At 67.0% G+C, this 54,886-nt stretch carries 55 protein-coding genes and 1 other RNA gene (2 of these 56 only partly in view); 31 read left to right on the forward strand and 25 right to left on the reverse strand.

Going from position 1 to position 54,886, the window contains the following annotated elements; genetic code table 11:
• Nucleotides 1–21, forward strand: partial view of an STAS domain-containing protein gene (locus C995_RS0103935; protein ID WP_018863696.1) — the 3' end only. 315 nt of this gene lie to the left of the window's left edge; the window shows 21 of its 336 coding nt (coding positions 316–336); the start codon falls outside the window, past its left edge; it ends in the stop codon at nucleotides 19–21.
• Nucleotides 22–61: 40 nt separating this feature from the next.
• Here C995_RS0103935 and C995_RS0103940 read toward each other — a convergent pair whose 3' ends face one another.
• Together C995_RS0103940 and C995_RS0103945 are read right to left on the reverse strand one after the other, a co-directional pair.
• Nucleotides 62–265: a hypothetical protein gene (locus tag C995_RS0103940; protein ID WP_018863697.1), complete on the reverse strand. Its 204-nt coding sequence runs from the start codon at nucleotides 263–265 to the stop codon at nucleotides 62–64.
• Between the two features lie 44 nt (nucleotides 266–309).
• Nucleotides 310–534 carry a hypothetical protein gene (locus C995_RS0103945; protein WP_018863698.1) on the reverse strand — a complete coding sequence of 75 codons (225 nt, stop codon included), beginning with the start codon at nucleotides 532–534 and terminating at the stop codon, nucleotides 310–312.
• 219 nt (nucleotides 535–753) lie between these two features.
• Between C995_RS0103945 and C995_RS0103950 the strand changes: the two genes are divergently transcribed.
• Nucleotides 754–1,254: a DUF302 domain-containing protein gene (locus C995_RS0103950; RefSeq protein ID WP_018863699.1), complete on the forward strand. Its 501-nt coding sequence runs from the start codon at nucleotides 754–756 to the stop codon at nucleotides 1,252–1,254.
• 234 nt (nucleotides 1,255–1,488) lie between these two features.
• Complete coding sequence (locus tag C995_RS0103955; RefSeq protein WP_026278932.1) at nucleotides 1,489–4,812, forward strand: EAL domain-containing protein; 3,324 nt, start codon at nucleotides 1,489–1,491, stop codon at nucleotides 4,810–4,812.
• On the opposite strand, the gene C995_RS0103960 is transcribed toward C995_RS0103955, so the two are convergent.
• The 7 genes from C995_RS0103960 to C995_RS0103990 all read right to left on the reverse strand — a co-directional run bounded on the left by C995_RS0103960 (nucleotide 4,809) and on the right by C995_RS0103990 (nucleotide 14,236).
• Complete coding sequence (locus tag C995_RS0103960) at nucleotides 4,809–5,186, reverse strand: winged helix-turn-helix domain-containing protein (protein WP_018863701.1); 378 nt, start codon at nucleotides 5,184–5,186, stop codon at nucleotides 4,809–4,811. The genes C995_RS0103955 and C995_RS0103960 overlap by 4 nt on opposite strands.
• A gap of 166 nt (nucleotides 5,187–5,352) precedes the next feature.
• Nucleotides 5,353–7,311: an acetate--CoA ligase gene (gene acs, locus C995_RS0103965; RefSeq protein WP_018863702.1), complete on the reverse strand. Its 1,959-nt coding sequence runs from the start codon at nucleotides 7,309–7,311 to the stop codon at nucleotides 5,353–5,355.
• Nucleotides 7,312–7,398: 87 nt separating this feature from the next.
• Complete coding sequence (locus tag C995_RS13530) at nucleotides 7,399–8,139, reverse strand: exonuclease domain-containing protein (protein ID WP_038080616.1); 741 nt, start codon at nucleotides 8,137–8,139, stop codon at nucleotides 7,399–7,401.
• Between the two features lie 37 nt (nucleotides 8,140–8,176).
• The gene (locus tag C995_RS0103975; protein ID WP_018863704.1) at nucleotides 8,177–10,024 is read right to left on the reverse strand and encodes a putative nucleotidyltransferase substrate binding domain-containing protein; all 1,848 of its coding nucleotides are present in this window, start codon (nucleotides 10,022–10,024) and stop codon (nucleotides 8,177–8,179) included.
• Nucleotides 10,025–10,253: 229 nt separating this feature from the next.
• Nucleotides 10,254–12,032, reverse strand: a complete 1,779-nt coding sequence (locus C995_RS0103980; protein ID WP_018863705.1) for a sodium:solute symporter family protein — start codon at nucleotides 12,030–12,032, stop codon at nucleotides 10,254–10,256.
• Between the two features lie 7 nt (nucleotides 12,033–12,039).
• Nucleotides 12,040–12,303 (reverse strand): DUF4212 domain-containing protein, encoded by a 264-nt coding sequence (locus C995_RS0103985; protein ID WP_012983230.1) that lies wholly within the window; start codon nucleotides 12,301–12,303, stop codon nucleotides 12,040–12,042.
• 55 nt (nucleotides 12,304–12,358) lie between these two features.
• Nucleotides 12,359–14,236 carry a DUF294 nucleotidyltransferase-like domain-containing protein gene (locus C995_RS0103990; protein WP_018863706.1) on the reverse strand — a complete coding sequence of 626 codons (1,878 nt, stop codon included), beginning with the start codon at nucleotides 14,234–14,236 and terminating at the stop codon, nucleotides 12,359–12,361.
• 221 nt (nucleotides 14,237–14,457) lie between these two features.
• Here C995_RS0103990 and C995_RS0103995 point away from each other — a divergent pair, with 221 nt between their 5' ends.
• Nucleotides 14,458–14,703 (forward strand): helix-turn-helix domain-containing protein, encoded by a 246-nt coding sequence (locus C995_RS0103995; protein ID WP_081618862.1) that lies wholly within the window; start codon nucleotides 14,458–14,460, stop codon nucleotides 14,701–14,703.
• 104 nt (nucleotides 14,704–14,807) lie between these two features.
• On the opposite strand, the gene C995_RS14475 is transcribed toward C995_RS0103995, so the two are convergent.
• On the reverse strand, nucleotides 14,808–14,972 hold the full coding sequence (locus C995_RS14475; RefSeq protein WP_012983227.1) for a DUF1328 domain-containing protein: 165 nt from the start codon (nucleotides 14,970–14,972) through the stop codon (nucleotides 14,808–14,810).
• A 208-nt stretch (nucleotides 14,973–15,180) separates the two neighbouring features.
• On the opposite strand from C995_RS14475, the gene C995_RS0104005 reads away from it, so the two are divergent.
• From C995_RS0104005 to C995_RS0104015, 3 genes are all read left to right on the forward strand, one after another.
• The gene (locus tag C995_RS0104005) at nucleotides 15,181–15,396 is read left to right on the forward strand and encodes a CsbD family protein (RefSeq protein ID WP_026278933.1); all 216 of its coding nucleotides are present in this window, start codon (nucleotides 15,181–15,183) and stop codon (nucleotides 15,394–15,396) included.
• Nucleotides 15,397–15,421: 25 nt separating this feature from the next.
• Nucleotides 15,422–15,685, forward strand: coding sequence for a hypothetical protein (locus C995_RS0104010; RefSeq protein WP_018863709.1), 264 nt, complete (start codon nucleotides 15,422–15,424; stop codon nucleotides 15,683–15,685).
• A gap of 317 nt (nucleotides 15,686–16,002) precedes the next feature.
• Nucleotides 16,003–16,650: an outer membrane beta-barrel protein gene (locus tag C995_RS0104015; protein ID WP_019624637.1), complete on the forward strand. Its 648-nt coding sequence runs from the start codon at nucleotides 16,003–16,005 to the stop codon at nucleotides 16,648–16,650.
• Between the two features lie 141 nt (nucleotides 16,651–16,791).
• On the opposite strand, the gene gorA is transcribed toward C995_RS0104015, so the two are convergent.
• Entirely contained in the window at nucleotides 16,792–18,192 is a 1,401-nt protein-coding gene (gorA, locus tag C995_RS0104020) for a glutathione-disulfide reductase (protein WP_018863711.1), read from the reverse strand.
• Nucleotides 18,193–18,372: 180 nt separating this feature from the next.
• A complete protein-coding gene (locus C995_RS0104025) occupies nucleotides 18,373–19,122 on the reverse strand; it encodes a glutathione peroxidase (RefSeq protein WP_018863712.1) in 750 nt (249 codons plus the stop codon).
• 240 nt (nucleotides 19,123–19,362) lie between these two features.
• On the opposite strand from C995_RS0104025, the gene ffs reads away from it, so the two are divergent.
• From ffs to C995_RS0104050, 6 genes are all read left to right on the forward strand, one after another.
• An RNA gene (gene ffs / locus C995_RS13835) (signal recognition particle sRNA small type) lies at nucleotides 19,363–19,459 on the forward strand.
• 85 nt (nucleotides 19,460–19,544) lie between these two features.
• Nucleotides 19,545–21,341: a DNA polymerase III subunit gamma/tau gene (gene dnaX / locus C995_RS0104030; protein ID WP_018863713.1), complete on the forward strand. Its 1,797-nt coding sequence runs from the start codon at nucleotides 19,545–19,547 to the stop codon at nucleotides 21,339–21,341.
• Nucleotides 21,342–21,389: 48 nt separating this feature from the next.
• Nucleotides 21,390–21,716, forward strand: a complete 327-nt coding sequence (locus tag C995_RS0104035) for a YbaB/EbfC family nucleoid-associated protein (protein ID WP_018863714.1) — start codon at nucleotides 21,390–21,392, stop codon at nucleotides 21,714–21,716.
• A gap of 21 nt (nucleotides 21,717–21,737) precedes the next feature.
• On the forward strand, nucleotides 21,738–22,328 hold the full coding sequence (gene recR / locus C995_RS0104040; RefSeq protein ID WP_018863715.1) for a recombination mediator RecR: 591 nt from the start codon (nucleotides 21,738–21,740) through the stop codon (nucleotides 22,326–22,328).
• A gap of 75 nt (nucleotides 22,329–22,403) precedes the next feature.
• Nucleotides 22,404–22,748 carry a histidine triad nucleotide-binding protein gene (locus C995_RS0104045; protein ID WP_012983218.1) on the forward strand — a complete coding sequence of 115 codons (345 nt, stop codon included), beginning with the start codon at nucleotides 22,404–22,406 and terminating at the stop codon, nucleotides 22,746–22,748.
• Nucleotides 22,749–22,852: 104 nt separating this feature from the next.
• Nucleotides 22,853–23,674: a hypothetical protein gene (locus C995_RS0104050; RefSeq protein WP_018863716.1), complete on the forward strand. Its 822-nt coding sequence runs from the start codon at nucleotides 22,853–22,855 to the stop codon at nucleotides 23,672–23,674.
• A 26-nt stretch (nucleotides 23,675–23,700) separates the two neighbouring features.
• Here the strand turns inward: C995_RS0104050 and rsgA are convergent, their stop codons facing one another.
• From rsgA to C995_RS0104065, 3 genes are all read right to left on the reverse strand, one after another.
• Complete coding sequence (gene rsgA, locus C995_RS0104055) at nucleotides 23,701–24,546, reverse strand: ribosome small subunit-dependent GTPase A (RefSeq protein ID WP_018863717.1); 846 nt, start codon at nucleotides 24,544–24,546, stop codon at nucleotides 23,701–23,703.
• 81 nt (nucleotides 24,547–24,627) lie between these two features.
• Nucleotides 24,628–24,963 (reverse strand): 4a-hydroxytetrahydrobiopterin dehydratase, encoded by a 336-nt coding sequence (locus C995_RS0104060; RefSeq protein WP_018863718.1) that lies wholly within the window; start codon nucleotides 24,961–24,963, stop codon nucleotides 24,628–24,630.
• Nucleotides 24,956–25,267 carry a cytochrome c gene (locus C995_RS0104065; RefSeq protein ID WP_018863719.1) on the reverse strand — a complete coding sequence of 104 codons (312 nt, stop codon included), beginning with the start codon at nucleotides 25,265–25,267 and terminating at the stop codon, nucleotides 24,956–24,958. The genes C995_RS0104060 and C995_RS0104065 overlap by 8 nt, the downstream gene beginning before the upstream one ends.
• Before the next feature lie 141 nt (nucleotides 25,268–25,408).
• Between C995_RS0104065 and orn the strand changes: the two genes are divergently transcribed.
• Entirely contained in the window at nucleotides 25,409–25,975 is a 567-nt protein-coding gene (orn, locus tag C995_RS0104070) for an oligoribonuclease (protein ID WP_018863720.1), read from the forward strand.
• A gap of 890 nt (nucleotides 25,976–26,865) precedes the next feature.
• On the opposite strand, the gene asd is transcribed toward orn, so the two are convergent.
• Nucleotides 26,866–27,720: an archaetidylserine decarboxylase gene (gene asd, locus C995_RS0104075; protein WP_018863721.1), complete on the reverse strand. Its 855-nt coding sequence runs from the start codon at nucleotides 27,718–27,720 to the stop codon at nucleotides 26,866–26,868.
• 78 nt (nucleotides 27,721–27,798) lie between these two features.
• Between asd and prmB the strand changes: the two genes are divergently transcribed.
• Together prmB and dapB are read left to right on the forward strand one after the other, a co-directional pair.
• On the forward strand, nucleotides 27,799–28,686 hold the full coding sequence (prmB, locus tag C995_RS0104080) for a 50S ribosomal protein L3 N(5)-glutamine methyltransferase (RefSeq protein WP_026278934.1): 888 nt from the start codon (nucleotides 27,799–27,801) through the stop codon (nucleotides 28,684–28,686).
• 43 nt (nucleotides 28,687–28,729) lie between these two features.
• Entirely contained in the window at nucleotides 28,730–29,524 is a 795-nt protein-coding gene (gene dapB / locus C995_RS0104085) for a 4-hydroxy-tetrahydrodipicolinate reductase (RefSeq protein WP_018863723.1), read from the forward strand.
• Between the two features lie 296 nt (nucleotides 29,525–29,820).
• Here dapB and C995_RS0104090 read toward each other — a convergent pair whose 3' ends face one another.
• Together C995_RS0104090 and C995_RS0104095 are read right to left on the reverse strand one after the other, a co-directional pair.
• A complete protein-coding gene (locus C995_RS0104090) occupies nucleotides 29,821–30,138 on the reverse strand; it encodes a hypothetical protein (protein ID WP_026278935.1) in 318 nt (105 codons plus the stop codon).
• A 14-nt stretch (nucleotides 30,139–30,152) separates the two neighbouring features.
• Nucleotides 30,153–31,280: a metal-dependent hydrolase gene (locus C995_RS0104095; protein ID WP_018863725.1), complete on the reverse strand. Its 1,128-nt coding sequence runs from the start codon at nucleotides 31,278–31,280 to the stop codon at nucleotides 30,153–30,155.
• Nucleotides 31,281–31,529: 249 nt separating this feature from the next.
• Here C995_RS0104095 and C995_RS0104100 point away from each other — a divergent pair, with 249 nt between their 5' ends.
• The 7 genes from C995_RS0104100 (at nucleotide 31,530) to C995_RS0104130 (ending at nucleotide 40,617) form a co-directional block, all read left to right on the forward strand.
• Nucleotides 31,530–35,207, forward strand: coding sequence for a hydantoinase B/oxoprolinase family protein (locus C995_RS0104100; RefSeq protein WP_026278936.1), 3,678 nt, complete (start codon nucleotides 31,530–31,532; stop codon nucleotides 35,205–35,207).
• 65 nt (nucleotides 35,208–35,272) lie between these two features.
• Nucleotides 35,273–36,310 carry a cyclopropane-fatty-acyl-phospholipid synthase family protein gene (locus C995_RS0104105; RefSeq protein WP_018863727.1) on the forward strand — a complete coding sequence of 346 codons (1,038 nt, stop codon included), beginning with the start codon at nucleotides 35,273–35,275 and terminating at the stop codon, nucleotides 36,308–36,310.
• Nucleotides 36,311–36,315: 5 nt separating this feature from the next.
• Nucleotides 36,316–37,089 carry a DUF1295 domain-containing protein gene (locus C995_RS0104110; RefSeq protein ID WP_018863728.1) on the forward strand — a complete coding sequence of 258 codons (774 nt, stop codon included), beginning with the start codon at nucleotides 36,316–36,318 and terminating at the stop codon, nucleotides 37,087–37,089.
• Nucleotides 37,090–37,239: 150 nt separating this feature from the next.
• Nucleotides 37,240–38,019, forward strand: a complete 780-nt coding sequence (minC, locus tag C995_RS0104115) for a septum site-determining protein MinC (RefSeq protein ID WP_051075136.1) — start codon at nucleotides 37,240–37,242, stop codon at nucleotides 38,017–38,019.
• 368 nt (nucleotides 38,020–38,387) lie between these two features.
• Nucleotides 38,388–39,197 carry a septum site-determining protein MinD gene (gene minD, locus C995_RS0104120; RefSeq protein ID WP_012983203.1) on the forward strand — a complete coding sequence of 270 codons (810 nt, stop codon included), beginning with the start codon at nucleotides 38,388–38,390 and terminating at the stop codon, nucleotides 39,195–39,197.
• Nucleotides 39,198–39,199: 2 nt separating this feature from the next.
• The gene (gene minE / locus C995_RS0104125) at nucleotides 39,200–39,457 is read left to right on the forward strand and encodes a cell division topological specificity factor MinE (RefSeq protein ID WP_018137595.1); all 258 of its coding nucleotides are present in this window, start codon (nucleotides 39,200–39,202) and stop codon (nucleotides 39,455–39,457) included.
• A 152-nt stretch (nucleotides 39,458–39,609) separates the two neighbouring features.
• Complete coding sequence (locus tag C995_RS0104130; protein WP_018863730.1) at nucleotides 39,610–40,617, forward strand: NAD-dependent epimerase; 1,008 nt, start codon at nucleotides 39,610–39,612, stop codon at nucleotides 40,615–40,617.
• 308 nt (nucleotides 40,618–40,925) lie between these two features.
• Here the strand turns inward: C995_RS0104130 and C995_RS0104135 are convergent, their stop codons facing one another.
• From C995_RS0104135 to lexA, 3 genes are all read right to left on the reverse strand, one after another.
• A complete protein-coding gene (locus tag C995_RS0104135; RefSeq protein ID WP_018863731.1) occupies nucleotides 40,926–42,377 on the reverse strand; it encodes a DNA polymerase Y family protein in 1,452 nt (483 codons plus the stop codon).
• 157 nt (nucleotides 42,378–42,534) lie between these two features.
• Nucleotides 42,535–43,158: a translesion DNA synthesis-associated protein ImuA gene (gene imuA / locus C995_RS0104140; protein ID WP_018863732.1), complete on the reverse strand. Its 624-nt coding sequence runs from the start codon at nucleotides 43,156–43,158 to the stop codon at nucleotides 42,535–42,537.
• The gene (lexA, locus tag C995_RS0104145; protein ID WP_018863733.1) at nucleotides 43,158–43,772 is read right to left on the reverse strand and encodes a transcriptional repressor LexA; all 615 of its coding nucleotides are present in this window, start codon (nucleotides 43,770–43,772) and stop codon (nucleotides 43,158–43,160) included. Before lexA ends, imuA begins: the two co-directional genes overlap by 1 nt.
• A 188-nt stretch (nucleotides 43,773–43,960) precedes the next feature.
• Between lexA and C995_RS0104150 the strand changes: the two genes are divergently transcribed.
• Complete coding sequence (locus C995_RS0104150) at nucleotides 43,961–45,757, forward strand: potassium/proton antiporter (protein WP_018863734.1); 1,797 nt, start codon at nucleotides 43,961–43,963, stop codon at nucleotides 45,755–45,757.
• A 28-nt stretch (nucleotides 45,758–45,785) separates the two neighbouring features.
• Here the strand turns inward: C995_RS0104150 and C995_RS0104155 are convergent, their stop codons facing one another.
• A complete protein-coding gene (locus C995_RS0104155; protein ID WP_018863735.1) occupies nucleotides 45,786–46,136 on the reverse strand; it encodes a hypothetical protein in 351 nt (116 codons plus the stop codon).
• Nucleotides 46,137–46,167: 31 nt separating this feature from the next.
• Complete coding sequence (locus C995_RS0104160) at nucleotides 46,168–46,494, reverse strand: hypothetical protein (protein ID WP_018863736.1); 327 nt, start codon at nucleotides 46,492–46,494, stop codon at nucleotides 46,168–46,170.
• Between the two features lie 167 nt (nucleotides 46,495–46,661).
• On the opposite strand from C995_RS0104160, the gene C995_RS0104165 reads away from it, so the two are divergent.
• The 3 genes from C995_RS0104165 (at nucleotide 46,662) to lolA (ending at nucleotide 51,196) form a co-directional block, all read left to right on the forward strand.
• On the forward strand, nucleotides 46,662–47,900 hold the full coding sequence (locus C995_RS0104165; protein WP_026278937.1) for a methyltransferase domain-containing protein: 1,239 nt from the start codon (nucleotides 46,662–46,664) through the stop codon (nucleotides 47,898–47,900).
• 147 nt (nucleotides 47,901–48,047) lie between these two features.
• On the forward strand, nucleotides 48,048–50,417 hold the full coding sequence (locus C995_RS0104170; protein WP_018863738.1) for a DNA translocase FtsK: 2,370 nt from the start codon (nucleotides 48,048–48,050) through the stop codon (nucleotides 50,415–50,417).
• Between the two features lie 119 nt (nucleotides 50,418–50,536).
• Nucleotides 50,537–51,196 carry an outer membrane lipoprotein chaperone LolA gene (lolA, locus tag C995_RS0104175; protein WP_018863739.1) on the forward strand — a complete coding sequence of 220 codons (660 nt, stop codon included), beginning with the start codon at nucleotides 50,537–50,539 and terminating at the stop codon, nucleotides 51,194–51,196.
• Between the two features lie 365 nt (nucleotides 51,197–51,561).
• Here the strand turns inward: lolA and C995_RS0104180 are convergent, their stop codons facing one another.
• Nucleotides 51,562–51,864: a cell division protein ZapA gene (locus tag C995_RS0104180; protein WP_018863740.1), complete on the reverse strand. Its 303-nt coding sequence runs from the start codon at nucleotides 51,862–51,864 to the stop codon at nucleotides 51,562–51,564.
• Nucleotides 51,861–52,085, reverse strand: coding sequence for a cell division protein ZapB (zapB, locus tag C995_RS0104185; RefSeq protein ID WP_018863741.1), 225 nt, complete (start codon nucleotides 52,083–52,085; stop codon nucleotides 51,861–51,863). Before zapB ends, C995_RS0104180 begins: the two co-directional genes overlap by 4 nt.
• Nucleotides 52,086–52,331: 246 nt before the next feature.
• Here zapB and C995_RS0104190 point away from each other — a divergent pair, with 246 nt between their 5' ends.
• From C995_RS0104190 to C995_RS0104205, 4 genes are all read left to right on the forward strand, one after another.
• Nucleotides 52,332–52,619, forward strand: a complete 288-nt coding sequence (locus tag C995_RS0104190; protein WP_018863742.1) for a hypothetical protein — start codon at nucleotides 52,332–52,334, stop codon at nucleotides 52,617–52,619.
• Nucleotides 52,619–53,221: a UPF0149 family protein gene (locus tag C995_RS0104195; protein WP_018138364.1), complete on the forward strand. Its 603-nt coding sequence runs from the start codon at nucleotides 52,619–52,621 to the stop codon at nucleotides 53,219–53,221. Before C995_RS0104190 ends, C995_RS0104195 begins: the two co-directional genes overlap by 1 nt.
• Nucleotides 53,218–54,582, forward strand: a complete 1,365-nt coding sequence (gene pepP, locus C995_RS0104200) for a Xaa-Pro aminopeptidase (protein WP_018863743.1) — start codon at nucleotides 53,218–53,220, stop codon at nucleotides 54,580–54,582. The genes C995_RS0104195 and pepP overlap by 4 nt, the downstream gene beginning before the upstream one ends.
• A 259-nt stretch (nucleotides 54,583–54,841) precedes the next feature.
• A protein-coding gene (locus C995_RS0104205; protein WP_018863744.1) for an FAD-dependent oxidoreductase crosses the window boundary here: on the forward strand, nucleotides 54,842–54,886 show its start. The gene runs 1,215 nt beyond the window's last position; only the first 45 of its 1,260 coding nucleotides appear in the window; the start codon lies at nucleotides 54,842–54,844; the stop codon falls past the right edge of the window.

Here is a 54,886-nt window from a genome sequence, read left to right on the forward strand (position 1 = left end):
GTGGAGCGGGTCAACGCCTGAAGGAAACACCCGGCCCGGGGGCGGGCCGGGTCGCCTATCGTTAGTCCGCCGGGGGCATGTATTCGTGGCGGATGTGGTCGGGTTCCGCGGGCAGCTGAATCCCGGCCTCTTCCAGGGCCTCGGTCAGTTCCTCGCAGTCATCCAGTTCGTCGCCGCGCTTTTTCAGCGTGGCCAGGGCGTCGGAGGCCTCCGCCTCCGGCATCGTGATCACCAGTTCGCCGTTCTCGGCCTTTTCCAGATGCATCTCGTCCTCCTTGCGGGGTTTGTGCGCGTGCGAGGGGCTGCTCTTCAGTCCTCGATCGATGGCTGCTTGGGTGCGTGCTCGTCAAAGGCGTGTGGCGGCTGGCGGAACTCGTTTTCCAGCTCGTAGACGCCCTGCTGCAGTACCGAGCCGAGCGCGCGGGCCCCGTTGCTGATCTCGCCCTCAAGCTCGGTGATGTTCTCCGCGATGCTCTCGGCGGTCTTCTTGTCGATCTTCAGGGTCAGGGTCCCGCCCTTCAGTGTGGCCTCCATGTCGTGCTCCTTGTCGTCTGGCTTTGTGGGTCGCGTCCGGATTGCCCGCAGGGGGCTGGAGCGCGTCTGAATCGCATCCCGTTGATCTGGGTCAATGCCTCCCGGGGCCGGTGCTTGAATAATGGCCCCTAGCGTCCGGGAACTCTCTGGGCGGCCTCTACTCACAAGCTTGCGCCCATTCACGCCAGGAGAATTGCAATGACCAGAACGCTTACAAAGATGACATCGCTCACCGGGGGACGGTTCCTGCCGATTGTTGCGATGTTGATCGCGGGTTTGCTGCTCGCCGGTGTCGCGCAGGCCGGCAGTCACGGTGGCGAGCAGCCGGACATGGTCAAGGTCACGCCCAGCCCGATGTCCTTCCCGGACACGGTCGAGGCCTTCGAGGCCCAGGCGAAAGATGCCGGCTGGAGTGTGCTGAACAAGAACTACATGTCGGGTGTGCTCTCGGAGCGCGGCTTCACGCTGGACCCGGTGGTCATCATCGACGTCTGCAGCGGGCAGTACAGCGCCCGCATCCTCGAGGAAGACGCGTTTCGCCCGGTCTCGGCATTCATGCCCTGCCGTGTCAGCATCTATCAGGACAGCCAGGGGGATGTCTTCATCTCGCGGATGAACGTCCCGGCGTTCCTGCCGATGATGCCGGACGAGGTGGCAGAGGTGATGGAACTCTCCAGCAACGAGATCGAGCAGATCATCGAGCGCAGCGTCGCCGAGTAATTGGCCGGCTCTCCGTACGGACTTCGGGCCTGGTGCTTCGCGATCCGTATGGAATAAAGCACTGAACTGGGCACGTCCGCTGGGACGTGCCCTTTTGTGTTTGTGGGCATAATGCGGATTGGTATGGCTCGCTGAATGTGGGGGGCACAACCATCATGGAAGACGGGGTGGCAAGGACGTGATTGGGATTAGGCCGGGCGACGGCAGATCGTTGGCGGCAACAGGCAGGTGTGTGTGAATAAACGCGCCCGCACCCCGTTGCGTCTGGCGTCCTGGATTGCGGGCACCTACACCGTACTGGGGCTGCTGTGGATCGCGCTCTCCGATGCCGTGGTTGCCTGGTGGTCGGGAGCGCAGGTCGGCGACGCGCTCACGCTGGCGAATCTCGGCAAGGGTTTCGGCTTTGTGGCGGTCTCGGGGGCTGCGCTTTTTCTTGCGGTGCGCTGGGCGTTGTCCCAGCCGCTGGAGGGTTCTTCGGTCACCAGCGTTCCGCGCCCCGGAGACTTCGGCTATAAGCCCTGGCTATTGCTGGTACTGGCCGTGGCCATCTCGGTCACAGGGGTGGCACTGGCGACCTACCATGTCCAGCACGGCTCGGCACAGCGGCAGGCGGAGGAGGAGCTGACGCGGTCCGCTTTCCTGAAGGCCGGACTGCTGGATGGCTGGCTGGACGAGCGGTTGGGCCATGCGCGCCAGCTGGCCGAATCGCGCGGGTTTGCGGTGTTTGCCCTTTCGGCGGTCGAGCGGCAGTCGAGCCTCGCCCGTGAGCAGGTCCATCATCATCTGGACCTGCTGCGCAGCCACTACGACTATCGCTCAGCAGTGCTGCTGGATTCCGACTTCGAGCCACTGCTCGAAGTCGGACAGGAGCTGCCGCTGGATGTGGCGGTGGACGCAGCGTTGGCCGAGGCGTGGTCCTCGGAACAGGTCAGTCAGCCTCGACTGCACGCGGATGCAAATGGCAGACCGCTGGTCAGCTGGGTGGTGCCCGTCCTCGATCGAAGCGATGAGGCGGGCCGGGTGGCAGCCCTGGTGCTCCTGTCGGCCCGTGCCGACCGGCTGCAGCCGCTGTTGACGCTGTCGGGCGGTCCCGACGCCCTGTCCACGGACGCCCATGTGGTGGTCCGGGAGGCACCGGATGAGGCCACCATTGCCCGCATTGACGCCAACGGAGGCCTGATCATCGAGCCGCCCGAGGCCTTTGCCCGGCTGCGTGCCGAGCTCCTCGAGGGGGAGCGCGAAGGCATCGCGGTCGCAGCCTTCGAGGCGGCCGAGCCGGCATTCATCGCCGGGGTGCAGCGGCTGGAGCCACCCGGCTGGGATCTGGTGCTCAAGCGGGATCTGGCAGGGCTGGCCGTGCTACCACGGCAGCAGGCGGTGTGGATGGGCGGGGCGACGCTCATGGTCTGGCTGCTTGTGCTGGGGGGCGGAGCGATGCTTTGGCGGCAGCAGTGGCTGCGGCGCAACCTCGATCTGGTACAGGCGCATGCCGAGCAGGACCGCCTGCTGGGCGTATTCTTCGACATGCCGTTTGTTGGCATGGCGATTTCCCGTCCGGGAGGGCGGGGCTGGGAGCGGGTGAACACCTGCCTGGGCGAGATGCTGGGCTATCCCGCGGATGAACTGGCCCGAATGGACTGGGACCGGCTGACGGTCCCCGAGGATCGCGGCTGCGAGGTGGCGTTGGATGCCGCCATGTTTGCCGGGCAGCGTGACGGATACGAGATCGAGAAACGCCTGCTGCGGCACGACGGGCGCGTGCTGGTGGCCGATATCGACGTGAAGTGTACCCGGTTGCCCGACGGGTCCGTGGACCGCGTGGTGGCCACCTTCGAGGACATCACTGATCGCCGTGACGAGGAGGAACGCCGGCGTCTGGCATCGGTGGTGTTCGAGAATACCCGCGAGGGTGTGGTCATTACGGATGACACCGCGCATATCCTGTCGGTCAACCGTGCCTTTACCGAGCTCATGGGCTACACCGAGGACGAGGTCGTGGGGCGCACGCCCAAGATGTTCCAGTCCGGGCGCCACGACCAGACCTTCTACGCCAACATGCGGCGCCAGCTCGAGACCGAGGGATACTGGCAGGGAGAGATCTGGAACCGGCGCAAGAACGGCGAGATCTTCCCCGAGTTGCAGAGCATTACCGCCGTGCGCGATGCCCAGGGACGTCTGACGCATTACGTCTCGGTATTCGCGGACATCTCCCGGGAGAAGGCCTCCGAGGCAGAACTGGATTTTCTGGCCCATCACGACCCGCTGACCGAACTCCCCAACCGCCGCCTGCTGCGCGTGCGGCTGGCCCATGCGGTCTCGCTGATGCGGCGGCGCTCGGGCCATCTGGCGGTGCTGATCATCGATCTCGACCGTTTCAAGGACATCAACGCCAGCCAGGGCCATGCGGTAGGGGATCGCCTGCTGAAGATCGTGGCCGACCGGCTGCAGGGCGGGCGCCGGGGTACGGACACGGTCGCGCGCCTGGCCAGCGACGAATTCGCCATCCTGGTGGAGAACCTCGCGCATCCCGACGATGCCGCCGTGGTGGCGGAGAACGTGATTCGCGAGGTGGGCTACTCCACGGATCTGGGCAACGGGGTGGAGACGGAGATCGCGGTCACCGTCGGCATTGCCGTGTACCCGGATCACGGCACCGACGCCGATACCCTGCTGCAGCAGGCAAGTACGGCTCTGGACCGTGCCAAGGACGACGGCCGCGGCAGCTATCGCTACTACTCGGACGAGTTTACCCGGGCCGCTCGCGAGCGTATCGATTTGTCCACGCGTCTGCGCCGGGCGATCGAACAGGATCGGCTGGAGGTGCACTACCAGCCGCAGTATCGCATCCGTGACGGGGCGCTGATTGGGGCGGAGGCTCTGCTGCGGTGGGATGAACCCGGGCTGGGCCCCGTCTCGCCCGGGCGTTTTATTCCCGTGGCCGAGCAGACCGGCTTGATTGTGGAATTGGGCGAGTGGGTGCTGCGCCGTGTGCTGGCGCAGGGGCAGGCCTGGCGCGAGGCGGGCCATCCGGCCGTGCGTCTGGCCGTGAACGTCTCCGCACTACAGTTCCAGCGGGTCGCCATCGATCAGCAGGTGGCCGATCTGCTGGAGAGTCATGCCTATCCGGCCAGGTATCTGGAGCTGGAGATTACCGAGTCGGCGCTGCTGTCCGACCCCGAACGCGCCCGCAGGATCCTTCAGCGGCTGCGCGAGCGCGGCGTAAGCTTTGCGGTTGACGACTTCGGGACTGGATATTCTTCAATGGCGCAGCTCAAGCGCTTCCAGGTCGATACGCTCAAGGTCGACAAGAGCTTTGTGGATGGTCTGGCGGCAGGGGCGGAAGTCGCCGATGACCGATCGATCACACGGGCCATCGTGGCACTGGGGCACGGCCTCGGTTTGTGCGTGCTGGCCGAGGGAGTGGAGACCCGCGATCAACTGGCGGCTCTGCGCGAGCTCGGCTGCGACCACTACCAGGGCTACCTGGCAAGCCGGCCGGTGCCCGCCGAGCGTTTTGCCGCCTTGCTGGCTGAAGGGCCGGTCACCGCAGGAGACTAGTCCGCGTTTTCCGTGTCGACGAGGAATCGACTAAAGTCCTCCAGATCCGTCTGGATCGCTGCTGTCGCGCGGGCTTCCATCTCCCGGTAGCGTGCCAGGACCCGTTCGCCGAACTCTGTTACGTTCGCGCCCCCTCCGCCGGGCCCCCCCTTGGCCGTCTCGACCATCGGCTGGCGAAAGCTCTGGTTCATGGTCTCGACCAGGTCCCAAGCGCGGCGATAGGACATGCCGATGCTGCGCGCGGCGGCCGAGATGGAGCCCTTGTCGCGGATCGCCTCCAGCAGCATGGCCTTGCCCGGGCCCATGGCCGTGACCTCGCCGAGTAGTACACGCAGGCGCGGGGTTTGCGAGTGATCGGAGTGGTGTGTCGTCATGCCTCGGGTGCCCCGGGTGGAACGGATATGGTGCCCGGCAGGGGTGCAAACGGTAGGAGGCCAGCCCTCTGGCCGATCGGACCTGTCCGGCGCCCTATCGGCCAGAGGGCTGGCCTCCTACAGCAAGGTCGAAGCAGGGCCGGGGCGCCGGGCCCCGGCCCGTAGCTCAGGCCTTGCCCTGGAGCTGCGGGATCACCGCCTCGTTTTCCAGTGTCGAGGTATCCGAGGTGATCTCCTCGCCCTTGGCGATGGAGCGCAGCAGGCGGCGCATGATCTTGCCGGAGCGGGTCTTCGGCAGGCCGTCGGCAAAGCGGATGTCGTCCGGCTTGGCGATCGGCCCGATCTGGTCGGCCACCCAGTCGCGCAGTTCCTTGACCAGCTTTTCCGCGCCGTCGCCGGTGGGACGGTCGCCGTGCATGATCACGAAGGCCACGATGGACTCGCCCTTCACGTCGTGCGGACGTCCGACCACGGCGGCCTCGGCCACGGCCTTGTGCGCGACCAGTGCGGATTCGACCTCCATGGTGCCGAGGCGATGGCCGGAGACGTTCAGCACGTCGTCGATGCGGCCCATGATCCAGAAGTTGCCCTCCGAGTCGCGGCGGGCGGAGTCGCCGGCCAGGTAGTACTTGCCGCCGAACTTGGGCCAGTAGGTGTCCTTGTAGCGCTGATCATCGCCCCAAACGGTGCGCAGCATCGAGGGCCACGGCTTCTTGATCACGAGGTAGCCACCCTGGTCGGCCGGCAGGCTGTTGCCATTCTCGTCGACGACATCGGCGTCGACGCCGGGCAGGGCCTGGGTGCAGGAGCCGGGGACCAGGGTGGTCGCGCCGGGAATCGGCGCGATCATGTTGGCGCCGGTTTCGGTCTGCCACCAGGTGTCGACCACCGGACAGCGTTCGCCGCCAATCACGCGGTAGTACCACATCCACGCCTCGGGATTGATGGGCTCGCCGACCGTGCCCAGCAGGCGCAGTCTCGACAGGTCGTACTGGGCGGGGAACTCGTCGCCGGCCTTCATCAGTGCGCGGATCGCAGTCGGGGCGGTGTAGAACACCGTCACGCCGTGGTCCTGGCACATCTTCCACCAGCGCCCGGCGTCGGGCACGGTCGGTACGCCTTCGTAGACGACCTGGGTCGCGCCGACCGCCAGCGGGCCATAGGCGACGTAGGTATGGCCGGTGATCCAGCCAACGTCCGCGGTGCACCAGTAGACGTCGTCGCCCTGCAGGTCGAACACCCACTCGTTGGTGATGATCGCGCCCAGCAGGTAGCCGGCACTGGAGTGCTGGATGCCCTTGGGCTTTCCGGTGGAGCCGGAGGTATAGAGCAGGAACAGCGGGTGTTCCGACTCGACCCACTCCGGCTCGCAGTCCACCGACTCGCCGTCCACGGCGTCGTCCCACCAGATGTCGCGCTCGTCCTGCATGGTTACGTCGTTGCCGGCACGCTTGCAGACAATGACTTTCTCGACGTCGGCTGGATTGGAGTCCAGTGCCTTGTCGACGTTGGCCTTGAGTGCCACGGTCTTGCCGCCGCGCACGCCACCATCCGCCGTGATAACCAGCTTCGCGCCGGAGTCGACGACGCGATCGCGCAGGGCATCGGCGGAGAATCCCCCGAAGACCACCGAGTGAATCGCGCCGATACGGGCGCAGGCCTGCATGGCGATCACGGCTTCGGCATTCATCGGCATGTAGATGATGACCCGGTCGCCCTTTTCCACGCCCATGCTCTTGAGCGCGTTGGCGAGCTTGCCGACCTCGTTGTAGAGGTCGCGATAGGTGAGATTGCGGGTCTCGCCGTTCTCCGCCTCGAAGATGATGGCGGTCTTGTTGCCACGCACCTCCAGATGCCGGTCGATGCAGTTGTAGGAGACGTTCATGCGCCCGTCGGCGAACCACTGGAAGTGCGGTGCGCGGGTGCTGTCCAGGCCCTGGGTGAACTCCGTCTGCCAGTCGATCTTCTCGCGCGCCAGGTCACACCAGAACCCCTCGTAGTCGGCATCGGCCCTCTTGTGCAGGGCCTCGAGATCCTCGGGCTTGAGGCGGGCGTTTTTCGTGAACTCCGCCGGCGGCGCAAAGTGACGGGTCTCGTGCAGCGTGGACTCGATGGTGTCGCTCATCAGGGCCTCCGTGAATCGGTTCGGGGTGGCATGAAAACCACGGGATTATGGGGGGATAGGATAGCATGCCGATCGTGTGCTTCCGCGTCACCAGAACCATCCGGGACGGAAGAGCACACGCTCCAGCGGGACCTTTGCTTCCGGCGAGAACCGGCTGACCAGGGCGGCAAACAGCTCTCCCGCGGCCAGGGCATCGAATAGCGCATCGTGCGCGCGGTACTGCGGCAGATTGTAGCGTGTGCGCAGGGTGTGAAGACGCATGCTGTCCACCGGGATCGGGCGTCCCGCTCGCCGCAGCTGGCGCTCTGCCAGGCGCAGGGTGTCGACTACCGGGAGTGGCGGGCGCACACCGTACAGGCGGTGGCATGCCTCCTCCAGGAAGCCGAGTTCCAGCGCGGCGTGGTGGGCGACCAGAATACGCCCCTGGAGTGCCTCGAACAGGGCCTCCAGGGCGCTGTCCACGGTGGTTCCGCCAGCCGCTTTGCGGTCGGTGATGCGGTGGATGACCGCGCTTTGTTCGGGGACCGGACAATCCGCCCGTACCAGCCGTTGATCCGCGGTGGCCAGGTCGATATGCATGCCGTCCATGGCGACCCAGCCAATACTCAGGATGACATCCCGTTCCGGGTCGAGACCCGTGGTTTCGAGGTCCACCGCGAGAAAATGGCATTCTGCGACGGGTTGCCTGGCAGGTGGCAGGGCCGACTCCAGGCAGGCCCGCAGCGCCCCTGCTGGCGCGCGCCGGGCGGCCTGCTGTCGGCGTCGGCAAAACCGCCAGTGTCCTATGGGGCGTGCCCACGGGGTGTCCTCCGGTCGTGGACAGGGCATTAGCAGACGGCCCCGGCGCCGAGTGGCAAGAGGTGGGTCATCCGTGCACCTGCTCGGCCTGGGCCAGGGTGGCCTTTTGGGCATGAGCCACCAGGCGAAAGGCGGTCTTCAGGTGGCTGCGCTCCAGTCCTGACAGGTCGTTCGGAGCCAGCGCGTTATCGGCGGCGAGCCCCCGTCGAATCTGGGCGCCCTGATGGCGTGTGCGCAACGTGGCGATGAACTGCCAGGCGTCGATCAGGTCGGCTCCGGTGCTCGCCGACAGAACGCCTGCATGGCGGGCGGCCCGCAGTCTTTCAAGGGTGCCGCGAGCATCCGACCCGGCGCGCAGGGCGAACACGCGGGCCAGTGCTACGATCGGCATCAGGCCGCGCATCTTCAGGTCCAGGGTGTCGGCGTGTTCGCCACCACGTTCGAGCACGAACTGGCGAAAGAACCCCAGCGGAGGGCGCAGATCCCTTGCCTGGTCGGCGAGGGCGGTCAGTAAGGCCTCGCTGCGACTGCCCTGTTCCAGCGCCGCGTGACGCATGGGTTCGAACAGGCTCGTCGGGCCATGAATGACCCGCAGATCCAGGTAATGGCCGGCGAGCATGGCATCGCGCGGGGAGGGGTGGCTCATGACCCGCCGTATCTCGCGCTCCCAGTCGCTGGTGGTGCGTCGCCAGTGCGGCTGGCTTGGGTCGACATCACCCGGGCAGCGACGGATGCCGCAGGCTGCCAGGCCTTCGCTGACTTCGTCGGCCAGGCGCCGAAACCACTCGTCCGCATCGGGGGGTGCCGTGTCGTCATAGACCAGAGCCGTATCCTGGTCGGTGTGTACGGTCTGTTCGTGGCGCCCCTGACTGCCGCTGGCCAGCCAGGCATACCGGGCGGGCGCGGGGCCGAGCTTCGTTTCCGCCTGTTCGATCAGGCACTGCGTAAGGGTGTCGATCACCGTAGTGATGGTCTGACCAATCTGGGTCGCGTCGGCCCCGGCTTCGACCAGCTGTACCTGCAGGCTGGGCAGGGCACGCATCACGTCGCGCAGGGCGTCGAGGTCATCGGCGCGGCGCAGGTCGCGTACCAGGTATACCGCGCTGGTCCCCTGATGGCGGATCAGGTCGGTACTGGAGAGGATCCCAGCCAGCGGGCCGTGGTCGCCATCGGTGACCGCCAGGTGATGGATGTCGCGGCGAGCCATGTGCAGCAGCGCCTCGAAGGCTGGGGTATCGCGGCTGACCGATGCAACCGGTTGAGCCATGCACCGGGCCACGCTGCAGGCTGGATCGGTGCCTTCGGCCAGGGCATGCCGCAGGTCGGTGTCGGTCAGGATGCCCACCGGGACGTCTTCCTTCCCGGGGTCGTGCAGCAGCAAAGCGGAGATGTCGGCCTCGGTCATGCGCTGGGCCGCCTCGCGCAGCGTGAGACGGGTTGATGACATGATCGGTCGCGGCGTCATCAGGGCGCGCACGGGAGTGGTCAGCAGGCTGCGCTCGCCCGCCGGCGAAGTCGTGGCCGGCGCCCGCAGACGGTCGGACCTGACCTCGACAAATTCGCGGAAGGCCTCGTCCCGGCCGGCGAGGTCGCGGGCGCGACCGGCCTCCAGCTGATAGATCAGGGCATCCTCGGTGACGCGACCATGCAGCTTGGCGGCGTGGGTGGTGTTGAGCAGGTCGCCTTCGCCCAGACGGTCCTGGAGCTGGTCCCGGGCGTCGTACAGCTCGGCGGCCCCGGTGCGCACGATCCACAGCTCGTCGGGGGGCGTGTCCTCGGGCGGGAACGGGCTGTCCTCGCGCAGATAGCGCAGCGTCAGGCGGCGAACCAGACTCGTGCGGGTCTCGGGTGGCAGCCGCGCGAGCTCCGGGCAGCGTTCGAGAAATTCGCGAATTTCTTCCAGTTCACCGTTCATGTGCGTTCCGGACAGCCGTCTTCGCGGGGTGGATGGTGCTCAGAGCAAGCCTGCAACGGCCAGTGCGGCCGCTGGAGGCTTGTCCCGAAGGAAAAAAGTCGACCCGGCATGCGCCGGGCCGACCCCCGGGGGAACTGGGCCCCCTTTCTTGCATGGACGTTCGTCATGCATATCCGTTCATGATGGGCCGACAGGCCCGGTCATGCCGGCGGCATGACCGGGCACGGTGTCAGCTCGGGTTGTCCGTGCGCGGGACACGCACGCTTTCCACCAGCTCCTGGATATGCTGCGGCGGCTCCTTGGTCAGCTTCATCACGATGTAGGCTGCGACGAAGTTGAACACCGCGCCGATGGCGCCGAAGCCGGTCGGGTTCACGCCGAACAGCCAGTACTCCTCGGTATCCGGGAGCATGGCGGTGCCGGAGAAGAAGAACCACCCCTTGTAGGTAAAGATGTACAGCAGGGTGGTCACCAGACCGACCAGCATGCCGGCGATCGCGCCTTCCTTGTTCATCTTCTTCATGAAGATGCCCATCATCAGGGTCGGGAACAGCGAGGCCGCGGCCAGACCGAAGGCTAGTGCTACCACCTCGGCCGCAAAGCCCGGTGGGTTCAACCCCAGATACCCGGCGAACAGGATTGCGCCTGCCATGGCGATACGTCCCGCCAGCAGCTCGTTCTGTTCGCTGATCCTGGGCATGAACACGCCCTTGAGCAGGTCATGCGAGATGGCCGAGGAGATCGCGAGCAACAGCCCGGCCGCGGTCGACAGGGCCGCCGCGATACCACCGGCCGCCACCAGCGCGATCACCCAGCCCGGAAGCCCGGCAATCTCGGGATTGGCCAGCACCATGATGTCGCGGTCGAGGGTCACGATCTCGGAGCCTTCCCAGCCGTATTCCTCTTCCGCCATCGCGGCGAACTCTTCATTGTCCTCGTTGTAGTACTGGATGCGGCCGTCTTCGTTCTTGTCCTCGAACGCCAGCAGACCGGTCTGTTCCCAGCGCTCCATCCAGGCCGGCTTGTCCTCGTAGGCCAGGTGGCCTTCCTCGGTGCCGATCTCGCCCGGATGCACGGTGTTGACGAGGTTCCAGATCGCCATCGCACCGACCGCCGGGGCGGTGGTGTAGAGGATGCCGATGAAGACCAGCGCCCAGCCGGCGGACTTGCGCGCATCGCGCACACGCGGAACGGTAAAGAACCGGATGATCACGTGCGGCAGACCGGCGGTACCGATCATCAGCGCCAGGGTCAGCAGGAACATGTTGAGCATGCTCATGCCGCCCTCGGTGGCCGAGTACATGGTGAAGCCAAGATCCACCATGGTCTGGTCCAGGGCCTCCAGCAGGTAGGTGTCTTCGCCCTGCAGGGTCGAGCCCAGGCCGATCTGCGGGAACACCTGGCCGGTGAGCGTGAGCGAGATGAAGACCGCGGGTACCGTGTAGGCGAAGATCATGATCACGTACTGCGCGATCTGGGTGTAGGTGATCCCCTTCATCCCGCCGAGCACCGCGTAGATGAACACCACCGCCATGCCGGACAGCAGGCCGATGGCCAGCGGCACTTCGAGGATGTTGGAGAACGCGATCCCCACGCCGCGCATCTGCCCGATTACGTAGGTGATGGACATCGCCAGCAGCGAGATGACCGCCACCACGCGCGCGACCTTCGAGTAGAACCGGTCACCGATGAATTCCGGCACCGTGAACTTGCCGAACTTGCGCAGGTACGGGGCCAGCAGCAGGGCCATCAGCACGTAGCCGCCGGTCCAGCCCATCAGGTAGGCGCCCCCGGTGAAGCCGAGGAACGCGATCAGGCCGGCCATGGAGATGAACGAGGCGGCGGACATCCAGTCCGCGGCGGTGGCCATCCCGTTGGCAATCGGGTTGACGCCGCGGCCGGCGACGTAGAACTCGCTGGTCGAACCGGCACGCGCCCAGATGGCGATGCCGATATAGAGGGCGAAGGTCGCCCCGACCACGAGAAGACTCAGGGTCTGTTGATCCATGACAGGCTTACTCCTCGTGGACGTTGTACTTGCGATCCAGGACGTTCATGCGCCAGGCATAAACGAAGATCAGGATGATGAAGGTGTAGATCGCGCCCTGCTGGGCGAACCAGAAGCCCAGCGGATACCCGCCGATGGAGAATGCGTTCAGCGGTGCGGCCAGAATGATCCCCAGCCCGAAGGACACGAGAAACCAGATGGCAAGGCAGATCGCCAACAGGCGCAGGTGCGCGCGCCAGTAGGCCTGCCGGCTCAGGTCTTCTTGTGACATGACGTAGCTCCTCTCATAGGTTTTATTGTTCGCCGTGACTCGTCTATGCGATTCGTCACAGCTGGTACTGCACTTCAAGCTGGCCTTGCAGCTTGCGGGCCTGCCGGAAGGACTCCTTGAGGATGCGCCCCTCGAGGGTGCCCAGTTCCTCCGGCCGGATTCGGTTGTCGTCGTCGCGCCCTTCGCGCAGCGCCTTCTGCTGGGCGCGCAGCCGCAGCATCTGCAGATAGCGCAGGGCGGCGTGATAGTCGCGGGCGTCGGATTCGCGCATCACCTCCGCGGTCACGGCCTGGTCGAGACGCTCGTGGGTGCGGGTGGCCGGCAGCTCCGCGGCCAGCGCGATCAGGCGCGCCGCATCCACGAACGGGGTGAGCCCCTGCTTCTTGATGTCGATGCCGTCCGCGCCGCTCCTGATCTCGCCGAACAGCCCCAGCGGCGGGCGGAAGGCCTGCTGGTTGGCTGCCATCTGGCGGCGAAAGCGGCTGTTGTAGGCGGTCTTTTGCAGCAGCTGCGTGCGCAGGGCCTCCACCGGGCCGTGGTCGCCATCCACCGCGCGCAGATCGAAGAAGATGGTGCTCTTGAGCAGGTGCTCGGGCGTGCCCTGCTCGATCCAGCGGGTAAAGCGCCGATCCCACTCCGGGCCGCTCAGGCAGCACTCCGGATTGCCCGCCATGATGTTGCCGGGGCACAGCATGAAGCCGCATTCGGCGAGTGCCTCGTTCACGGCCCGGGCGTAGGGCAGCAGGCGCTCGCGGATCGTGTCCGTATCGCCAATCTCCGCGTCAAACAGGATGCCGTTGTCCTGGTCGGTGACCAGGGCCTGCTCCTCGCGCGCCTGGGAGCCGAAGGCCAGCCAGGTGAAGTCGATCCCTTCAATCGCCTCGTATTGCGGACGCAGCAGACTCAGTACGCGGCGGGTGGCGTGTTCGTTCAGGCGTGTGATCAGGCGCAGTACCTGATCCGCCTCGGCCCCTTGGCCGACGACCGCCTCGATCAGGCGCGGTACCTGGCGCAGCCGCTCGGCAATGGCCGCCACGCTGTCGGCGCGGCGGATCTCGCGCACCAGGCCGTCCAGGGTCAGGGGCTGGCTGGTCAGCAGGTCGCGCTCGCCGAGCACGCCGACCAGGCGACCGTCGCGTACCACGCACAGGTGCGTCATCCCGTGTTCGGTCATCGCCTCGATACCCTCGAAGCCCGGTGCGCTCTCCTCCAGTGCGACCGGGTCGGGCGTCATCACCGCGTCCAGCGGGGTGTCCAGACCGACATCCTCCAGCGCGACCCGTGCCAGCAGGTCATGCAGGGTGAAGATGCCGACCGGGCGCCGTTCGTCGTCCACCGCGACCACGGAGCCCACGCGCTCGTCGCGCATGGTGGTCAGTACCTCGCGCAGGCGCGTGTCCGGGCGGCAGGTCACGGGGCCGCGGGCAATGCGCAGGGCAAGCGGGGTGTTCAGCTGCCCGGCTGCGCCCCCGTCACGGCTGGACAGGGTGTCTAGGCCCTGTTGCAGTCGGTCCAGCAGGTTGGCCAGGCGTCGTGTGCAGAAGTCGTTGAAGACGCGGGACCGGGAACGCAGGCGATCGAAGTCCTCCAGGTCCAGCTCCAGGCAGACCGTGTCCTCGACCGCGCGATGCACTGTGTGGACGGCGCGGCGGCCGAGCAGGGCGCCGATCGGGAAACACTCGCCGGGGATCAGTTCCCAGGCCTTGCCCGAGAGCTGCTCGTCTTCGCTGGGGGTCTCGCCACGGATACGGCCCTGGCGGATGATGTGGAAGCGGCGTGCGGGGCCGGCATCCGGGTCGGTGATACGGGCCCCGCGTGCGTAGAAGCGGCTCTCCAGACGCGGCAGCAGGAAGTCCAGCGCGTCGGGTTCGAGCTGGTCGAACGGGGCGTGGGCGCTGAGGAACTCCCGGGTGCTGTCAAGCGCATCGGTCATGGCGGTGGCGCATTTCCCTGGGTGAACGGGTTCACGAAATCACCCATTCCTAGCAAAAAGTACGCCAAGAGTGGCCAGTATTGGGAATCAGTCGTTTGGATGTACGACTTTCTTGATGCGTGTTACGCAAGGTAACACCCGTGTTTCGTTGCGTGACACGATCACCTGGCGCAACAACAAAGCCGTCCGCGATGACGCTGCCGGAAGGTTGTATTCTCGAGATGAAGGTTCGACTGCAGCGCCCGTTACAGGAGGTGTGGCTCCCCATGAGTCAGGGTTTGCTGGGGGATGCGCTGGGCATGTCCGCGGTGCATGTGATCCGGTCGTTCAGCCTGCTGCGAAAGTGGGATCTCGTTCGCACCGGTGACGGGGCAATCCGCATCCATGATCTGGACGGGCTGGTGCGTTTCTCCGGGTTCAATCCGGCCGATGCGGACTGCGAGGCAAACGGGGTGCGGCAGCACTGATCTCGCGCCCCATGGCCCGAAAACGAAACGCCCGACGCGAGGCCGGGCGTTGTCGAGGCTTCACTTCGCCTCGAGCGCGGATGCGCGGTTCAATCAGGGGCTCCCTAAAGCGGGGGGCGGCGCCCCGTGATGAAGAAGATGACCGCCAGGATCAGGCCCACCACGAACAGAATCCAGGCGATGTTGGTCGCCGCCCCGGCAATGCCGCTCAGGCCCAGCACGCCGGCCACGATCCCGACGATCAAGAACATCAGTGCCCATCCCAGCATCGTCCACTCCTTTTTCGGTTGTACTCGCGCCTGAAGTCTAGGGCATGGTCCGCGCTTTTGCGCGGGCCGAGGCCAGCAGCTTGTCTCGGTTCTCACTTTTTGATCTTCGGAGCAGCATTTGTCTACACGTTAATGTCATCTTTGGATGGTCGGCATAGCCTTTCGTACCCACCGACGAAAACGCACATTAAACGCAGCAGGGCGAAGCATGAATAGAGATCAGAGGATCGGCCGTAGTGAGCGCCTGAAAGCGCGTTTGAAACAGGAATGGGGCCGCCTGACTGACGATGAAGTAATGGAGGCCGAAGGCAATGTGGAAGAGCTGGCCGCCCGAATCCGCGAAAAGTACGGCGAGAGCCGGGAAAAGATCGCGGCCAGGATCAACGAGCTGATGGACGAGGTGCGTAATGAAGAGAACCCATAGGGATCCTGGTCTCCGCTGGGCTGGCATGGGCCTGGCAGCCGCCGGGCTGCTGTTCCTGGCGGCCTGCTCCGATCCGGATACGGCGGACGACGCCGGTAACGGCTTCGACGAGACGGTTGAAGATGCAGTGGATGCGGTCGAGGAATCCGGCGACGAAGCGCGCGGATGGATTGAAGATGAGCGCGACGACGATGACGACGTGCAGCGCGAAGAAGAAGAGAACGAAGAGCAGTACGAAGATGACTACTACGACGAACACCGGGATGGCAATCCCATTCGTTTTGATTAGCTCGTAGTGAGTCAACCCAGAAGGCTGGGGCGCGGGTGGCCACGAGCGGGTGGTCATCCGCGCCCCAGCTTTTTTTGCGTTTATGGGGAACGCCATCATATCAGTGCGCCTCCGCATGTGTGCGAGGGACATCGTGAGCCAAGGTGCCGTGTGCACTGGGTCAATGATTCTTCGGCTCATCGTAATGTCCGGTCGTTTAATATGATTGGGTTCAATAATCGAACCTTTCGAAGTGCCTTGATTGCGTCAAGAATCATCTCCGTTCGTTTTTCGTTTTCCGTTTTCGGACAGGAATTGCAAATGCTAAGGAGATGAAGATGAAACGATATCTGATTGCCAGTGTTGCGGTGTCGACGCTCGTTCTGTTCGGTTCCCAGAACGTGCTGGCGCAGCAGCAGGGTCAGCAACAGGACCGGGAGCGCACGGGAGAAGAGCGCGACCGCACGACAGGTGTATATATGGGGCTGGGTACCGGTTTCAGTTCACTGAAGAACGATAGCGACGAGGTCGCCGATTTCATCGGTTCCGGGACGTCGGATTACAGCATCGATGACGATGACAATGTCTGGCGCGGGTTTGTGGGTTATAACTTCAATGAGTACTTCGCGGTCGAAGGATTTTATACCGACCTCGGCGAGGTCCACCTCCGCGGGGACGAGGACGGTGCGCACTCGACTGTCCGTTCCACGGCCTACGGCGCCAGCGTCCTTGGCAAGCTGCCGATCGGGCCGTATGTGGAGGCCTTCGCGAAGGTCGGTGCGGCGAAATGGGACGCAGATGTGCGCGGAAACCTGGGAGACGAGGGTCGTACACTGCGCAGTCAGGACGGGTTCGATCCGGTCTACGGTGTCGGGATGCAGGTCAACCTGAATGCATTCCTGATTCGTGCCGAGTACGAGCGCTATGACTTCGACAGCGACTACCAGGTCGACGCCTTTACGGCTTCGCTGGGCTGGCGCTTCTAGTCCAGTGCAGGCCGCTACGGAGGCCTGACGGGTATTGGCGATCGAGCAGCTCCGGACCGCCGGATCCCAGGGCAACACGGGCACGCCGCCCCGGCGCTTTGCACAGGGGCGGCGTTTTGTCGTTTGCGGACGGGCTTTTGTTCAAGCGGCCTCGGCCTCCGCCAGTCCCTCCTGGCGGCCCGGGCGGGACTCCTTCAGGGTCACCAGTTCCTCGGCGCTGGTCGGGTGCAACGGGATGGTCAGGTCCAGGTCGCGCTTGGTCGCGCCCATGCGCACGGCCACGGCAAAGCCCTGCAGCATCTCGTCCACGTGCGCGCCGATCATGTGGATGCCGACGACCTTTTCATTCTCTTCGGCACAGACCAGCTTCATCGCAACCGGCGGGACGTCTCCCTCGGCAAATGCGCGGTCCAGACCGCCGAACTGGGTTTCGTAGACGCGCACCGACTTACCGAACCGTTCCACGGCCTGCGGCTCGGTCAGCCCGACCATGCCGGCGGTCGGGTGGGTAAAGGTGACCGTCGGGATCTGGTCGTAGTCCACCGGCACCGGCTTCCTCTCCGGGGCATACCAGTGGTCTGCCAGTCGGCGACCGGCCGCGATCGCAACCGGGGTCAGCGGGCCCTTGCCAATGATGTCACCCAGGGCGTAGATGCCGTCGACGTTTGTCGCCTGCCACTCGTCCACCGGGACGGTGCCGTCAGGGGCGAGTTCGACCCCGGCGTCTTCGAGTCCCATATCGCCGGTGACGGGCTTGCGGCCCACCGCCCACAGCACCTTCTCGTACGGGCCCAGCTCCTGGCCACCCTCGAGCTTGACGGTCACCGCGCCGGGCTTGCCGCCCAGGCCGGCGACCTTCACGCCCAGATGGCGACCCATGCCCTGGTGCTCCATGTGCTGGTCCAGTACGTGCGAGATCATCGGGTCGAACATCTCCAGTACGCGGTCTTCCATCGCGACCACGTCGGTCTTCACGCCCAGGGAGCGCAGCATCCCGGCCATTTCCAGGCCGATGTAGCCGGCGCCGATCACCGCGATGGAGGCCGGCAACTCGGTCCACTCGAAGAAGTCGTCCGAGGTTGCACCCAGTTCGGCGCCGTCCAGCGGCGGCACGATCGGGGCGCCGCCCATCGCCAGCACGATGCGTTCGGCGGTGTATTCGGTGCCGCTGTCAGTGACCACCGTGTTCCTGTCGGCCAGTCGGGCCCGCTCGGGGATGTGGGTTACGTCCAGCTTTTCCAGGTACCCGGCCCAGAACTGGTTCAGGTCCTTCAGCATGGCCTGGCGCTGGTTCGCCAGATCGGCGTAGCGGATGCCCTTGATCTCGACATCCACGCCGAATTCATGCGCCCCGCGGGCTTGAGCGGCGTGTTCTGCGGCATACCAGGTAAGCTTTTTCGGCACGCAGCCTTCGTTCACGCAGGTGCCGCCGAGCGGTTTCGGATCGAACACGGCCACGCGTGCGCCGTGCGGCGCGGCGCGCTCGGCCACTGCCAAGCCGCCGCTGCCGCCGCCGATCACGATGATGTCGTAGTGTTCCATTTCGATTCCTTGAAGGTTTCGGTGAAAGTGTTACATAACGGCCGCGTTTCGCGCGGGCGCCAGGATCTGCCATCCGTGTCCGGACGTCCGTCTGTGCGGGCATCCGGACACGGATGGCCACCCATGTTCCGGGTGACCACCCGGGGCGGGACAGAACCCGCCCCGAGGGGCAGAGACGGCTTACGCCGCCCGCTTTTCGCGGGAGATCCACTCCTGCAGATCGTCCGAGCCGCCGATGCGGTGGCCGCCGACGAACACCTGCGGCACGGTCATCGCACCGGTGGCGGCGCGCAGGCTGCGCAGGCTGGCGTCGCGACCCAGTACGATCTCTTCATAGTCGAGACCGGCGTTCTCCAGCATCTCCTTGGCGCTGGCGCAGTACGGGCAGCCCGGCTTGGTGAAGACGACCACGTCTTCGGGGCAGGCCGCATCCGGCGCGACATGGGCGAGCATGGTGTCGGCATCGGAGACCACGAAGGGGTCGCCCGGCTCGTCCGGTTCGATGAACTGCTTCTCGATCACGCCGTCGCGCACCAGCATGGAGTAGCGCCAGGAGCGCCAGCCGAAGCCGAGGTCGCTCTTGTCGACCAGCATGCCCATCTGCTCGGTGAACTCGCCGTTGCCGTCGGCGATGAAGGTCACGCGGTCGGCCTGCTGGTCGGCCTGCCAGGCCTCCATCACGAAGCCGTCATTGACCGAGATGCAGACGATCTCGTCGATGCCGTGCTTCTTGAACACCGGCGCCAGCTCGTTGTAGCGCGGCACGTGGGCCGAGGAGCAGGTCGGGGTGAACGCGCCCGGCAGGGCGAAAACGACCACGTTGCGACCCTTGAACAGGTCTTCCGAGCGCACGTCGTTCCAGTCGTTGTCCTTGCGGCAGCGGAAGGTGACTTCCGGTACGCGCTGGCCTTCACGATTCTCGAGTTCCATAGGGGGTCCTCCTTCTTAATCTTGTCGTCAGTCAGGGATGCAGATTTCTGTTCGGTCGGGGTAGTTCCCGACTACGGGGATCAGGCTAAGGGCTGATCGTTGATTGATCCAGTTTTATGTTTCTATTGCGTCATTAGTTTACGACTATTGGGTATGCTTGACGTCACCCGGACAAACCCGGAAGCTTGCGATCCCGATTTCGAGTTCATCTCGATTCGTGGACCGCGTTATGGTGGTCCGTATCAGTCCCCTCGCGACGACAGGCTGTGAACCCCGCCAGGCCCGGAAGGGAGCAACGGTAGCAGCTGCGTCGGGCGCCGGGGTGTGGCGGGTGCGGGCCACCACCTTTTCCCTGCGGCCCCGATTCCTGCGGTGATGGCCCCGCACGCGGGCACGCGCAAGACTGCACTGACGGGGGAGGCATGAGTCACCAGGTTCTGGCCCGCAAATGGCGCCCCGGTCGTTTCGAGGACCTGGTCGGGCAACCGCATGTGGTACGTGCCCTGGCCAATGCCCTGAGCGGGGATCGTCTGCACCATGCCTACCTGTTTGCCGGGACGCGCGGCGTGGGCAAGACCACGATCGCCCGCATCCTCGCGCGCTGCCTGAACTGCGAATCAGGCGTCACGCCGACCCCCTGCGGTGAATGCCGCTCCTGTGTCGAGATCGCGGAGGGCCGGCATCTGGATCTCATCGAGGTCGATGCCGCGTCGCGCACCCGGGTGGACGATACCCGCGAGCTGCTGGACAACGTCTCGTATGCGCCGACCGCAGGCCGGTTCAAGGTGTACCTGATTGACGAGGTACACATGCTCTCCGAGAAAAGTTTCAACGCATTGTTGAAAACGCTGGAGGAGCCGCCGGATCACGTCAAATTCCTGCTCGCCACCACGGATCCGCAGAAGCTGCCGGTCACCGTGCTGTCACGCTGCCTGCAGTTCAACCTCAAGCCGATGCCGCCGGCGCTGATTGCCGAGCACCTGACGCGCATCCTCGAGGCCGAAGGCCTGCAGGCCGAACCGGGCGCACTGCTGCGTCTGGGCGAGGCGGCCGAGGGCTCCATGCGCGATGCGCTGAGCCTGACCGACCAGGCCATCGCCTACGGTGGCGATCGCCTGACCGAGGCCGATGCCTGCGACATGCTGGGCCTGCTGCCGCGAACCCGCCTGACCGGGCTGCTGGATGCGGTATTTGCCGGCGATGGACCGGGCCTGATGCGGGGGCTGCAGGAACTCAAGGAATTGGGCCCCGACTGGGCTCGCCTGCTGGACGAGCTCGCAGGCCTGGCGCATCGCGTAGCGGTGGAGCAGGTGGTTCGTGGTGATGGCGTGGATACGGACGAGGATGCTGCCCGACTCTGGGCGCGCGAGACCGCCGCACGGGTGGATCCGGAGAGCGTGCAGCTGACCTACCAGATCCTGATCCACGGTGCCCGCGATCTGCCCTGGGCGCCGGATGCGCAGATGGGGGTGGAAATGACCCTGCTGCGCCTGCTGGCCTTTCGGCCGGAAGCGCCCGGTGAGGGCGCTGTCCCCAACGAGCGCCCGGGCGGGACCCTGGCCGCGCCGCGATCCGGCCAGGGTGGGGATTCGGCCGCGGCCCGGCCGGACACCACGGGGGCGCGACCGACTCCGCCCCCCGTGCCAGAATCGTCGCGCGAACGGGTACAGGAACAGGTGCGCGAGCCGGAACCCGGCCCGGCTATCGGGCCGACCGCCGCGCAATCGCCCCGGGACGCCGAGCCCGCCACGTCCCCGGCGCCAGCGGCCGCTGCGCCGTCCGTGGTCCGGGAGCCGGATTCCGGGGCCTTTGACTGGTATCGCTTTACGGAAGGCCTGCCGACCGGGACGGTGCGCGAACTCGCGCGGCACGGCGAGTTGAAGAAGCTGGATGACGAAGGCGTCGTGATCGCCCTGGCTCCGGGTACGCTGTATACCGAGCGGACCCGGGTGCGCCTGAAGGAGGCTCTGGAAGAACGCCTCGGGCACTCGGTCCGGCTGGAGATTGTCGACCAGACACAGCCATCGGAGGCCACGCCCGCCGCGCGGCTTGCGGCAGACGCAGCCGAGCGTCAGGCTAGCGCCGAGACGACGATGCGCGAGGACCCGGTGGTACAGGCCCTGGGCGAGGCCTTCGGGGCCGAACTGGGCACGGTGCGCATTCGTGAGGACTGTGGGGGCGACTCCCCGTCGGGCGAGGCGCCGCCTGCGGCGCACTAAATTGAACGATTGACCCCCGCGCGAGGCGTGGGGCAGGAGAGTGAAAACATGATGAAAGGTGGCATGGGTGGCCTGATGAAACAGGCCCAGAAGATGCAGGAAGACATGCAGAAGGTGCAGGCCGAACTGGCCGAGATGGAGATCGAGGGCCAGGCGGGTGGCGGTCTGGTCAGCGTTGTCATGACCGGCAAGTACGCGGTGCGTCGGGTCAAGATCGACCCCAGCCTGCTGGATGACGACCGCGACATGATCGAGGACCTGGTGGCCGCGGCCATCAATGACGCCGTGCAGAAGGTCGAGTCCACCACCCAGGAGCGCATGGGCAGCCTGACCCAGGGCATGGGCCTGCCGGCCGGGATGAAGCTGCCGTTCTGACCGCGTCTGTCCCGATCCCGAATGGACGCTGAACTCGACGAGCTGGTGCAGGCGCTGCGATGCCTGCCGGGCATCGGTGCCAAATCCGCGCGGCGCATGGCGCTGCACTTGCTGGAGCGTGACCGTGACGGTGCGCGCCGGCTGGCGCGCGCAGTCGATCAGGCGGTCGAGCGCGTCGGGCACTGCCAGGTGTGCCGTACGCTGACCACGGCCGAGGTCTGTTCTCGTTGCGCCGATCCCGAACGCGACCCGGGCGTGGTCTGCGTGGTCGAGAGTCCGGGCGATGTGATGGCCATCGAGTCGGCGACCGACTTCACCGGCCGCTTCCACGTCCTGCTGGGCCGGCTGTCGCCGCTGGACGGTATTGGCCCCGAAGAGCTGGGGCTGGATCGGCTGGAAGCGCGTCTGCAGGAGGATGGCGTGCGCGAGCTGATCCTGGCGACCAATACCTCGGTCGAGGGCGAGGTCACCGCGCACTACCTGGCCGAAATGGCCGCGCGTCACGGCATTCGTGCCACGCGCATCGCGCAGGGGATCCCTACCGGCGGCGAGCTCGAGTACATCGATGCGGGCACCCTTGCGCATGCCCTGTCCGGGCGTCGCGAGTACTGAGCCGCCTGCGCCGTTGGCGCGTTGAAGCCATTACCATTCCCTGATATAAATCCGCGCGTCGTTTAGGAGAAGAAGATGGCCGACTGCATCTTTTGCAAGATCGTCGCGGGGGAGATCCCGGCGAAGGTCGTGTTCGAGGACGACCAGGTTCTGGCCTTCGAAGACCTGAATCCCCAGGCCCCGACGCATGTGCTGGTGATCCCGAAACAGCACATCGCCACCCTGAACGAACTCACCGCCGAGACGGCGCCGGTCATTGGGCACATGGCGCATGTTGCGGCACAGATCGCACGCGATCGCGGATTTGCGGAAAACGGTTATCGAACCGTGATGAACTGCAACCAAGACGGTGGCCAGACGGTCTACCATGTACACATGCACGTACTGGGCGGTCGCGCGCTGAGCTGGCCCCCGGGCTGATCGAGAGAACACAACACGGACGATACGGCGTGACGCGACGGAATCATCACGGTGAAGCCAGGCAAGCAGCGCGAGGCAACAGCCCGAGGCTGGTGCCTGCTCGCGTGCCGTACGCGCTGGCACCGCTAGCGCTGGCCGTGTGGTTCGGCTTCGCCGCGACCAGCGTGGCGCACGCCGATGACCGTTATTCCCTGACGTATACCCCCACGAGTACCGAGTCGACGCTTGGCGACCCGGATCGTGTCGATGAAGCCGAGTACGAATCCGAGCGCGGGACCGTGGTGGACCCGGTGGGCATGGAGCCGGTCGGTGGTGCGGGCCGCTCTGCGCCGAACGTCCTGCCGATGACCGACCCGGAGCCCGCCTCGGCGAGTCGCGACTGGCGCTATCAGCTGACGTTGCGCACCGAGACCACCGGTGGCCTGCCCGGTGAGGAGTCCAGTATGGGCGTCCTCTCCAGCCGCCTGTTCGAGGTGGAAGGGGCCTATCACCAGGAGCTGGGTGCCGGATTCGGCTATGGCCTGAATCTGGGGCTGGGCATGGAGACCCGTCCGGGATGGTCCGACCTGGGCCCGGAGAGCGAGTCCACGGCCTATTTCACCGACTTCAGCTTTGGGCCGACCTTTGCGTCCGGCCGCTTTGACAGCCAGTTCCGGGTCGGCGTGCGCCAGTCGCTGGCGGGCGAGGATGATGCACTGGGTTTTGGCTACGGGACCCGTCATCGCGAGCTCGGTCGTAGCGCGGGTTATCTCAGCATCGACAGCCGTCTGCGTCTGCAGAACCAGTCCGAACTGTCGCTGAGCCTGTACTACGACGACTACTCGCTGAATACCTCAAGCGACTGGATGTCCGACCGCCTCGATTTCGAGAGCACCCGCGACCCGTCATCCTCGGTGGTCGGCGTGGAGATGGGACTGACGTTCTAGTCGTTCTGCCGGGGTTGCTCGGAGAATCAGTGTTTCTCCAGCGTCTCCAATAGCGCATTCCAGGCATCGAGCCGTGCAGCAGGCAGGGGGCCTTGATCAACGGCGTCCCGTACCGCGCAGTCGGGTTCGGTCTGGTGGCGGCAGTTGCGGAAACGGCAACCCTCGCCAAGCGCCTCGATATCCGGAAACCCGCGCACCAGCGCGTCGATGGATTCCAGTTCCGGCGTAAAGTCGCGCACGCCCGGCGAGTCGATCCAGGCACCACCCCCCGTCAGTGGATACCACTGCGCCGTGACCGTCGTGTGGCGGCCCTCGCCGGATGCGGCGAGATCCCCTGTTTCCGGAAGCTTGATCTCGCCGCTGCCATGGCGCTCCAGCAGCGCGGCGATCAGCGAGGACTTGCCCACACCCGACTGCCCGATCAGGATATTGGTATGCCCCCGGGCGGCCTCGGCCAGGGCGTCCAGTCCGTAGCCGCTGCGGGCACTGACATGCAGGGGGTCCAGGTCCAGATGGGCGTAGGGGGCCAGCCACTCCGAGGGCGCGGCAGGTCCCGTGTCCTGCTTGTTCACCAGGATCCGTGGCCGTGCCGGCAGGTTGTACACCGCGACCAGGAAGCGGTCGATCAGGTAGCGCGCCGGCATTGGAGAGGGTGCGATCACGATCCAGACGGTGTCGATGTTGGCCGCGATGACCTTGCGTCGGCCAAAGCCGTCCTGGCGCACCAGGGTGTTATCCCGGGGCAGGCGCCGCTGAACCTGCTCGCCGCCCGCGTCCAGCTCCACGCGATCACCACAGGCGAGATCCTTCAGGCGCCGGTGCAGGCGGATTCGGCGCGGCTCCGCGTCCTCCGGCGCCGCGATGTCGGCCATCTGGTTGTGCCGGGCATGAACCCGACCGGTCCGGCTCAAGAGTGCGGACCGGTCGGTGCCGGTTTCGTGCCAGTCAGCGGGCTAGTCGAACAACGCATCGATGCGGGCGGCGCAGATAAAGTCGTTTTCCGTCAGACCGCCCACCGCGTGGGTCGAGAACTGCACCGAGCAGCGGTTGTAGCCCACCGCCATGTCCGGGTGGTGGTCCTCGATATGTGCGATCCAGGCCACCGCGTTCACGAATGCCATGGTCTCGTGGAAGTTCTTGAACTTGAAGCTTCGCTGGATGCTGTGGCCGGCCTCGTCGATGCCCCAGTGGCCGTCCAGCTGGCCGAGACCGCGCTCGGCGTCCTCGCGTGACATCGGCTCGGTAAATCCTTCGCAGGCCTGGCAGTGCTTGGTCTTTAGATCACTCATCGAACTGGTAGTACTCCGAATTGAGGTAGGCCACCACCGCGTTGATCTCGTCGTCAAACCAGTTGGTGCCCAGTTGCGCGTTGCAGTTGTTCACCTGCCGCACGAGGTGGTCGTAGTCGCCGACAATCCGATTGTCGCGCGTGTACAGGTCGGTACCGTCGCCACCGACCATGTCGGCATGACAGCTGATGCAGTTGTCCTGATGCAGGTTGTTGCCCTTCTGGATGTCATCCGCGTGCACGGTACCCAGGGGCAGTCCGAGTCCCAGTGTCAGGGCGGCAAGGCTTGTGGTGATCAGTCGCATGATTCCCTCCTCTGTGGGGATGGGTCCAGCGGGGCCGCAGGGCCCCGGGAAGACGCCGATCGAATGGCATGGCTGCGCAATACCGTCAGCGGCGACCTGAACCATGATGATAGACTTCGAGCGCACAGGAAAGGAGCGGGCATGGCAGCGAGCGCCGAAAACCTGATCTGGATCGACCTCGAGATGACCGGGCTGGATCCCCAGAACGACCGCATCATCGAGGTAGCGACCATCATCACCGACAAGGAGCTGAATATCCTGGCGGAGGGGCCGGTCCTCGCGATCTACCAGCCGCCCGATGTGCTGGATGCGATGGACGAATGGAATCGGAGCACGCATGGGGCCTCCGGCCTGATCGAGCGCATCCGTCACAGCAGTACGGATGCGGCCGCCGCCGAGCGCGAGACCATCGACTTCCTGTCCGACTATGTTCCGAAGGGGGCCTCGCCGATGTGCGGGAACTCCATCTGCCAGGATCGGCGTTTCATGGCGCGCCTGATGCCGGAGCTGGAGGCCTATTTCCACTACCGCAACCTGGACGTCTCCACGCTCAAGGAGCTGGCCCGGCGCTGGGCACCGGACGTTCTCTCGAAGCTGCAGAAGAACGCCTCGCACCAGGCGCTGCAGGACATCCGCGACTCCATCGACGAACTCCGCGTCTACCGCGAGCATTTCATCCAGCTGCCGCCCGCCGCCGCCCACGACTGACCGCGCTTCGTCGCGCCCTGCGCTCTAGGGCTGGGCCTGGTTCGTCTTTCAGTGTTTACGGTGGTTTCGGTCCGCCGCCCGCCAAGCGCTCACTCGCGAGCGCACCCCGAGTTACTTCTTTGCTCGTGCAAAGAAGTAACCAAGAAACACGCCCGGGATTCGCCCGGGGACCTTGCTCCGGACGCGCCAGGCCGGCGGCGCTGAAACTCGCTGCGCTGTCGCTCCGCTCAGACAGTCAGCGCCTTCTCCCGGCCTGTCACGCCCTCCACAAGGGGCTCATATCGGGAGGGAAGGTCAAAACCAGTCGTGTTCCAGCGCTTCTGGCTATCCCGTATGCCGTAGGGTGCCGTTGAGCGCAGCGAAACGCACCGCTCCGACGTCGGGGTTAATCCTGATGCGATTCGCTGCGCTCATCACATCCTACGATGGGTCTTGGCGCCCGCTGGCGGGCGCGGCACGCCAGGGCCGCAGGCCGCGCGTGCCCAGGATGTCGGAATACCTTGCCTCCATCCATTGGCACGAGCGTCAGGACCGCCGTTGTCTTGACCTTATCCCCCCGTATGAAGCCCCTTGCGGAAGGGTCCTCGGGCCGGAAGAGAGGCGCTGACTGTCTGAGCGGAGCGTAGCGCAGCGAGTTTCAGCGCCGCCGGCCCGAGGGCCCTGGAGCAAGGTCCCCGGGCGGAATCCGGGTGCCCTTCTTTGGGTACTTTCTTGGGCAAGCAAGAAAGTACCTCGCGGCGCGCTCGCGAGTGAGCGCACGGCAGTATGCGGACCGAAGGCACGTAAACCCCGGATGCCGAACCAGGCCCAGCCTCATCGGCGCTGGCAATTGACCACAGGCGGGGCTGCATAGTAAGGCACTGGTGCGGAAACCGGCCGGCAGGCGGAGGCTAGTAGAAACGGCCGAGGGCGCCGCGAACCTGCACCTCGGTCTCCGGCGTCAGGTGCGCCCCCAGCTCCAGCGGATGATCCGGCAGCAGCAGGACCACCGACGAGCCGAGGTTGAAGCGCCCCATCTCGGCCCCGCGCTCGAGCGTGATGTCGCGATCCGGGTATTCGCTGCAGCTGTAGGGCTGCCCGGCCGGGGGCGTCACCTCGCCCGCCCAGACCGTCTCGATCGAGCCGACGTTCTGGGCCCCGATCAGGGCGACGGCCATCGGCCCGAAATGCGTGTCGAAGCAGGCCACCACGCGCTCGTTGCGGGCATACAGGCGCGGGACATGGCGCACGATGCGCGGTGCGACCGAGAACAGCCGACCGGGCACATGCAGCATGTGGGTCAGCGTGCCGGTCAGCGGCATGTGCAGCCGGTGGTAATGCCGCGGCGACAGATAGAGCGTCACGAAGTGGCCATGCCGAAACGGTTCGGCAAGGTCTTCTTCCCCGCCCAGAAGCTCCAGCACCGTGTAGTGATGGCCCTTGGCCTGAAAGATCTGGCCGGCCTCGATGCGTCCGGCCGCGCTGACCCGGGAATCGGCGGGGCTGACGACCGTGTTGTCGTCACCCGCCAGGGGGCGGGCGTCCTCGCGCAGCGCCCGCGTGAACAGGGCATTGAAACTGGGGTAGGCCGCAATGTCGGGTTCCACCGCCTCGTCCATGTTCAGCCCGTAATGGCGCACGAACCAGCGCAGTAGCGGCTGGACGCGCGGGCTTTCGATCCGCGCCAGGCGGTGCACCACCCGGGACATCGCGTGCTGCGGCAGCAGGTGGGAAGTTCGGGCCAGCCAGGGATCAATGGCACTCATCGGGATACTCGGTTCGGGCGCACGGGATGATAGCGAGCCGGTATGATGACGGCCCCCACGCCAATGGGAAAGGCCCAGATGGAATCCACCACAGGACTGCGCACGCTGCGCGACTTCATCCGCTTTGGCGCGAGCCAGTTTCGCGCGGCCGGGCTGAGCTTCGGCCACGGGACGGACAACGCCTTCGACGAGGCCGCCTGGCTGGTGCTGCATGCGCTGCATCTGCCGCTGGATCTGCCCGAGAGTTGGTGGTCGTCGAACCTGAGCGAGGCCGAACGCACGCGGGTGATTGCGGTGCTGCGCACGCGCATCGAGACACGCAAGCCGGCGGCCTATCTGACCGGCGAGGCCTGGTTTGCCGGGCTGCCGTTCTTTGTCGACGAGCATGTACTGGTGCCGCGCTCGCCCCTGGCGGAGTTGATCGCGGTCGGCTTCGAGCCGTGGATCGAGGCCGAGTCGGTCGAGCGCGTGCTGGATCTGTGCACGGGTGGCGGCTGCATCGGCATCGCCACGGCGCTGGCCCTGCCGCAGGCACAGGTCGATCTGAGTGACGTCTCCGAACCGGCGCTGGCCGTCGCGGCGCGCAACATCGAGCGCCATGACGTCGGCGACCGCGTGCAGCTGCGGCACTCCGATGTCTTCGAGGCGCTGGGGCCGGAGGATCGCTACGACCTGATCGTGAGCAATCCGCCCTATGTCGATGCCCGCGACATGGCCGAGTTGCCGCAAGAGTACCGCCACGAACCCGAACTGGGCCTGGCCGCCGGCGAGGACGGGCTCGACCTCGTGCGCCGCATCCTGGCGGATGCGCGCCGCCATCTGACCGAGGACGGCGCGCTGATCGTCGAGGTCGGCAACAGCCAGCCTGCGGTGGAGGAGGCCTTCCCTGACCTGCCCCTGATCTGGCTGGAGTTCGAATCCGGCGGCCACGGGGTCTTCCTCGCGTATGCCCGGGATCTTCCGTAGTCTTCGCGGGCTGGGAATGAACAGAAACGAAGGGAACACGGCAATGATTCGAGTGGCAGTGGCAGGCGCCGCCGGGCGCATGGGGCAAAACCTGGTGCAGGCCGTCGAGGATCACCCCGAAGGCACGCTGGGGGCAGCGAGCGAGCGGCCGGGCAGCGAGTATCTCGGTACGCCGGTGGGATCTGCGGCCCCGGTCCAGCTGGTCGAGGACCTGGCGACCGTGGCCGATGACTTCGACGTGCTGATCGACTTCACCAGCCCCGCGGCGACCATGCAGCACCTGGATCTGTGCCGCGCGCACGGCAAGGCGCTGGTGATCGGTACCACGGGCCTGGATGCCGCGCAGGAGCAGCGGCTGCGTGACGCGGCCGGGGCGATGCGCATCGTCTATGCGCCGAACATGAGCGTCGGTGTGAACCTGACCTTCAAGCTGGTGGAGCTGGCCGCCCGCGCACTGGGCGACAGCGTGGATGTCGAGATCCTCGAGGCGCACCACCGGCACAAGGTGGATGCCCCCTCGGGCACGGCCCTGAAGCTCGGCCGGGTGGTGGCCGAGGTCCTGGGGCGCGACCTGGAGCACGACGCCGTCTACGGCCGCGAGGGCCAGACCGGGGCGCGTGACCGGCGCACCATCGGGTTCGCGACCGTGCGTGCCGGCGACATCGTGGGCGAACACACCGCGCTGTTCGCCGGCGAGGGGGAACGCATCGAGATCACCCACAAGGCCTCCAACCGCGGGATTTTCGCCTCGGGGGCGGTGCGTGCGGCGGTATGGCTGGCTGGTGCCGAACACGGCCTGTACGACATGCAGGACGTACTGGGGCTGCGGGAGCTCTAAGATCCAGCTGCTTTAGGGAGACGCTGATTTAATCGCACGTCCGCGTTGGTGCCCCCTGTTTTCCGAGACAAGGCGCGTCGCGCAGCGGGTAGTGGTTCTACCCGCAAGCGGCGCAACGAAGGATCGGGGAACAGGGGGCACCAACCCCACAAGCCATTGAACGCAGGGGCTCGGCCGCTTTTGCGCGCGCACAGCGTTGCGGCTCCTTTGTGCAGAATGACTGCACGGCAGTCACCGCGCCTTGTTCGCACGCAAAAGCGACTCGAGCGCGGACGTGCGATTAAGTCAGCGTCTCCCTAGCTACGCGGCTTGAAGCCGGGCGGGTGGCGCGCGATCCAGACGGCGAAGTCCTGCACGACCGGCTCGGCGAGCAGTGCCTCCGCGGTGTTCAGACGCTCGGCCAGGGTCTGCTCGTCAAAGTGCTTGTGGATGTGGTCGTGGCAGGGGCGACAAACCCAGAGGATCCGCTGTTCGCGCTCGCTGCGACTGAACAGGCGCCGGATGCGCTTGCGCCGGTGTTGCTTGCGCGGGATCAGGTGATGTCGTGTCAGGTCGTCCATCGACCGGCCGCACAGTTCGCAGGCCGGTGGCGGGCCGGGCACCCCGGGCATCATGGCTTCGCCCTGACTCACGGCATGTCGTGCGCGCCCCCGGCGGGAGGCGACGTGCGTCCATCCATGCGGCAGCGCGGGGGCGGCTCGGTGATCGCGTAGGCCGGATCGCCCAGGTCCATGATGCAGGGCGCACCCTCGGGATCGACGATCCGCTGCAGCATGCCGCCGAGGGCATCGAGGCTGTCGCGCCGGGGCAGTTCGCCGATTGCACGCGAGGTAATCGGCTCCCAGTCGCCGTTGCGCTCCTCCGCGATCTCGAAGCCGAACGGGAAGAAGCCGGGGACCCCCAGGCGGATGTCGGTGACCACGAGCCGGTCGGGGCCCTCGTCATGCGTGGCGCGATGAAAGCGCAGGAAATCGCCGGAGAACCACTGCAGGCGCTGCCCGTCGTCCAGGGCCAGCGCGGCCTCGCGAAGCTCCTGGTCGCCGCGTTCGAAGCGTTCGAAGTCGGGCCGGATCGGCTCGTCGAAGATGCCGACCCAGGCATCCAGGAACTCGTCGTCGTTGATGACCGTGATCCGCCACAGCAGCAGGTTGAACGGCGTCGGCTGGATCAGGCGCGGCTGGTCGTCCAGCTCCATTGCGGCCAGCGCGGGCTGGATGCGGTGGTCGATCCACGCCTTCAGTGCGAGGCCGGAGCCAGCATAGACGGTCGACAGCACGAGCCCGGCGACCAGCAGGCGCGGGGCGAAGCGGTAGAACAGCGCGCCGACCGCCGCGACCAGCAGCGGCAGGGTGTAGAACGGGTCGATCACGAAGATCGAGCCCGTGGACAGGGGGCCGACCGGCAGCGGCCAGAGCACCTGGGTGCCGTAGGTGGTCAGCAGGTCGTTCAGCGAGTGCGTGGCCCAGATCAGGAAGAAGAACAGCCACCAGCGGCCAAAGCCGATCTCCCGCGTCGCCGGGATCTTTGCGAGCAGCCCCGCGACGCCGGTAGCCACCAGCAACTGCACCAGCCAGGAGTGGGTAAAGCCCCGGTGGTGGATGAACTCGGATACCGCGTCCCCGTAAGCTATGAACGCGTCCAGGTCGGGCAGCAGCGCGACACCGGCCCCCAGCACTACGGCCTTGCGCCCCAGGCGGGAGCCGAGGGTGAGGCCGCCGATCACGGCGCCGAGACTGGCGTGGGTAATGGGGTCCATGCGCGATATTCCTTCGTTTAGGGAAACGTTGATCTATCAGCGTTTCGTTGCGGCACAGGGACGTGCCGCCGGAATCGACCACCGCAGGTGGTTGATTCCGAAGCAAGCTGCAAACCGCGTTTGTAGCGCCGCGTGCGCTGAAAAAGCCAGGATGGCTTTATTCAGCGCTTCCTTGGCGGCTCGACGATTACGGAGCCTGCGACCGGGCCGCGGGGCGCGAGTTCGGGCGATCAAACCAGAGCGGTGGACATGACTCAAGCCACAGTGGCGAAAGACTGGCATTTCTGGGTGGACCGGGGCGGGACGTTCACCGACCTGGTCGCACGTGATCCGGCGGGGCGCCTGCACACCCGCAAACTGCTGTCGGAGAACCCGGAGGCCTACCGCGATGCGGCCGTGCAGGGAATTCGCGATCTGCTGGAGCTCCCGGCCGAAGCATCCATTCCGGAGGGCGTGGTACACGAGGTGCGCATGGGCACAACCGTGGCCACCAACGCCCTGCTCGAGCGCAAGGGGGAGCCCACGCTGCTGGTGATCACCGAGGGGCTGGAGGATGCGCTGGCGATCGGCCATCAGGCGCGCCCCGAGCTGTTCGCCCGCGAGATCCGCCTGCCGACACCGGTCTACGCGCGGGTGGAGCCGGTGCGCGAGCGGGTGAATGCGGCCGGCGAGGTCCTCATCCCGGTCGATCTGGACGCGCTGCGGCCGCGGCTGCGGGCGGCGCTGGCAGACGGCATCCGCTGCGTGGCCATTGTCTGTCTGCATGGCTATCGCTACCCGGCGCACGAGCAGGCGATCGCCTCGGTGGCGCGTGAACTGGGCTTTGCCGAGGTCGCGACCAGCCACGCGACCAGCCCACTGATCAAGCTCGTCCCGCGCGGCGAGACCACGGTGGTCGACGCCTATCTCTCGCCGGTGCTCCGCCGCTATGTCGAACAGGTCGCGGGCGAGCTGGGCCGCGTGCCCCTGCGCTTCATGCAGTCGCATGGCGGGCTGGTGGACGCGGCGCGGTTTCGCGGTCGCGACGCGATCCTGTCGGGCCCGGCCGGGGGGATCGTCGGGGCACTCAAGACCGCCCGCCCGCTCGGCTTCGAACGCCTGATCACCTTCGACATGGGTGGCACGTCCACCGATGTGGCCCATCTGGCGGGGACGCTGGAGCGCCGCCAGGAGAGCGAGGTGGCCGGTGCACGGCTGCGTGTGCCCATGCTCGATATCCATACGGTCGCGGCCGGCGGCGGATCGATCTGCCGCTTCGATGGCATCCGTCTGCGCGTGGGACCCGAGTCCGCCGGCGCCCAGCCCGGACCCGCCTGCTACGGCCAGGGCGGGCCGCTGACCGTGACCGACTGCAACCTGCTGCTGGGACGGCTGCGCCCGGAGTATTTCCCGGCGGTGTTCGGGCCGGATCGCGACCGTCCTCTGGATCCGGAACCGGTGCGCCGACAGTTCGTGGAGCTGGCCGCCGAGGTGGCGGCCGCGACGGGAGAACCCGCGACCCCGGAGGGCCTGGCCGAGGGCGCGCTGCAGATCGCGGTGGAGCATATGGCCCAGGCGATCAAGACCATCTCGGTGCAGCGCGGGCATGACGTCTCGCGTTATGCGCTGGTCTGTTTCGGTGGCGCCGGGGGGCAGCACGCCTGCCGCGTGGCGGAGCAGCTGGGCATGCGGCACATCCTGTTTCATCCGCTCGGTGGCGTGCTGTCCGCCTACGGCATGGGGCTGGGCGAGTTGCGCGCCCTGCGCGAACGCAGCCTCGAGTGGCCGCTAACCGATCAGCACGCCGGGGCGATCGAGTCTGCCCTGGCGGAACAGGCCGAGGCCGCCCGCGCCGCGCTGGCGGAGCAGGGTGTGGCGGCGGAGGACATGCGCATCGAGCGGCGGCTGCACCTGCGCCTGGCCGGATCGGACACCGCGCTGGAGGTGCCGGCGGGCGAGCCCGCGGCGTTGATGGCCGCCTTTTCCGAGGCCTACCGCGCGCGCTACGGCTTTGCCCCACCGGATCGCGAGCTGGTGGTGGCGATCGCGACGGCCGAGGCGATCGCCACCCCAAGGGAGACCGCATCGGAGCGCATGGCGGCAGCGGCGGCCCAGGGGCCTGCGCCGGAGGCGGATACGGTCGCGATGGTCATCGACGGCGAACAACGCCATGTGCCGCTGTACCGGCGGGAGTCCCTGCAGCCCGGCATGACCCTGGCCGGTCCGGCCATCGTGATCGAGCCGACCGCGACGCTGGTGCTGGAGCCCGGCTGGGCCGGGTGCATCGAGGCGGACGGGACCCTGCGGCTGGATCGCGAGCGGGGCAGCGCGCGGCGTCCGGGCGCGGCGGCAACAAGCCCCGAGGCCGTCCCGCGCGATCCGATCCTGCTGGAGGTGTTCAACAACCGCTTCATGGCGATCGCCGACCAGATGGGCTTCACCCTGCGCAACACTGCGCACTCGGTGAACATCAAGGAGCGCCTGGATTTCTCCTGTGCGCTGTTCGACGCCAAGGGCCGTCTGGTCGCCAATGCCCCGCACATGCCGGTCCATCTCGGCTCCATGGGGGCCAGCGTACGGGCGGTGGTGGAGGCGTTCGCCGGCGACCTGCGCCCGGGCGATGCCTTCGTGCTGAACGACCCCTACAACGGCGGCACCCACCTGCCGGACATTACCGTGGTCACGCCAGTGTTCCTGGATAGCGACGAACAGGTGACCGAGGATGCGTCTGCAGCGGCCGGCGCCCCCGCGTTCTTCGTCGCCTCGCGCGGGCACCACGCGGATGTCGGCGGCATTACCCCGGGCTCCATGCCCGCGTTCTCCACCTGCCTGGAGGAGGAGGGCGTGCTGATCCCGCCCACCCGGCTGGTGCGCGACGGGGTATTCGACAGCGACCGCCTGCGCGCGCTGCTGGGCGAGGGGCCATGGCCGGCGCGCAACCCCGATCAGAACCTCGCCGACCTCGAGGCCCAGGTCGCGGCCAACCGCAAGGGACTGGAGGAGCTGGGCCGGCTACTGGATGAATACGGCGCGGCCATGGTGACCGCCTACATGGGCCACGTGCTGGACAACGCGGCCGAGGCCGTGGAGCGGCTGATCCCGAAACTCGAGGCCGGCCGGTTTGCGTACGCGATGGACAATGGCGCCGAAGTGCAGGTGCGTGTCGCGCCTGATCCCGCTGTCCGGCGCCTGCGTATCGACTTCACTGGCACCAGCGCGGTACGCGGGGACAACTTCAACGCACCGAGCTCCATCGTGCGCGCGGCGGTGCTGTATGTGCTGCGCACCCTGCTGGAGGATGCGATCCCGCTGAACGATGGCTGCCTGGCGCCGGTCGACCTGGTCATTCCGGAGGACGGCCTGCTGAACCCGGCGCCGCCCGCCGCGGTGGTGGCCGGCAATGTCGAGACGTCGCAGGTGGTCACCGATGCCCTGTTCGGGGCGCTGGGCGTGCAGGCGGCGGCCCAGGGCACGATGAACAACCTGACCTTCGGCAACGCCGACTACCAGTACTACGAGACGATCGCCGGCGGGGCCGGCGCGGGGCCGGATTACGCCGGGGCCAGTGCGGTGCAGACGCACATGACCAACTCGCGGCTGACCGATCCCGAGGTGCTGGAGAGCCGCTTCCCGGTACGGGTGGAACGCTTCGCCTATCGGTGTGGTTCTGGCGGGCACGGGCGTTATGCAGGCGGCGACGGGGTGATCCGTCGGCTCGGTTTCGACCAGGCCATGGAGGTCGTGCTGTTGTCCAACCGTCGCCGGGTGCCGCCGTTCGGGATCGCCGGTGGCGGGCCGGGCGCGCCGGGGGAGGACGTGATCCTGCGCGCGGACGGCACGCAGGAGCCGATGTCCGCCTGCGATCGCCGCCATGTAGAGCCAGGCGATGCGATCGAGATACGCACACCCGGCGGCGGTGGCTACGGAGACCGTCGCAGCGACGCGTAGGGGTTGAATCGGGGGAACCGGTCACACTTCCCGGGGTCCATGTTGCACTCAAGGGGAGATGCGGCATGCAGCGGATGATGGAGTGGGCGGAGCAGGGACGCATGCCGGACATGCTGGTGCGCGCGGGGATCCGCCTGCTGCTGGCGGAGCGCCTGGCCGAGGTCTCCGGCACGGTCGAGGAGACCATGGAGCGGCGCTACGCCCTGATGGAATCCATGCGCGCTTCTCCCGTTGCCCTGTCCACCGATATCGCCAACGAACAGCACTACGAGATCCCCTCCGCCTATTTCGAGCAGTGCCTGGGCCCGCGGCTCAAGTACTCCAGCGCCTGGTGGCCGGAGGGCGTCGACACCCTCGAGGCGGCCGAGGTCGCGATGCTGCGCCTGACCTGCGAGCGCGCGGGGATTGCCGATGGCCAGCGGGTGCTCGAGCTGGGATGCGGCTGGGGGTCGCTGTCGCTGTGGATGGCCGAGCAGTACCCTGGCGCACAGATCACCGCCGTCTCCAACTCCAATACCCAGCGGGCCTTTATCGAGGCCCGGCGTGATGCCCTCGGGCTCGCGAATCTCGAGGTCCTGACCGCGGACATGAACACGTTCGCCCCGCCGGAGCCGGGCTTTGACCGGGCGATCTCGATCGAGATGTTCGAGCACATGCGCAACTGGCCGGAACTGCTGCGGCGCATTGCCGGGTGGCTCACTCCCGGCGGGCGGTTCTTCATGCATGTGTTCGCCCATCGCGAACACGCCTATGTGTTCGAGTCCGAGGGCGAGCACGACTGGATGGGGCGGTACTTCTTCCGCGACGGCCTGATGCCGTCGGACGACCTCGCGCGGCACTTTCAGGAGGACCTGCGGGTGATCCGACAGTGGCGTGTTGGTGGGCAGCATTACGCCCGCACGCTCAACGCCTGGCTGGCCCGCCAGGATCGTGCCCGCGACACGCTGATGCCCCTGTTCGAGACCGCCTATGGTGCACAGCAGGCGGCACTCTGGTTCCAGCGCTGGCGGATCTTCTACATGGCCTGCGCGGAGCTGTTCGACTACAGCGGCGGGGACGAGTGGTTCGTCTCCCATGTGCTGTTCGAGCGGCCGGGGGACTGAGCGCGATGGAAGCACTGATGGTGTTTCTCTGGGGGCTTCTGGCCAGCCTGCTCCTGATGACCCTGGTCTGGGCCGGCAGCGTATGGCGCCACGACGCCAGCCTGGTCGACCGCTTCTGGGGCCTGGGCTTCGTGGTCGTGACGCTGGTCTGGTGGGGGCTTGCGGGCTGGCCGGCGCAGGGCCTCTGGATCGTGATCCCGGTGCTGGTGTGGGGGCTGCGGCTGTCGCTGTTCATCACCTGGCGCAACTGGGGTCACGGCGAGGACGGGCGCTACACCGATATGCGCGAGGGGCTGTCGGACCGGGCCTTTGGTGCGCGCAGCCTGGTCACGATCTTCTGGCTGCAGGGCGCGCTGGTCGCCGTGATTGGCCTGCCGATGCTGGCGGTGACGAATGCCGCGAGCATCTGGTGGCCGCTGGCCGCGCTGGGCGTGGCGGTCTGGGCGCTGGGCACGCTGTATGAATCGGTCGCGGACGCGCAGATGGCGCGTTTCCGGGCCGACCCGGCGCGTCGGCGCGAGGTTATGGACCAGGGTTTATGGCGCTACAGCCGGCACCCGAACTACTTCGGCGAGATCGTCGTCTGGGTGGGCTACGGCTTGTTCGCGCTGGCTGCCGGGGGCTGGTGGGCGGTGCCGTCGGCGGTCCTGATGATCGTGCTGATCCTGCGTGTGTCGGGCGTCACGTTACTGGAAAAACGTCTGCATGTCTCGCGGCCGGGCTATGCGGACTACGCGCGGCGCACCAATACGCTGATCCCGGGGCCGCCACGATCTTAAGGAAACACTGATCCGCCGCCGATTTTGGCGGTACTCCCTTGCTGTACTTTCCCCGTCCGCGCTATAAAGCGCGCATCTTTCCGGTCTTCCGACGCGCGTCGGAGGCCGTGTTTCCCGATTGCCGATCTCACAGCAGGGCCCTACGCACGCATGAGCGCCACGCCGAGTCCCGTCCAGACCATTGAACTGAAAGGGCGCATGATGCTGGTGTCGGTGCTGCGTGTGTTCCAGACCGACCCCCGGCAACTCGGGGAGCAGTTGGTCGCGCACCGCGAGCAGGCCCCGGATCTGATGCGCGACATGCCCATCGTGCTGGACCTCGAACCGGTGGCCGAGGCCCCCGAGAGCGATCTGCAGGCGACCATCGAGCAGGTGCGTGCCGAGGGCTTCAAGCTGATCGGCCTGCATGCTGGCGAGGTCGCCGAGCGCCTGCAGAGCTATTCCGAACTGTTCGACGTGCTGCCCGTTCTGCAACTAGGTGGCCGCGGTGGCGCGCCCAGTGGCGAGGTGCCCCTGGATGAAAGCGAGCCCCCGGAGCCGGCGCCGAGCAAGAAGGGCAAGAAATCCGCGGACAGGTTGGCCGAGGCCGCCCCCGCGGTCCACAGCGCGACCCGTGTGGTGGATCGCCCGGTCCGTTCCGGGCAGCAGATCTACGCCCGAGGCGGCGACCTGCTGGTGACCGGGGCGGTGTCCGCCGGGGCTGAACTGCTGGCGGATGGCCACATCCATGTGCTGGGTCCTCTGCGCGGGCGGGCACTCGCCGGTGTGCGGGGCCTGGACACGGCACGGATCTTCTGCCGGCGACTGGATGCAGAGCTTTTGTCTATCGCGGGACATTACCGGGTGGCCGAGGATATCGCCGAGTCCGAGCGCGGCGAGAACCGGCTGGTGACACTCGCGGGCGAAAGCCTCAAGATCGCTGAAATCTGAGCGAGCGGCGTGAGGGCCACAGGGTCCGGTCCACGTCATCGCGCGACGACTAAGGGAAACGCTGATGAATGTACACACTCGCGTTGGTACCCCAGGTTTTCCGAGACAAGGCGCGTCGTGCGGCGGGTAGTGGTTCTACCCGCAACCGGCGCAACGCAGGATCGGGGAGCCTGGGGTACCAACCCCACGAACCATTCAAAGCAGGGGCTCGGCCGCCAGTTGTTATCGAAAACGGGCGCGCGAACGGCGTTGCGGCTCGCTTATGTAGCTCGGCTACACTGCGCTCACCGCGCCTTGTTCGCACGCAAAAGCGACTCGAGCGCGAGTGCGTACATTCATTAGCGTTTCCCTAAGGAGAAGCAGCCACCATGGCACGCATCGTAGTGATTACCTCGGGCAAGGGCGGGGTCGGCAAGACCACCACCTCTGCCGCGATCGCCACCGGTCTGGCCCTGCGCGGCCACAAGACGGCCGTGATCGATTTTGACGTCGGCCTGCGCAACCTGGATCTGATCATGGGCTGCGAGCGCCGCGTGGTGTATGACTTTGTCAACGTGATCAATGGCGACGCCAACCTGAAACAGGCGCTGATCCGCGACAAGCGCGCAGACAACCTGTACATCCTTCCGGCCTCGCAGACGCGCGACAAGGACGCCCTGACGCAGGACGGTGTGGAGCGCGTGCTGAACGAGCTGTCCGAGGACTTCGAGTACATCATCTGCGACAGCCCGGCGGGGATCGAGCGGGGCGCGCTGATGGCGGCCTATTTCGCCGACGAGGCTATCGTGGTCACTAACCCCGAGGTCTCCTCGGTGCGCGACTCCGACCGCATCCTCGGCATCCTCGCCAGCAAGACCCGGCAGGTGGAACAGGGCGGCGAGCCGATCCAGGGGCGTCTGCTGCTGACCCGCTATGCCGCGGAGCGCGCCGCGCGCGGCGAGATGCTCAGTATCGAGGATGTCGGGGAGATCCTGGCCATCGATCTGCTGGGTGTGATCCCCGAATCGCAGGCCGTGCTGAACGCCTCGAACGCCGGTCTTCCGGTGGTGCTGGACGAGGAATCCGACGCCGGGCAGGCCTACCAGGATGCAGTGGATCGATTCCTGGGCGAGGAGCGGCCCCTGCGCTTTGTCGATGTACCGAAGAAGGGCTTCTTCGGACGTCTGTTCGGGAGCTGATCATGGGTATCTTCGATTACTTCCGCCAGCCGCGGCAGAAAAGCGCCAGCGTTGCCAAGGAACGCCTGCAGATCATCGTGGCGCGGGAGCGCGCGGCCCGGGGCGGCCCGGATTATCTGCCCGCGATGCAGCAGGAGCTTTTGCAGGTGATCCGCAAGTACGTGAAGGTCAACGACGACGCCGTGCAGATGAACGTCGACCGCGAGGGCGACTGCGAGGTCCTGGAGTTGAATATCACGCTGCCCGACGATCGGGGCTAGCATATGTTCAGCCCGTCTCTCTCTGTAGGAGCTCAGCCCCCTGAGCGATGGGGAGCCAGTCCCGGCCCCCATCGGCCAGAGGGCTGGCCTCCTACGGTGGGTTGCCCTGGCCCCCATCGGCTTAACATCGGCATAAGGCACATGATCCGTCCATGAGAATCCTGGTCACCGGCAGCGCCGGTTTCATTGGCAGTGCCCTCTCCCTGCGCCTGCTGGAGCGCGGCGACGAGGTCATTGGCGTTGACAACCTCAACGACTATTACGATGTCTCGCTGAAAGAGGCGCGCCTGGCGCGCACGCAGGACCACCCGGGCTATACCGAGGTCCGCGAGGACATCGCCGACCGCGCCGCGATGGACCGGGTGTTTCGCGAGCACCGCCCGGAGCGGGTGGTGAACCTGGCGGCCCAGGCCGGGGTGCGCTATTCGCTGGAGAACCCGGCGGCCTATGTCGACACCAACCTGGTCGGCTTCGGCAACATCCTGGAGGGCTGCCGGCACAACGGCGTGGAGCACCTGGTCTACGCCAGCTCCAGCTCGGTCTACGGCGCGAACACCACGATGCCGTTCTCGGTGCACGACAACGTCGACCACCCGCTGAGCCTCTACGCCGCGAGCAAGAAGGCCAACGAGCTGATGGCGCATACCTATGCGCACCTGTACCAGCTCCCGGTGACGGGGCTGCGCTTCTTTACCGTCTACGGCCCGTGGGGCCGTCCGGACATGGCGCTGTTCCTGTTCACGAAGAAGATCCTGGCGGGCGAGCCCATCGACGTCTTCAACTACGGCCATCATCGGCGCGACTTCACCTACATCGACGATATCGTCGAGGGCGTGATCCGCGCGTTGGATCGTCCGGCACGGGCCAATCCCGCGTGGACCGGGGCCGAGCCCGACTCGGCGACGAGTGCGGCACCCTACCGGCTGTACAACATCGGCAACCACGAGCCGGTGGAGCTGATGCGCTACATCGAGGTGCTGGAAGACTGCCTGGGCAAGAAGGCCGAGAAGAATCTTCTGCCGCTGCAGCCGGGGGACGTGCCGGACACCTACGCCGACGTCGAGGCTCTGCGCGAGGACGTGGGCTATGCCCCCGCGACCGCGGTGGAAGACGGTATCGCCCGCTTTGTCGAGTGGTATCGCGAGTACTACCGCGTCTGATCAGTCACCCGTGCGCGCCGCGCCAGGGAAACACTGATCAATGTACACGCTCGCGTTGGTACCCCAGGTTTTCCGAGGCAAGGCGCGTCGTGCAGCGGGTAGTGGTTCTACCCGCAAGCGGCGCAACGCAGGATCGGGGAACCTGGGGTTCCAACCCCGAAGGGGCTCGGCCGCCCGTTGTTGATCAAAAACGGGCGCGGGAACGGCGTTGCGGCTCCCTTGTGCAGAATGACTGCACGGCGGTCACCGCGCCTTGTTCGCACGCAAAAGCGACTCGAGCGCGAGTGTGGACATTGATCAGTGTTTCCCTAGCCCCAGTACCCCTGCCGGAACCACTGGCCGCTGCGCAGGCAGCGGTACAGCCACAGCCTGCGACCCTGCCGGTCGCGCGTGACCGCGTAATCGCGGCGCACATCCTGCCCGCGGTCCCACCAGCCATCCTCCAGTCGACCCAGCCCGTGCGCCTGCAGCGGGGGCGGGACCGGCTGCGGGTCCTGTAGCCACAGCGCCGTGCCACAGGTTTTTTGTGCGGGTGTCGGCAGTGGGGGCGAGGTCGCCGCGTCGAGATCGTGTCGCGCGTCCTGGGCGGCCTCGGGACGCGGGATGCCGCTGGCGGTCAGCCGGACGATCGCCTGCTCGCCCAGGCGCGCACTCAGGCGGGCCAGCACGGCCGGCAACTGCGCGTCCGGCGGCGGGTGACCCGGGGTCTCGGCCAGCAGACTGGCGCCCTGTGCGGGCGGGTCGAGCAGCCGTGTGGCCCGCAGGCGCAGCCCGATGACCGGTGCGGGCAGGGCCTCGCGTTCCAGCCGGGTCTGCCACAGGGACAGCCAGTCCTCGGCGCGGATACCGGGGTGGCCGCGCTCCAGCGTTATTCGGGTAGGGGTGATCCGCGTATGTTCCTCGCGGTGTTTCAGCTCCAGCGTCATGCCCTGCAGGCTGCGGTTCAGGCCGCGCAGCTGGGCCTCGGCCTGGCGCAGCAGGCGCTTGAGCGGGAAGGCCAGGGCCCCGGTCGCGTGAATCTCGTGTTCCAGGCGCAGCGACAGGTCCAGTTCCGGGGGCGGATCGAAGCGCGGCAGGGTCTCCGTGCGCCGCCCCAGCAGCCGATCCAGCAGTGCCAGCAACTCCGGGCCGTGACGGCGCGCGAGCTCGGGGCGCGCCAACCGCAGCAGGTCGCCGAGCTGGCGCAGGCCGATGGCCCGCAGGCCCTCCCGGGTCGCGGCGGACAGCGGCAGGGCCTCCAGCGGGACGGGTGACAGGGTGCGGCGCAGGGCCTCGGCGTCCTCGGGGATTGCGGGATTGCGCAGGGTGGCCAGCAGACGCGCGGCGGCCGGGCTGCGCGCCACGCCGATGCGCGGGTGGAAGCCCAGGCCCTTCAGGGTCTCCCGTACCCGCTCCCGCAGGGTGGCGAGCCCGCCGAACAGGCGCCGGCTGCGTCCGACCTCCAGCAGGATGCGCCGGGCCTCCGGTTCCGGGTGTACGTGATCGGAGAACTGCAGCAGTACGCCGGCCAGCATGGCGATCTGCGCGGTCTGGGCCTGCGGGTCGTGCTCGACGAGTTCCGGGGTGTCGAGGATGGCGAGGGCATCGGCCAGCGCCATACCCGGTTGGGCCCCGGCGCGCCGCGCTGCGCGGTTGGTGGCATGCACGCGCGGCGCAGCGCCGGCCTCGACCACCAGCAGGGGGCGCTCGGTCAGCCGTGAACGGTCCGCCTCGGCGCGCGCCAGGGTCTCCAGCGCCAGGTGCGGCAGCTCGACCGCCATCCACTGTTCGTTTGCTGAGCGTGGTTTGACCCGCGGGGCGGGGCCGGACTCCGGGGGCGTAACCGAGGGAGGGATCAGGGCTGGCTGGCGCCATGCGCGGGCCGGGCGAGAGGCCTGCGGGTGTGGGACGGCGTGTGTTCGCTCGGGATCGCCCATATCAGGGTACCGGGATATGCAGGGCCTGGCCGGAACGGGCCCAGTCGCCGAAGCCCTTCAGGCAGTGCAGCTCCAGGCCGTCGGTGGCGGGCTGCCAGCGCAGGCGCTGGTGGGCCGGGGAGGGCTGCTCCGCGGCGCGCGGCGGGCGGTACAGGATGGCGCAGGCCTGGCTTTCGGCTGCGGCCAGGCGCAGCCGGCGCAGCAGCGCGGTTTCCACCGGGCCGCCCAGCCAGGCCAGCAGGACGCCGAAGGCCGGATCGCGCAGGCATTGTTCACCGGCCCAGAGGGTGTCGCGGTCGTGCTCGGTGCGGATCATCAGAACCCGTTCCGGCGGGATGCCAAGCGGCTGCCAGCCGGGCAGCCAGGGCGTGGCGGGTGGCGCCAGCAGGGCAATCCAGTATCCCTCGCGGCCGCAGGCGGCGAGCATGGGGACCAGCAGGCGAGTCTCGCCGCAGCCAAAGGGGGCGCCCAGGAGTTCGATCAGCTGGCCGCGCGGCCAGCCGCCCCCCAGGGCCCGGTCCAGCGCCGGGTGGCCGCTCGGCCAGACCGGGGCATTTTTGGCGGGGGCGGCGCTGCGCCCGCGCCACAGCGCCGGGTGATCGAGCAGGGCATCAATGGCAGGCATTACTGCGATTCAAGATCGCGCAGTACGCCGACCCCGATACCCTCGATCGCCAGCTCCTGGCGCTCCAGGTCGATCTCGATCGGGGCGAAGTCGGGGTTCTCCGGCAGCAGGTGCACGCGGGCACCGTCCTGCTCGAAGCGCTTGACCGTCACCTCATCCTCGATGCGGGCCACGACGATCTGGCCGGGGTGGGCCTCCGGGGTCTGGCGGACGGCCAGCAGGTCGCCATCGAGGATGCCGGCGTCGCGCATGCTCTCGCCATGCACGCGCAGCAGGTAGTCCGGGCGGGCCCGGAACAGGCTGTCGTCGATCCGGTAGTGGCGTTCGATATGCTCGGTGGCGAGGATCGGCGAGCCGGCCGCCACGCGCCCGACCAGAGGCAGTTCGGCCGGGCGGGCCGCATGCGCACCGGCCAGGCGGATACCGCGCGCGGCCCCGCCCACCAGCTCGATCGCGCCCTTTTTCTCCAGGGCCTTCAGGTGGCATTCGGCCGCATAGGGCGAGCGGAAACCAAAGGCACGTGCGATCTCGCTGCGCGTCGGGGCCGTGCCCTGGGTGGCGACGGTCTCGATGATGTAGTCGAGGATGGCCTGCTGGCGCGCGGTCAGGGACACGGCGAATACTCCACGGGTAGCTGTTTATAAATACAGTATTCCGTGGCCGGGGCCGAGGCAAGTGCGAGGGCTTGTCGCGCGCATTGAGAACGGCGGATTCTTGTCCGGGGGCACCCCCTGGAGGTCGGTTCCAGGGTGATCATGCGATGATGGCCCGCACGTGGGTCCGAAGGACATAAAGGGGTTCGATGGACTGGATTTTTCCGCTGATCCTGATTGGCGCCGGGCTGATCGTGGTCTCGGTGCTGACGTCGGCGCTGTCGTTCCGGCTGGGTGCACCGCTGTTGCTCGTGTTCCTGGGGATCGGCCTGCTCGCTGGCGAAGACGGCCTCGGGCTCGAGTTCGATGACCCCAATACCGCGTTTCTGATCGGCAGCCTTGCGCTGGCGGTGATCCTGTTCGACTCCGGTTTTGGCACCCGGCTGCGGACCCTGCGCCGCGCGGCGGGTCCGGCCATCGTACTGGCCACGGTTGGGGTGGTCCTGACCACGCTGCTGCTGGGTGCGGCCGCACACTGGCTGCTGGATCTGCCCTGGGGCTATGCGCTTCTGCTGGGGGCGTTAATCAGTTCCACGGATGCCGCGGCGGTGTTCTTCCTGCTGCGGGTGGGCGGGGTGAAGATCAATCGTCGCGTGCGCTCCATCCTGGAAGTGGAGTCGGGCTCCAACGACCCGATGGCGATCTTCCTGACCGTGGTCTTCATCGAGTGGATCCTGTCCGGCACCACGGTCGGTGGCCTGGCCACGCTGTTCGCCACGGAATTCCTGTGGCAGATGGGGCTGGGTCTCCTGCTCGGCGTGGTGGGCGGCTATCTGCTGGTGGAACTGGTCAATCGCCTGCCGCTGGAGGAGGGGCTTTACCCGATCGCGGTGATGGCCGGCGCGGTCAGCCTGTTTGCCCTGGCGGGCTGGCTGGGGGGGAGCGGGTTCCTGGCCGCCTATGTGGCGGGCATCGTGGCGGGCAACCGCAAGATGCGGGGCGCGGCGAAGCTGCACCGACAGCAGCAGGGTCTGACCTGGCTGGCGCAGATCAGCATGTTCCTGATCCTGGGGTTGCTGGCCACGCCCTCGGAGTTTCCGTCGCTGGCGCTGCCGGCCCTGGCGCTGGGTCTGGTGCTGATCCTGATTGCCCGGCCGCTGGCGGTCTGGCTGTGCCTGCTGCCCTTTCGCCAGGACTGGCGCAGCACCGCGTTCGTCTCCTGGGTGGGCCTGCGCGGGGCGGTGTCGATCCTGCTGGCGATCCTGCCGATGGTGGCCGGCGTCGAGGGCGGAGAGGTGTTCTTCAACATCGTGTTCATGATGGTGCTGGTCTCGCTACTGGTGCAGGGCTGGACGATTCGCCCGGTGGCCGAGCGGCTCGGGCTGGTAGTGCCGCCGGAGATGGGCCCGGTGGAACGCGTGCAGCTGGAACTGCCCGGCAGTCCGCGGCATGAACTGGCGGTGTACCGCGTGATCGAGGACAGTCCAGTGCTGCGCGGGGCGCGTCTGCCACGCTGGGCGCGCCCGTCGCTGGTGGTGCGCGAGGGGCGTTCGGTGCGCTATCAGCAGGCCGGGCGCCTGACGCCGGGGGACTATCTCTACATCTTCGTGGTGCCGGAGTACGTGCCGCTACTGGACCGCCTGTTCGCCAGCCCGCGTATCCCGGGTCATGACGATCCCGAGTTCTTCGGCGAGTTGCCGTTGAACTCGGAAAAATCGCTGGCCGATCTGTGCCAGATATACGGGGTGTCCTGCGAAGAGGTGGATGCGCAGCTGACCATCGGCGAATATCTGGCGCAGGAGCTCCCGGGAGAACCGGTCGTGGGTGACCGGGTGAGCTTCGGTTCCGCGGACCTGATCGTGCGCGAGGTCGACGAGGCCGGGCAGGTCACGCAGGCGGGTCTGGCCTTCCTGCGCCACGGGGCCGGGGGGGACGGGCTCACTCTGCCCTGGTACGGCTGGTGGCGGGCACTGCGCGGGCGTCGTGCCCCGAAGAGCCAGGGCTAATCAAAAGCCTTGCATTGGGCAGCGCTTTTTACGGCGAGCCCTGCTCCAGTGTCTTGCGCAGGTGTTCGATCTGCTCCGGCTTGATCCCGGCGATGTCCTTGATCGGCAGGGTAAACGCGAAGCCGTTCCCCACCTCGCTCAGCGCGAGTTCTTCGTCCAGGCGCTTCAGCAGGCGTTCGGCGAGACTGGCCTCCAGGACCATCAGCAGCACGTTGCGGGCCGCGGAGTCCTTCAGATCCATGATCGGTGACCGGCGCAACTGGGCAATGCCCCGGCCCTCGAGTAGTGTCAGGCCGGCCGCGCCCTCGCGGCGGGCGGTCTCGATGGCGCGGTCGGCCCGGTTGCGCGGGACCACGGCGGCGAGCAGTACGAATTGCATGGCGTTCCTCGCGCAGGAGATCAGTGTTTCCTTAGGGTTGGGCAGGGCCACCGACGAACTGCATGCCCGCCAGGGCCTGGGCATCCAGCGTGAAGGCCAGACCGTTGTACGGCTGCAGCAGGTCCAGTTCCAGGTTCAGGCGGCGGGCGATGCGCTCGGCGCGTTCCTCGTCCAGCTCCCAGATGCAGACCGACTCCCGGCCCTGGTAGGTCACGCCGAGAAAGGTCATGTGGTCCGGGAAGCCGAGCCCCGCACCGTGCATCACCGTGCCGTCCATGCTGCCTTCCTCGGCGGCGATCGCCAGCGCCAGATCCTCGCGGTCCTGATCGACGATGGCTACCAGAAATGTTTCGGCCATTATGGTGACCCCTGTTTGTTGGGTTCGCGTGCCTGGTGCCGGTGAGTATCTCAGCAACGCCTGCCGGGTGCCCAGACCCATGCCGTTGATCCGGCAGCGACTGCAGACCAAAACGAAGTCCTGTTCGCCGTACCATACCCGGAATGTCGCAAGGGAGACACGGATCCATGTACGACCCCTTTGCCTGCCCGGTTGGTAGGCCACCGGCATCGAGCATGCCGCACAAGGCGCTGGATGTCGGTTTTACGCTGGATTGGGCCAGTGCCGAGGCCCGGCATCGCGACTGTCTGTTTCTGCCGTGGCTGGTGCCGGCACAGGACGCCTGGCCGGGTGCCGTCGGGTCACAACTGGCCGGCGCGAAGGTTGGCGAGGCAGTGGAAGTTCCGGGGGAGCCGCTGGTCCCGGGGTGGGACCCGGCAGGGGAGGTAGAACTGCCGTCGGTGGCCTTCAATCAGCGCCTACGCCGGCGTCGGGTGGTGGAACCCCGTGCCGGGCGTTTCTATCCGCGGGCGTTCATCGCCGGCCACGCTGGTATCGAGGCCGGCGACCGCGAGCTGTTCCGCATCGGCGCGCTGGACGACGCGCGGCTGGTCGCGGACCTGAACCACCCGCTCTCGGGCGTGGACCTGCAACTGCGCGCCCGGGTAATGGCGTTTTACGAGCAGGGGCGCGACGACGATCGTGTGGTGGACGTGGCGCGGCTGCTGACCGTGCGCGGCCCGGGGATGCAGGCGCGCTGGCACGGGCGGCCGACGGCCTTCTGGTCCGGAGATGCCTGCGAGCGCGAGGATTCCGCGCCCGATCGCGAGTTCTACGCCAGTCCACGACTGGTGCATCACCTGGATGCCACGGCCCGCGCCCGGATCGCGGCGCTGTACGCCACGCTGATCCCCTCGGGCGCGCGGGTGCTGGACCTGATGAGCAGCTGGGCATCGCACCTCGATCAGGTGCGAGGGCCCGAGGCGGTTGTCGGGCTGGGCATGAACCACGAGGAGCTGGCCGCCAACGCGACCCTGGATCAGGGCCTGGTGCACGACCTGAACCGGCAGCCGGCGATTCCGCTGCCGTCCGCGAGTTTCGACGCGGTGGTGTGTACCGCCTCGGTGGAGTACCTGACGCGCCCACAGGCGGTATTCGCCTCGGTGCGCGAGGTGTTGCGCCCGGGCGGGGTGTTCGTGGTGACGTTCTCCGATCGCTGCTTTCCGACCAAGGCGATCGCGGTCTGGGAGCAGTTGTACGACTTCGAGCATATGGGGCTGGTGCTCGATTTGTTCCTGCGCGCAGGGTTCGACGACCTTTCCACGCTCTCGTTGCGCGGCCTGCCGCGCCCGCCGGACGATCCGTATGCCCGGCGGCTGGATTATGCCGATCCGGTGTTCGCGGTCTGGGGGTGGCGGCGGGAGTGAGGGAGCTTCGCGGGCAAGCCCGCTCCCACAATGGCGGGGCTCATTGTGTGTGGGTAAAAAGACAACCGGACCGGACTCGGTTCGCAGGCTTGGCTGGCCTGGCACCACGAACGCCGTCTTAACCGGTAAACTGCGCGATGATTCGCAATGCCCGCGTCGCGGGCCGAACACGATGGGGAGCGCATGGCCGCAAGCAAGGCCAAATCCGGGGGCAAGGGCAGGAAGACGGCAGAGCCGGCCGCGGCACCGAGCCTGAGCGGGCAGCTGCTGCGCGGGCTGCGCGAGGGTGCGTTGCTGATCTTCGGCATGCTGGCACTTTATCTGCTGGTCGCCCTGGTCAGCTATCACCCGGGCGATGCGGCCTGGTCCACCACCGGCGATGGCGAGAGCCTGCGCAACCTCGGCGGCACCACTGGCGCCTGGTTTGCGGATATCGCGTTTCACCTGCTGGGCTATCTGGCCTATCTGATCCCGCTGGCGGTCGGCGGCATCGGCTGGTGGCTGTTCCGGCATCGCCGCGAGGCGCGGATCGCCAGCCCGATGGAGCTGACGGTGCGCGGGGTCGCGCTGATCGTGGCACTGATCTCGGGCGCGGCGCTGGCCGCGCTGCACCTGCTTCCCGGCGGGATGCCGGTGCACGCGGGCGGCATCCTCGGAGACCTGTTCGCCGGCTGGGCCGTGGCCGGGCTGAGCCTGGTCGGGGCGACGCTGGTGCTGCTGGCGCTGTTCCTGGCGGGTGTGACGCTGTTTACCGGGCTGTCCTGGTTCCTGCTGATGGATCGACTGGGTCAGTTGACGATTCGTGGCTTCGAGCGCCTGCGCGCCCAGCTGGATTCGGCCCGGGACCGCCGCATCGGCGCGCGCGAACGCGCCGAACGCGAGACGCGGGTGGAAAAGGAGCGCAAGCGCACCGAGAAGCGCGCGCCCTCGCGTGTGGAGCCGCGCATCGAGGCGCCCGCGCCCAGCCCGCGCGTACAGAAGGAAAAGCAGGTCCCGCTGTTCACCGAAGGGTCCGGGGCCGATCCGCGTCCACCGCTGTCCCTGCTGGACGAGCCGCCGCCCCCGCCGGATGGCTTTTCGGAGGAGTCGTTGCAGGCCCTGTCGCGCCTGGTCGAGCTGAAGCTGAAGGACTTTGGCGTGGAGGTCGAGGTGGTCGCGGTGCAGCCGGGCCCGGTGATCACGCGCTTCGAGTTGCAGCCGGCGGCCGGGGTCAAGGCCTCGCGCATCTCCGGGCTGTCCACTGATTTGGCGCGCTCGCTGTCGGTGATGGCGGTGCGCATCGTCGAGGTGATCCCGGGCAAGTCCACCGTGGGCCTGGAGATCCCCAACGAGAACCGCGAGATCGTGGCCCTGTCGGAGATCCTGCGCTCGGAGCTGTTCGACTCGAACAAGTCGCCGCTGACCATGGCGCTCGGCAAGGACATCGGTGGCGGCCCGGTGATGGCGGATCTGGCGAAGATGCCGCACCTGCTGGTGGCCGGGACGACCGGCTCCGGGAAGTCGGTCGGCGTGAACGCGATGCTGCTGTCGCTGCTGTACAAGTCCACGCCGGACGACGTGCGCCTGATCCTGATCGACCCGAAGATGCTGGAGCTGTCGGTGTACGAGGGGATCCCGCATCTGCTGTGCCCGGTGGTCACCGACATGAAGGATGCCTCTAACGCCCTGCGCTGGGCGGTGGCGGAGATGGAGCGGCGCTACAAGCTGATGTCGGCGATGGGCGTGCGCAACATCGGCGGCTTCAACAAGAAGGTGCGCGATGCCGAGGCCGCCGGCGAACCGCTGAAGGACCCGCTGTTCAAGCCGGAAGAGGCGCTGACCGAGACCGGGGCGCCGGATCTGGAGCCGTTGCCGTTCATCGTGATCGTGGTCGACGAGTTCGCCGACATGATGATGGTGGTGGGCAAGAAGGTGGAGGAGCTGATCGCGCGTCTGGCGCAGAAGGCGCGCGCCGCCGGCATCCACCTGATCCTGGCTACCCAGCGCCCGTCGGTGGATGTGATCACCGGCCTGATCAAGGCGAACATCCCCAGCCGCATTGCCTTCCAGGTGTCCTCGCGGGTGGACTCGCGCACCATCCTCGACCAGATGGGGGCCGAGCACCTGCTGGGCCACGGCGACATGCTCTACCTGCCGCCGGGCAAGGCGATGCCGGAGCGCGTGCATGGTGCCTTCGTTGGTGACAACGAGGTTCACCAGGTGGTGGAGTACCTGAAATCCACCGGCGAACCGGACTACAACGAGGCGATCCTCGACGAGCCGGAGGCCGGGGCCGCCGCGATCCCGGGGCTGGAGGCGCCGGGCGAGGGCGAGGCGGAGACCGACCCGCTCTACGACCAGGCCGTGCAGATCGTGATCGAGACGCGCAAGGCCTCGATCTCGTTCATCCAGCGCCGCTTGAAGATCGGCTACAACCGCGCCGCGCGCATGGTCGAGGACATGGAGGCCGCCGGACTGGTGAGCCCGGTGCAGTCCAATGGCAATCGCGAGGTCCTGGTCCCGGGGCCGAACGACTGACGCTCGGCCGGGTCCATCTACTGGATCCTGTGATCTAGCTCGCTCTTTCTGTGGTGGCATTCACGCCCGGTTAATGCGCCCGGGCGCAGGATCGTCGTAAACATGCAACTGGAGTCCGCATGAACACTCGTTTCCTTCCGCGTCTGGCGATGGCCCTCGTGGCTGTGGCCTTCCTGGCATCCGGCCCCGTAGTGGCGGCCGAGCGCGGCCCTGCGCCGGATGCGCGCGCGGCGCTGGACCGTTTTGTCGAGGGGCTGGAGACCTTCACCGCCGAATTCACGCAGACGGTGCGCGACGAGACGGGCTATGTGCTGCAGGAGTCGGATGGTTCGATGCAACTGGGCATGCCCAACCGCCTGCGCTGGGAGGTGACCGAGCCCTTCCCGCAGACGATTGTCTCCGATGGCGAGGACCTGTGGACCTATGACCCGGACCTGGCACAGGCGACCGTGCGCCCGCTGGGGGATGCCTTCGATGCGACACCGATCGCGGCCATCACCCAGCCGGAGCGGCTGGACGAACACTTCCGCATGGATGTGTTGCCGGTGGACGATGCCTCGGCCCTGCGCCTGCTGCTGATCCCGCGCAACGAGCAGGCGGACTTTACGCATCTCGAGCTGGACCTGACGCCGGATGGCGACCTGACCCGCATGGCCTTCCGCGACATCTTTGGTCAGGAGACCGAGATTCTCTTCGAGCAAAGCGAGCGCAATGCCCCGGTCGACGAGGCTGCGTTTACCTTCGATCCGCCGTCCGGGGTGGATATCTATCGGCCGTAGAGACGTGCCTCCGTCTGGGGCGTGAACGCTACCTGACGTAGGGTGCGGTTGAGCATCGCGAAACGCACCATGCCCGACGCCGTGGGAACCCTTGATGGGATTCGCCTGGCTCATCCCATCCTACGGCGCGGGGTGGGGGCAGGAGTAGGGTGCGGTTGAGCACCGCGAAACGCACCATGCCCCGCGCCGTGGGAACCCTTGATGGGATTCGCCTGGCTCATCCCATCCTACGGAGCGGGGGGCGGGAGTAGGGTGCGGTTGAGCACCGCGAAACGCACCATGCCCGACGCCGTGGGAACCCTTGATGGGATTCGCTTGGCTCATCCCATCCTACGGCGCTGTGGGAGCGGCCTTGGCCGCGAACTTCAGGAGCGGGGCGTGCCCAGCGACTGCTCGATGCGGTCGGCAATCGCGGTGATGCGGGCCGGGCCGGTCTGTTCGGCGCGCTTGAGCTGTTCCTTGCAGTCGAGCATCTCGTGGGCGAGGTTCAGCGCCACCATCACGGCAATGCGCTCGGCGCCGACCACGCGGCCGGTGTCGCGCAGTTCGCGCATGCGCTCGTCGATCAGGGAGGCGGAGGCGAACAGGTCGGCGCGCTCCTCGGGCGGGCAGGCGATCTGGTATTCCTTGCCCAGGATCGAGACGCGTACGGGTTCGGACTGGCTCATTCGCTGTGCTCCATCGACCGCAGGCGGGCGATCATCGTCTCGACCCGGTGCCGGGCCTGTTCGTTGCGTTCCTTGAAGGCCGCGCGCTCGCTTTTCAGCTGACGAATCTGCTCGTGCAGCAGATGGTTCTCTTCGCGCAGGGCGGCATGTTCATCGAGCAGCCGCGTAATCGCGGTCTCGAGGCGCTCGACGGGATCGTGGCTGGAATCCTCGGACGACATGGCGACAGGCCCCGGTTCGGTGAAGGCGACCGCGCACGGCGCGCGACGCAGTCCATGGAGTCTAGGAGGCCCCCCCGCAAATCGTCAACTTGTGTGACCTTTTTGCGGGAGCGCCTTCACTATTGCCACACGTGCCCATCGGTGGAGAAGCGGCGAAATATGCGTGGACACGACGCATTGTTGCGGCTCGTGCACCGGGCTGGTCACAATAGGCTTTATCTCGTTTGCCCAGGAACCGCCGCGCCCATGACCCAGCCCCCCGAACCCGACCCGCAGGCCACCGTGATCGAGGGTACCGCCCACAACGGCAAGCCCTGCCGCATCGTGGACAACACGGGGGCGATCCCGCGTGCGGAGCTGGAGCAGTTGCTGGCGGACCTGATCGCGGAGAAGCGCTTCGGCCTGAATGCGCTGTCGGCCACCGGATCCAGCGCAATCAAGCTGGGCGAGCCGCAGTTCACCCACCTGCAGGTGGGTGACGACCTCTACCGCTTCCTGCTGTTTCCGTACGAAGCCCGTCTGGAGTCCTTCTGATGGCTGCCCCCACTGGCGAATCGACCAAGGCGCGCGGCGGCCTCGAGTCCGATCCAACTGCCCTGGCGGAGCAGCTCGCCCACGGCCTGCGCCGCATGGGCTTCGCGCAGACCCCGGCCTCCGCCCACGGGCTGTTCACCGGCTGCGTGGTCGCGGACCCCGGCGCGGATGTCGAGGCGCTGGAACAAAGCCTGGGCGAGGCGCTGCCGTTGACTGACGCCGCGCCGGACGACTTCCGCGCGACGGTGGAGGCGATCCGGCGGGCATTGCTGGCGCAGCTGTACGATGTCGAGCTCGGCTTCGGGCCGCTGCTGCCGGAGGACGAGCCGATCGAGGCGCGGGCCCAGGCCCTGTCCGAGTGGGTCGACGGCTTTATCTCCGGCTTCGGGCAGATGCCCCGGCTGCAGCAGATGAAGCCCTCGGCCGAGGCCAGCGAGATCCTGCGCGACTTCGCCGAGATCGCGCGCATCGAGCTGGAGCCGGAGGACGACGAAGACAACGCCGCCGCCTTCGAGGAACTCAACGAATACGTGCGCGTCGGTGTATTGCTGATCGCCGACGAGCTCGCCCCGGACGACCCGAAACGGATCCCGATGCAATGAATGCCCCCACGCGCCCCCCGCTGCCCGGCAAGACCCCGACCATCACCCTGGCCGAGTTCGCCCGGCGGCGTCAGCGCCTGATGCGCGGCGTGGGGGGCGACTCGATCATCGTGGTGCCCGCGGCGCACGAGCAGGTACGCAATCGCGATGTCGACTACCCGTTTCGCCAGAACAGTGACTTCCTCTATCTGACGGGCTTCCCGGAGCCGGATGCGGTCGCCGTGTTCGTCCCCGGACGCGCGGCCGGGGAGTACATCCTGTTCTGCCGCGACCGCGACCCCAAGCAGGAGACCTGGCAGGGGCGGCGCGCCGGACCGGACGGGGCGATGGAGCAGTACGGCGCGGAGTGCGCGTTCCCGATCGAGGACATCGACGAGATCCTGCCGGGCCTGATGGAGAACCGGCGCGTGCTGTGCGCCCCGTTCGGGCGCGACGAGGCGCTGGACCAGCGGCTGTTCGGCTGGGTCAACCAGGTCCGCGCGAAGGCGCGCAACGGCGTGCGGGCCCCGCATGAATATGTCGCGGTCGAGCACTATGTGCACGAACAGCGCCTGTTCAAGAAGGCCCCGGAGCTGCGCATGATGCGCCACGCGGCCGCAATCTCCTGCCAGGCCCACATCCGCGCGATGCAGGCGGCCCGCCCGGGCGTGACCGAGTTCATGGTCGAGGCCGAACTGCTGCACGAATTCCACCGCCATGGCACCGAGCCGGCGTATCCCTCGATCGTCGGTGGTGGCGAGAACGGCTGCATCCTGCACTACATCGAGAATCGCGATGTCCTGAACGACGGCGACCTGCTGCTGATCGACGCCGGCTGCGAGGTGCAGGGCTACGCCTCCGACATCACCCGCACCTTCCCGGTCTCCGGGCGCTTCAGCGACACCCAGCGCGAGGTCTACGAGTGCGTACTGGCCGCCCAGCACGCGGCCATCGAGCAGACCCGCCCCGGCAACCACTGGAACGACCCGCACGACGCCGCGGTGCGCGAGCTGACCCGCGGGCTCAAGGAGCTGGGCGTGCTCAAGGGCCGGCTCGACAAGCTGCTCAAGGACCACGCCTACCGGCCTTTCTATATGCACCGCACCGGACACTGGCTGGGTCTGGATGTGCACGACGTCGGCGACTACCGGGTAGGCGACGCCTGGCGCCTGCTGGAGCCGGGCATGGTGACCACCGTGGAGCCGGGGCTCTACTTCGGCCCGTACTCCGAGGCCCCAAAGGCCCTGCGCGGCATCGGCATCCGCATCGAGGACGACGTCGCCGTCACCCGCGACGGACACGAAGTCCTGACCGCCGCCTGCCCCAAGACCCCCGCCGACATCGAAGCCTGCACGGCCGGCAACCTCCCGGGCTGGACCTGACCATGCACCATCATCAATACCCGGCACCGGACCACCTCCCTGTGGGAACCGACCTTGTAGGAGCGGGCCTTGTGGGAGCGGGCTTGCCCGCGAACAACGAAGCGCACCGATCCCCGGCCGGCGCCCACACCCCTGATGCGATTCGCTGCGCTCATCCGCATCCTACGAAGGCGCTGCGGGACCGGTCCTTGTGGGAGCGAGCTTTGTGGGAGCGGGCTTGCCCGCGAACTGCCGCGCAAAGACAGGGTGTTGGGCTGAGATGAGCACCCAAACCCCCGACATCGCCATCATCGGCGGCGGGCCG

Origin of the sequence: Thioalkalivibrio sp. ARh3, assembly GCF_000377265.1 — a bacterium.
Classification (GTDB): Bacteria; Pseudomonadota; Gammaproteobacteria; order Ectothiorhodospirales; family Ectothiorhodospiraceae; genus Thioalkalivibrio; species Thioalkalivibrio thiocyanoxidans.

Bases quoted from the DNA above. Each gene is read 5' to 3' on its own strand.
- C995_RS0104060 (WP_018863718.1), bottom strand. From the start codon at position 24,963: ATGAGTGATCTAAAGACCAAGCACTGCCAGGCCTGCGAAGGATTTACC.
- minC (WP_051075136.1), top strand. From the start codon at position 37,240: ATGAGCGCCACGCCGAGTCCCGTCCAGACCATTGAACTGAAAGGGCGC.
- C995_RS0104130 (WP_018863730.1), top strand. From the start codon at position 39,610: ATGAGAATCCTGGTCACCGGCAGCGCCGGTTTCATTGGCAGTGCCCTC.
- C995_RS0104100 (WP_026278936.1), top strand. From the start codon at position 31,530: ATGACTCAAGCCACAGTGGCGAAAGACTGGCATTTCTGGGTGGACCGG.
- C995_RS0104110 (WP_018863728.1), top strand. From the start codon at position 36,316: ATGGAAGCACTGATGGTGTTTCTCTGGGGGCTTCTGGCCAGCCTGCTC.
- gorA (WP_018863711.1), bottom strand. From the start codon at position 18,192: ATGGAACACTACGACATCATCGTGATCGGCGGCGGCAGCGGCGGCTTG.
- C995_RS0104150 (WP_018863734.1), top strand. From the start codon at position 43,961: ATGGACTGGATTTTTCCGCTGATCCTGATTGGCGCCGGGCTGATCGTG.
- C995_RS0104045 (WP_012983218.1), top strand. From the start codon at position 22,404: ATGGCCGACTGCATCTTTTGCAAGATCGTCGCGGGGGAGATCCCGGCG.
- C995_RS0104195 (WP_018138364.1), top strand. From the start codon at position 52,619: ATGGCTGCCCCCACTGGCGAATCGACCAAGGCGCGCGGCGGCCTCGAG.
- C995_RS0103960 (WP_018863701.1), bottom strand. From the start codon at position 5,186: ATGACGACACACCACTCCGATCACTCGCAAACCCCGCGCCTGCGTGTA.
- C995_RS14475 (WP_012983227.1), bottom strand. From the start codon at position 14,972: ATGCTGGGATGGGCACTGATGTTCTTGATCGTCGGGATCGTGGCCGGC.
- C995_RS0104165 (WP_026278937.1), top strand. From the start codon at position 46,662: ATGTACGACCCCTTTGCCTGCCCGGTTGGTAGGCCACCGGCATCGAGC.
- C995_RS0104160 (WP_018863736.1), bottom strand. From the start codon at position 46,494: ATGGCCGAAACATTTCTGGTAGCCATCGTCGATCAGGACCGCGAGGAT.
- C995_RS0104170 (WP_018863738.1), top strand. From the start codon at position 48,048: ATGCCCGCGTCGCGGGCCGAACACGATGGGGAGCGCATGGCCGCAAGC.
- dapB (WP_018863723.1), top strand. From the start codon at position 28,730: ATGATTCGAGTGGCAGTGGCAGGCGCCGCCGGGCGCATGGGGCAAAAC.
- C995_RS0104035 (WP_018863714.1), top strand. From the start codon at position 21,390: ATGATGAAAGGTGGCATGGGTGGCCTGATGAAACAGGCCCAGAAGATG.
- C995_RS0104005 (WP_026278933.1), top strand. From the start codon at position 15,181: ATGAATAGAGATCAGAGGATCGGCCGTAGTGAGCGCCTGAAAGCGCGT.
- C995_RS0103995 (WP_081618862.1), top strand. From the start codon at position 14,458: ATGAAGGTTCGACTGCAGCGCCCGTTACAGGAGGTGTGGCTCCCCATG.
- zapB (WP_018863741.1), bottom strand. From the start codon at position 52,085: ATGTCGTCCGAGGATTCCAGCCACGATCCCGTCGAGCGCCTCGAGACC.
- C995_RS0104135 (WP_018863731.1), bottom strand. From the start codon at position 42,377: ATGGCGGTCGAGCTGCCGCACCTGGCGCTGGAGACCCTGGCGCGCGCC.
- C995_RS0103990 (WP_018863706.1), bottom strand. From the start codon at position 14,236: ATGACCGATGCGCTTGACAGCACCCGGGAGTTCCTCAGCGCCCACGCC.
- C995_RS0104095 (WP_018863725.1), bottom strand. From the start codon at position 31,280: ATGGACCCCATTACCCACGCCAGTCTCGGCGCCGTGATCGGCGGCCTC.
- recR (WP_018863715.1), top strand. From the start codon at position 21,738: ATGGACGCTGAACTCGACGAGCTGGTGCAGGCGCTGCGATGCCTGCCG.
- orn (WP_018863720.1), top strand. From the start codon at position 25,409: ATGGCAGCGAGCGCCGAAAACCTGATCTGGATCGACCTCGAGATGACC.
- dnaX (WP_018863713.1), top strand. From the start codon at position 19,545: ATGAGTCACCAGGTTCTGGCCCGCAAATGGCGCCCCGGTCGTTTCGAG.
- prmB (WP_026278934.1), top strand. From the start codon at position 27,799: ATGGAATCCACCACAGGACTGCGCACGCTGCGCGACTTCATCCGCTTT.
- C995_RS0103950 (WP_018863699.1), top strand. From the start codon at position 754: ATGACATCGCTCACCGGGGGACGGTTCCTGCCGATTGTTGCGATGTTG.
- C995_RS0103945 (WP_018863698.1), bottom strand. From the start codon at position 534: ATGGAGGCCACACTGAAGGGCGGGACCCTGACCCTGAAGATCGACAAG.
- C995_RS0103980 (WP_018863705.1), bottom strand. From the start codon at position 12,032: ATGGATCAACAGACCCTGAGTCTTCTCGTGGTCGGGGCGACCTTCGCC.
- C995_RS0103975 (WP_018863704.1), bottom strand. From the start codon at position 10,024: ATGAACGGTGAACTGGAAGAAATTCGCGAATTTCTCGAACGCTGCCCG.
- minD (WP_012983203.1), top strand. From the start codon at position 38,388: ATGGCACGCATCGTAGTGATTACCTCGGGCAAGGGCGGGGTCGGCAAG.
- C995_RS0104010 (WP_018863709.1), top strand. From the start codon at position 15,422: ATGGGCCTGGCAGCCGCCGGGCTGCTGTTCCTGGCGGCCTGCTCCGAT.
- C995_RS0103985 (WP_012983230.1), bottom strand. From the start codon at position 12,303: ATGTCACAAGAAGACCTGAGCCGGCAGGCCTACTGGCGCGCGCACCTG.
- C995_RS0104180 (WP_018863740.1), bottom strand. From the start codon at position 51,864: ATGAGCCAGTCCGAACCCGTACGCGTCTCGATCCTGGGCAAGGAATAC.
- C995_RS0104190 (WP_018863742.1), top strand. From the start codon at position 52,332: ATGACCCAGCCCCCCGAACCCGACCCGCAGGCCACCGTGATCGAGGGT.
- pepP (WP_018863743.1), top strand. From the start codon at position 53,218: ATGAATGCCCCCACGCGCCCCCCGCTGCCCGGCAAGACCCCGACCATC.
- minE (WP_018137595.1), top strand. From the start codon at position 39,200: ATGGGTATCTTCGATTACTTCCGCCAGCCGCGGCAGAAAAGCGCCAGC.
- rsgA (WP_018863717.1), bottom strand. From the start codon at position 24,546: ATGGCCGACATCGCGGCGCCGGAGGACGCGGAGCCGCGCCGAATCCGC.
- C995_RS0104065 (WP_018863719.1), bottom strand. From the start codon at position 25,267: ATGCGACTGATCACCACAAGCCTTGCCGCCCTGACACTGGGACTCGGA.
- C995_RS13530 (WP_038080616.1), bottom strand. From the start codon at position 8,139: ATGCCCTGTCCACGACCGGAGGACACCCCGTGGGCACGCCCCATAGGA.
- C995_RS0104105 (WP_018863727.1), top strand. From the start codon at position 35,273: ATGCAGCGGATGATGGAGTGGGCGGAGCAGGGACGCATGCCGGACATG.
- imuA (WP_018863732.1), bottom strand. From the start codon at position 43,158: ATGCCTGCCATTGATGCCCTGCTCGATCACCCGGCGCTGTGGCGCGGG.
- C995_RS0103940 (WP_018863697.1), bottom strand. From the start codon at position 265: ATGCATCTGGAAAAGGCCGAGAACGGCGAACTGGTGATCACGATGCCG.
- C995_RS0104155 (WP_018863735.1), bottom strand. From the start codon at position 46,136: ATGCAATTCGTACTGCTCGCCGCCGTGGTCCCGCGCAACCGGGCCGAC.
- acs (WP_018863702.1), bottom strand. From the start codon at position 7,311: ATGAGCGACACCATCGAGTCCACGCTGCACGAGACCCGTCACTTTGCG.
- C995_RS0104090 (WP_026278935.1), bottom strand. From the start codon at position 30,138: ATGATGCCCGGGGTGCCCGGCCCGCCACCGGCCTGCGAACTGTGCGGC.
- C995_RS0104025 (WP_018863712.1), bottom strand. From the start codon at position 19,122: ATGGAACTCGAGAATCGTGAAGGCCAGCGCGTACCGGAAGTCACCTTC.
- asd (WP_018863721.1), bottom strand. From the start codon at position 27,720: ATGAGTGCCATTGATCCCTGGCTGGCCCGAACTTCCCACCTGCTGCCG.
- C995_RS0104015 (WP_019624637.1), top strand. From the start codon at position 16,003: ATGAAACGATATCTGATTGCCAGTGTTGCGGTGTCGACGCTCGTTCTG.
- lolA (WP_018863739.1), top strand. From the start codon at position 50,537: ATGAACACTCGTTTCCTTCCGCGTCTGGCGATGGCCCTCGTGGCTGTG.